The sequence below is a fragment of the Bordetella genomosp. 2 genome (assembly GCF_002261345.1).
GTDB lineage: Bacteria > Pseudomonadota > Gammaproteobacteria > Burkholderiales > Burkholderiaceae_B > Bordetella_A.
On record NZ_NEVT01000004.1, the window covers coordinates 111340 to 165896 of the forward strand.

52 protein-coding genes and 2 pseudogenes (2 of these 54 only partly in view) are annotated in these 54557 nt (G+C 70.5%); 31 read left to right on the top strand and 23 right to left on the bottom strand.

From position 1 onward, the window contains the following. Together CAL24_RS09745 and CAL24_RS09750 are read right to left on the bottom strand one after the other, a co-directional pair. Nucleotides 1-543 carry the 5' portion of a mandelate racemase/muconate lactonizing enzyme family protein gene (locus CAL24_RS09745; protein ID WP_028355365.1) on the bottom strand. 597 nt of this gene lie to the left of the window's left edge, so the window shows 543 of its 1140 coding nt (coding positions 1-543); its start codon is at nt 541-543; its stop codon lies off the left edge, out of view. Nucleotides 544-551: 8 nt separating this feature from the next. Further along, nucleotides 552-1193, bottom strand: coding sequence for a GntR family transcriptional regulator (locus CAL24_RS09750; RefSeq protein WP_249278518.1), 642 nt, complete (start codon nt 1191-1193; stop codon nt 552-554). 1 nt (nt 1194) lies between these two features. On the opposite strand from CAL24_RS09750, the gene CAL24_RS09755 reads away from it, so the two are divergent. The 4 genes from CAL24_RS09755 to CAL24_RS09770 are packed head-to-tail and all read left to right on the top strand — an operon-like array spanning nt 1195 to nt 4909. After that, the gene (locus tag CAL24_RS09755; RefSeq protein ID WP_249278519.1) at nt 1195-1449 is read left to right on the top strand and encodes an ABC transporter permease subunit; all 255 of its coding nucleotides are present in this window, start codon (nt 1195-1197) and stop codon (nt 1447-1449) included. Further along, nucleotides 1446-2264 carry an ABC transporter ATP-binding protein gene (locus CAL24_RS09760; RefSeq protein ID WP_094806581.1) on the top strand — a complete coding sequence of 273 codons (819 nt, stop codon included), beginning with the start codon at nt 1446-1448 and terminating at the stop codon, nt 2262-2264. The genes CAL24_RS09755 and CAL24_RS09760 overlap by 4 nt, the downstream gene beginning before the upstream one ends. Nucleotides 2265-2289: 25 nt before the next feature. Further along, complete coding sequence (locus CAL24_RS09765; protein WP_094806582.1) at nt 2290-3294, top strand: ABC transporter substrate-binding protein; 1005 nt, start codon at nt 2290-2292, stop codon at nt 3292-3294. A gap of 16 nt (nt 3295-3310) precedes the next feature. Beyond that, nucleotides 3311-4909 (top strand): GMC family oxidoreductase, encoded by a 1599-nt coding sequence (locus CAL24_RS09770; protein WP_094806583.1) that lies wholly within the window; start codon nt 3311-3313, stop codon nt 4907-4909. A gap of 23 nt (nt 4910-4932) precedes the next feature. On the opposite strand, the gene CAL24_RS09775 is transcribed toward CAL24_RS09770, so the two are convergent. Further along, the gene (locus tag CAL24_RS09775; protein WP_094806584.1) at nt 4933-5934 is read right to left on the bottom strand and encodes a tripartite tricarboxylate transporter substrate binding protein; all 1002 of its coding nucleotides are present in this window, start codon (nt 5932-5934) and stop codon (nt 4933-4935) included. A gap of 242 nt (nt 5935-6176) precedes the next feature. Between CAL24_RS09775 and CAL24_RS09780 the strand changes: the two genes are divergently transcribed. Further along, the gene (locus CAL24_RS09780) at nt 6177-7928 is read left to right on the top strand and encodes an IlvD/Edd family dehydratase (protein WP_094806618.1); all 1752 of its coding nucleotides are present in this window, start codon (nt 6177-6179) and stop codon (nt 7926-7928) included. A gap of 3 nt (nt 7929-7931) precedes the next feature. Here CAL24_RS09780 and CAL24_RS09785 read toward each other — a convergent pair whose 3' ends face one another. Continuing rightward, nucleotides 7932-8393 carry an SRPBCC family protein gene (locus CAL24_RS09785; protein ID WP_028355357.1) on the bottom strand — a complete coding sequence of 154 codons (462 nt, stop codon included), beginning with the start codon at nt 8391-8393 and terminating at the stop codon, nt 7932-7934. 71 nt (nt 8394-8464) lie between these two features. On the opposite strand from CAL24_RS09785, the gene CAL24_RS09790 reads away from it, so the two are divergent. Then, entirely contained in the window at nt 8465-8794 is a 330-nt protein-coding gene (locus CAL24_RS09790; protein WP_028355356.1) for an ArsR/SmtB family transcription factor, read from the top strand. A gap of 24 nt (nt 8795-8818) precedes the next feature. Here CAL24_RS09790 and CAL24_RS09795 read toward each other — a convergent pair whose 3' ends face one another. Next, the gene (locus CAL24_RS09795; RefSeq protein ID WP_094806585.1) at nt 8819-9724 is read right to left on the bottom strand and encodes a LysR substrate-binding domain-containing protein; all 906 of its coding nucleotides are present in this window, start codon (nt 9722-9724) and stop codon (nt 8819-8821) included. Nucleotides 9725-9830: 106 nt separating this feature from the next. Here CAL24_RS09795 and CAL24_RS09800 point away from each other — a divergent pair, with 106 nt between their 5' ends. Continuing rightward, nucleotides 9831-10796, top strand: a complete 966-nt coding sequence (locus CAL24_RS09800; protein WP_170947059.1) for a 3-hydroxyacyl-CoA dehydrogenase family protein — start codon at nt 9831-9833, stop codon at nt 10794-10796. Between the two features lie 76 nt (nt 10797-10872). On the opposite strand, the gene CAL24_RS09805 is transcribed toward CAL24_RS09800, so the two are convergent. After that, nucleotides 10873-11598 (bottom strand): FadR/GntR family transcriptional regulator, encoded by a 726-nt coding sequence (locus CAL24_RS09805; RefSeq protein WP_028355353.1) that lies wholly within the window; start codon nt 11596-11598, stop codon nt 10873-10875. A 147-nt stretch (nt 11599-11745) separates the two neighbouring features. On the opposite strand from CAL24_RS09805, the gene CAL24_RS09810 reads away from it, so the two are divergent. The 7 genes from CAL24_RS09810 (at nt 11746) to CAL24_RS09840 (ending at nt 18771) form a co-directional block, all read left to right on the top strand. After that, nucleotides 11746-13296, top strand: a complete 1551-nt coding sequence (locus CAL24_RS09810) for an amidase (protein WP_094806586.1) — start codon at nt 11746-11748, stop codon at nt 13294-13296. Between the two features lie 342 nt (nt 13297-13638). Beyond that, nucleotides 13639-14976 carry an ABC transporter substrate-binding protein gene (locus CAL24_RS09815; protein ID WP_249278520.1) on the top strand — a complete coding sequence of 446 codons (1338 nt, stop codon included), beginning with the start codon at nt 13639-13641 and terminating at the stop codon, nt 14974-14976. Next, entirely contained in the window at nt 14943-15833 is an 891-nt protein-coding gene (locus CAL24_RS09820) for a branched-chain amino acid ABC transporter permease (protein ID WP_028355350.1), read from the top strand. The genes CAL24_RS09815 and CAL24_RS09820 overlap by 34 nt, the downstream gene beginning before the upstream one ends. A 2-nt stretch (nt 15834-15835) precedes the next feature. After that, complete coding sequence (locus CAL24_RS09825; protein WP_028355349.1) at nt 15836-16807, top strand: branched-chain amino acid ABC transporter permease; 972 nt, start codon at nt 15836-15838, stop codon at nt 16805-16807. Continuing rightward, entirely contained in the window at nt 16807-17544 is a 738-nt protein-coding gene (locus tag CAL24_RS09830) for an ABC transporter ATP-binding protein (protein ID WP_094806587.1), read from the top strand. Before CAL24_RS09825 ends, CAL24_RS09830 begins: the two co-directional genes overlap by 1 nt. Next, nucleotides 17537-18271, top strand: a complete 735-nt coding sequence (locus CAL24_RS09835) for an ABC transporter ATP-binding protein (protein ID WP_028355347.1) — start codon at nt 17537-17539, stop codon at nt 18269-18271. Before CAL24_RS09830 ends, CAL24_RS09835 begins: the two co-directional genes overlap by 8 nt. After that, a complete protein-coding gene (locus CAL24_RS09840; protein ID WP_231501758.1) occupies nt 18250-18771 on the top strand; it encodes an ureidoglycolate lyase in 522 nt (173 codons plus the stop codon). Before CAL24_RS09835 ends, CAL24_RS09840 begins: the two co-directional genes overlap by 22 nt. Here the strand turns inward: CAL24_RS09840 and CAL24_RS09845 are convergent. The 3 genes from CAL24_RS09845 to CAL24_RS09855 form a co-directional block, all read right to left on the bottom strand. Then, a complete protein-coding gene (locus tag CAL24_RS09845; protein WP_051439521.1) occupies nt 18761-19231 on the bottom strand; it encodes a DNA-deoxyinosine glycosylase in 471 nt (156 codons plus the stop codon). The genes CAL24_RS09840 and CAL24_RS09845 overlap by 11 nt on opposite strands. A gap of 83 nt (nt 19232-19314) precedes the next feature. After that, the gene (locus CAL24_RS09850) at nt 19315-19944 is read right to left on the bottom strand and encodes a class I SAM-dependent DNA methyltransferase (RefSeq protein ID WP_028355344.1); all 630 of its coding nucleotides are present in this window, start codon (nt 19942-19944) and stop codon (nt 19315-19317) included. A gap of 142 nt (nt 19945-20086) precedes the next feature. Next, the gene (locus CAL24_RS09855) at nt 20087-21943 is read right to left on the bottom strand and encodes a phosphoenolpyruvate carboxykinase (GTP) (protein ID WP_028355343.1); all 1857 of its coding nucleotides are present in this window, start codon (nt 21941-21943) and stop codon (nt 20087-20089) included. A 298-nt stretch (nt 21944-22241) separates the two neighbouring features. On the opposite strand from CAL24_RS09855, the gene CAL24_RS09860 reads away from it, so the two are divergent. From CAL24_RS09860 to CAL24_RS09870, 3 genes are all read left to right on the top strand, one after another. Beyond that, nucleotides 22242-23660 carry an MATE family efflux transporter gene (locus tag CAL24_RS09860; protein WP_094806588.1) on the top strand — a complete coding sequence of 473 codons (1419 nt, stop codon included), beginning with the start codon at nt 22242-22244 and terminating at the stop codon, nt 23658-23660. 69 nt (nt 23661-23729) lie between these two features. Further along, nucleotides 23730-24992 carry a Zn-dependent hydrolase gene (locus CAL24_RS09865; RefSeq protein WP_094806589.1) on the top strand — a complete coding sequence of 421 codons (1263 nt, stop codon included), beginning with the start codon at nt 23730-23732 and terminating at the stop codon, nt 24990-24992. 8 nt (nt 24993-25000) lie between these two features. Next, nucleotides 25001-25336, top strand: coding sequence for a thioredoxin family protein (locus CAL24_RS09870; protein ID WP_094806590.1), 336 nt, complete (start codon nt 25001-25003; stop codon nt 25334-25336). Nucleotides 25337-25362: 26 nt separating this feature from the next. On the opposite strand, the gene CAL24_RS09875 is transcribed toward CAL24_RS09870, so the two are convergent. The 3 genes from CAL24_RS09875 to CAL24_RS09885 form a co-directional block, all read right to left on the bottom strand. Next, nucleotides 25363-26661 (bottom strand): sensor histidine kinase, encoded by a 1299-nt coding sequence (locus tag CAL24_RS09875; RefSeq protein ID WP_094806591.1) that lies wholly within the window; start codon nt 26659-26661, stop codon nt 25363-25365. Beyond that, nucleotides 26658-27368 (bottom strand): response regulator transcription factor, encoded by a 711-nt coding sequence (locus tag CAL24_RS09880; protein ID WP_094806592.1) that lies wholly within the window; start codon nt 27366-27368, stop codon nt 26658-26660. Before CAL24_RS09880 ends, CAL24_RS09875 begins: the two co-directional genes overlap by 4 nt. A 99-nt stretch (nt 27369-27467) precedes the next feature. Further along, complete coding sequence (locus tag CAL24_RS09885; protein WP_249278521.1) at nt 27468-28232, bottom strand: ChbG/HpnK family deacetylase; 765 nt, start codon at nt 28230-28232, stop codon at nt 27468-27470. A gap of 87 nt (nt 28233-28319) precedes the next feature. Between CAL24_RS09885 and CAL24_RS09890 the strand changes: the two genes are divergently transcribed. After that, nucleotides 28320-28715, top strand: coding sequence for a GtrA family protein (locus tag CAL24_RS09890; protein WP_094806594.1), 396 nt, complete (start codon nt 28320-28322; stop codon nt 28713-28715). On the opposite strand, the gene CAL24_RS09895 is transcribed toward CAL24_RS09890, so the two are convergent. From CAL24_RS09895 to CAL24_RS09910, 4 genes are all read right to left on the bottom strand, one after another. Next, entirely contained in the window at nt 28663-30246 is a 1584-nt protein-coding gene (locus CAL24_RS09895) for an ArnT family glycosyltransferase (RefSeq protein ID WP_094806595.1), read from the bottom strand. The genes CAL24_RS09890 and CAL24_RS09895 overlap by 53 nt on opposite strands. Then, on the bottom strand, nt 30243-31325 hold the full coding sequence (locus tag CAL24_RS09900) for a glycosyltransferase family 2 protein (protein ID WP_028355334.1): 1083 nt from the start codon (nt 31323-31325) through the stop codon (nt 30243-30245). The genes CAL24_RS09895 and CAL24_RS09900 overlap by 4 nt, the downstream gene beginning before the upstream one ends. An 84-nt stretch (nt 31326-31409) precedes the next feature. Continuing rightward, nucleotides 31410-31955, bottom strand: a complete 546-nt coding sequence (locus CAL24_RS09905) for a phosphatase PAP2 family protein (RefSeq protein ID WP_094806596.1) — start codon at nt 31953-31955, stop codon at nt 31410-31412. Between the two features lie 85 nt (nt 31956-32040). Then, nucleotides 32041-32757 (bottom strand): GNAT family N-acetyltransferase, encoded by a 717-nt coding sequence (locus CAL24_RS09910; protein ID WP_094806597.1) that lies wholly within the window; start codon nt 32755-32757, stop codon nt 32041-32043. Nucleotides 32758-32823: 66 nt separating this feature from the next. Between CAL24_RS09910 and CAL24_RS09915 the strand changes: the two genes are divergently transcribed. Continuing rightward, entirely contained in the window at nt 32824-34317 is a 1494-nt protein-coding gene (locus tag CAL24_RS09915) for a PLP-dependent aminotransferase family protein (protein ID WP_094806598.1), read from the top strand. Between the two features lie 18 nt (nt 34318-34335). On the opposite strand, the gene CAL24_RS09920 is transcribed toward CAL24_RS09915, so the two are convergent. Then, nucleotides 34336-34635: a hypothetical protein gene (locus CAL24_RS09920; RefSeq protein ID WP_028355331.1), complete on the bottom strand. Its 300-nt coding sequence runs from the start codon at nt 34633-34635 to the stop codon at nt 34336-34338. Between the two features lie 184 nt (nt 34636-34819). Between CAL24_RS09920 and gorA the strand changes: the two genes are divergently transcribed. From gorA to CAL24_RS09960, 8 genes and pseudogenes are all read left to right on the top strand, one after another. Further along, nucleotides 34820-36178, top strand: a complete 1359-nt coding sequence (gene gorA / locus CAL24_RS09925; protein WP_094806599.1) for a glutathione-disulfide reductase — start codon at nt 34820-34822, stop codon at nt 36176-36178. Between the two features lie 69 nt (nt 36179-36247). After that, a complete protein-coding gene (locus tag CAL24_RS09930) occupies nt 36248-36880 on the top strand; it encodes a LysE family translocator (protein ID WP_028355329.1) in 633 nt (210 codons plus the stop codon). A gap of 69 nt (nt 36881-36949) precedes the next feature. Then, nucleotides 36950-38076, top strand: a pseudogene (locus tag CAL24_RS09935) (3-deoxy-7-phosphoheptulonate synthase). A 149-nt stretch (nt 38077-38225) separates the two neighbouring features. After that, on the top strand, nt 38226-38684 hold the full coding sequence (locus CAL24_RS09940; protein WP_028355327.1) for a (2Fe-2S)-binding protein: 459 nt from the start codon (nt 38226-38228) through the stop codon (nt 38682-38684). Nucleotides 38685-38697: 13 nt separating this feature from the next. After that, a complete protein-coding gene (locus CAL24_RS09945) occupies nt 38698-40956 on the top strand; it encodes a xanthine dehydrogenase family protein molybdopterin-binding subunit (protein WP_094806600.1) in 2259 nt (752 codons plus the stop codon). 35 nt (nt 40957-40991) lie between these two features. Then, nucleotides 40992-41948, top strand: a complete 957-nt coding sequence (locus CAL24_RS09950; protein WP_094806621.1) for an AraC family transcriptional regulator — start codon at nt 40992-40994, stop codon at nt 41946-41948. A gap of 73 nt (nt 41949-42021) precedes the next feature. After that, nucleotides 42022-42363 carry an I78 family peptidase inhibitor gene (locus tag CAL24_RS09955; protein ID WP_028355324.1) on the top strand — a complete coding sequence of 114 codons (342 nt, stop codon included), beginning with the start codon at nt 42022-42024 and terminating at the stop codon, nt 42361-42363. Between the two features lie 67 nt (nt 42364-42430). Then, on the top strand, nt 42431-43180 hold the full coding sequence (locus tag CAL24_RS09960) for a 2OG-Fe(II) oxygenase (protein ID WP_094806601.1): 750 nt from the start codon (nt 42431-42433) through the stop codon (nt 43178-43180). A gap of 481 nt (nt 43181-43661) precedes the next feature. On the opposite strand, the gene CAL24_RS09965 is transcribed toward CAL24_RS09960, so the two are convergent. Continuing rightward, nucleotides 43662-44492: a hypothetical protein gene (locus CAL24_RS09965; RefSeq protein WP_028353309.1), complete on the bottom strand. Its 831-nt coding sequence runs from the start codon at nt 44490-44492 to the stop codon at nt 43662-43664. Between the two features lie 108 nt (nt 44493-44600). Here CAL24_RS09965 and CAL24_RS09970 point away from each other — a divergent pair, with 108 nt between their 5' ends. The 3 genes and pseudogenes from CAL24_RS09970 to CAL24_RS09980 all read left to right on the top strand — a co-directional run bounded on the left by CAL24_RS09970 (nt 44601) and on the right by CAL24_RS09980 (nt 47150). Further along, nucleotides 44601-45020: a VOC family protein gene (locus CAL24_RS09970; protein WP_028353310.1), complete on the top strand. Its 420-nt coding sequence runs from the start codon at nt 44601-44603 to the stop codon at nt 45018-45020. A gap of 38 nt (nt 45021-45058) precedes the next feature. After that, a complete protein-coding gene (locus tag CAL24_RS09975; protein WP_094806603.1) occupies nt 45059-46534 on the top strand; it encodes a DHA2 family efflux MFS transporter permease subunit in 1476 nt (491 codons plus the stop codon). Then, nucleotides 46531-47150 (top strand): annotated as a pseudogene (locus CAL24_RS09980) (DUF937 domain-containing protein). Before CAL24_RS09975 ends, CAL24_RS09980 begins: the two are co-directional and overlap by 4 nt. A gap of 24 nt (nt 47151-47174) precedes the next feature. Here CAL24_RS09980 and CAL24_RS09985 read toward each other — a convergent pair. Both CAL24_RS09985 and CAL24_RS09990 read right to left on the bottom strand, forming a co-directional pair. Next, a complete protein-coding gene (locus CAL24_RS09985; protein WP_094806604.1) occupies nt 47175-48227 on the bottom strand; it encodes a porin in 1053 nt (350 codons plus the stop codon). A gap of 101 nt (nt 48228-48328) precedes the next feature. Then, the gene (locus CAL24_RS09990) at nt 48329-49237 is read right to left on the bottom strand and encodes a hypothetical protein (protein WP_094806605.1); all 909 of its coding nucleotides are present in this window, start codon (nt 49235-49237) and stop codon (nt 48329-48331) included. A 152-nt stretch (nt 49238-49389) separates the two neighbouring features. Between CAL24_RS09990 and CAL24_RS09995 the strand changes: the two genes are divergently transcribed. Further along, nucleotides 49390-50349, top strand: coding sequence for a LysR family transcriptional regulator (locus tag CAL24_RS09995; RefSeq protein ID WP_094806606.1), 960 nt, complete (start codon nt 49390-49392; stop codon nt 50347-50349). On the opposite strand, the gene CAL24_RS10000 is transcribed toward CAL24_RS09995, so the two are convergent. The 3 genes in view from CAL24_RS10000 to CAL24_RS10010 are tightly spaced (at most 25 nt apart) and all read right to left on the bottom strand, a layout consistent with a single transcriptional unit that may run on beyond the window. Further along, the gene (locus tag CAL24_RS10000) at nt 50328-51698 is read right to left on the bottom strand and encodes a lyase family protein (protein WP_094806607.1); all 1371 of its coding nucleotides are present in this window, start codon (nt 51696-51698) and stop codon (nt 50328-50330) included. The genes CAL24_RS09995 and CAL24_RS10000 overlap by 22 nt on opposite strands. Next, nucleotides 51695-53638 carry an ABC transporter ATP-binding protein gene (locus CAL24_RS10005; protein ID WP_094806608.1) on the bottom strand — a complete coding sequence of 648 codons (1944 nt, stop codon included), beginning with the start codon at nt 53636-53638 and terminating at the stop codon, nt 51695-51697. Before CAL24_RS10005 ends, CAL24_RS10000 begins: the two co-directional genes overlap by 4 nt. 25 nt (nt 53639-53663) lie before the next feature. Then, on the bottom strand, nt 53664-54557 hold the 3' portion of the coding sequence (locus tag CAL24_RS10010; protein ID WP_249278522.1) for an ABC transporter permease. Its footprint extends 36 nt past the window's final position; the window shows 894 of its 930 coding nt (coding positions 37-930); the start codon falls outside the window, past its right edge; it ends in the stop codon at nt 53664-53666.

Consider the following 54557-nt stretch of genomic DNA (forward strand, 5'->3'; position numbering starts at 1 on the left):
GCGCTCCTGGCCGAAACCCAGCTTGAGCTTGAAGGCGCGATAGCCTTCCTGGCGCTTGCGCGACACGACCTGCTCGGGGTCGTCCGGGTTGATACCGCTGGCGTAGACCGCCACCCGGTCGTCCGTCCCGCCCAGGAATGCCCACAACGGCCGGCCGGCGCGGCGCGCGCACAAGTCCCACAGCGCCACGTCCACGCCGGCGATGGCCTGCGCCATGGGGCCGGGCTCGCCCGCCTGGATCGCCAGCACTGCCGTGGCCGCGCTCAGGTGGGCGTAGGCCTCGGCCGGCGCGGCGTAGGCGCGGCCCACCAGCAGGGGCCGCAGCACGGTGTCGACCAGGCGGGAGCGATGCTCGGCGCCGCAGGCCGGGAAATTGCACCAGACCTCGCCCCAGCCATGCGCGCCGTCGCGGTCCTCGACGCGCACGAACACGGCCGGACGGTCGTGCATGACGCCGAACGAAGTGCGCACCGGGTGTTCGACCGGATAGCGCAGCACATGGACCTGCAGGTCGGCGACGTTCAGGCGGTGCGCATCGTCCATGGGGGGCCTCAGGGGATCAGGTTCATTTCGACATGGATGAAGTCGCCGCGATAGGAGACTTCGCTGAGATAGATCACGCACCCCTGGGCGTCGACGAACACGCGGCGCACTTCGGCGATGGGAGTATTCACCGCCACCTGCAGCTGCTGGGCCACTTCGGTGTCGGCCGTGCCGATGGTCAGCGCCTGGCGCGCCTGGGCGATCTGCACCTGCGGCAGGGAAACCAGCAGCGGGATGACGGTCTCGTTGCGGAAACGCGACGGGTCGAGCCGGAAGACATGCTCGGCCAGATAGATGTTGATGACGCAATACGGCTGGCCTTCCCGCTCGTGGATGCGCCGCATGAACACATAGCGGTCGGCGGCGAGGCCGTCCTGCGGCGTGAGCGGCGGGCTGTGGATGGCTTCGTCGATGGTGACGATCTTGGGCTTGGTGTCGCGGTAGACCTTGGCCAGTTCGGCCAGGGTGGTCTGCACGCGCAGCCAGCGGTCGTTGGGCGGCAGGCCGGTGACGAAGGTGCCGCGCCCCTGCTGCGGCGAGACCAGGCCTTCGCGGGTCAGCACGTCCACCGCCTGGCGCACCGTGACGCGCGCCACGCCGAATTCGGCCACCAGCTCTTCCAGTGACGGCGAGATCTTCCGCAAGGTCATCGTGCCGCTGACCATCCCGCACATGCTGACCGCCCTGCGCGTCGCGCTGGGGGTAGCCTGGGCCACGCTGGTGGCCTCGGAACTGATCGCCGCGCAGCAGGGCCTGGGCGCGCTGATCCAGGATGCGTCGTCGTTCTTCCAGCTCGACATCATCTATGTGGGCATCATCTGCATCGGCCTGATCGCCCTGGCGATGGACCTGCTGCTGCGCGCGGCGGCGCGCCGCCTGGTGGCCTGGCAGGAGCGCATCGCATGACGGCGCCGCTTTCCGACGTACGCATCAGCTTCCGCAATGTCGCGGTCGACTATCCGACGGCCGACGGCCCCATGCGGGTGCTCGACGGCATCGACCTGGATATCCGCCAGGGCGAGTTCGTCTCGGTGATCGGCCCGTCGGGCTGCGGCAAGACCACTATGATGAACATCGTGGCCGGCTTCGTGCAGCCCACCGAGGGCGAAGTGCTGCTCGACGGCAAGCCGGTGCGCGGACCGGGTCCGGACCGCGGCGTGATCTTCCAGGAATACGGCGTGTTCCCCTGGCTGACGGTCAAGGAGAACATCGCATTCGGGCTGACGCTGCGCGCCAACCGCGTCGAGCGCGCCGAGCGCGACGAGATCTGCCAGCGCTACATGAGCCTCATGGGGCTGGCCGATTTCGCCAATCACCATCCCAAGCATCTGTCGGGCGGCATGCGCCAGCGGCTGGCGCTGGCGCGCGCCTACGCGGTCAAGCCGCAGTTCCTGCTGATGGACGAGCCGTTCGGCGCGCTGGACGCGCAGACCCGCTCGGCCATGCAGGACTTGCTGCTGCAGGTGCTGCTGGCCGAAGACAAGACCGTGATGCTGATCACCCACTCGGTGGAAGAAGCCATCTACCTGTCGTCGCGGATCGTCGTGGTGACGGCCCGGCCGGCGCGCATCCGCACGGTGATCGACGTGCCGTTCGGCTATCCGCGCGCCGAGAACCTGCATGAAGACCCGCGGTTCGGCGAACTGCGTTCGCAGATCCGCAGCCTGGTGATGGAGGAATACGCCAGGCAAGCCCGCCAGGCCGTGCGCCTGGGCGATTGACCACCGCTAGAGAGGAAAAGCCACCATGAATCCGCAGCGCAGAACGCTATTGAAGACGGGCGCCCTGGCGGCAGCCATGACGGGCATCGGCATGCCCTGGCTGGCGCGCGCCGCCCAGAAGGTCCGCGTGGGCTACCTGCACACGCCCGCGGTGGACGGCCAGATCTGGACCGGCCTGGAAACCGGCGCGTTCGCCACGCAGGGCCTGGACCTGGAGATGATCAAGTTCACCACCGGCCTGGAGCTGTTCCAGGCCATGATCGGCGGCAGCCTGGACATGCTCTCGACTGGCGCCGTGGTGTCGAATTTCCCGGCGCGCGGCCAGGGCAAGGTATTCCTGCTGAACAACGTGGAATACGCCACCGCCCAGCTATGGGTGCGCGGCGACGCGGGGATCCGCGGCGCCGCCGACCTCAAGGGCAAGAAGATCTCGACCACCGCCGGCACCACGGCCCATGTGTTCCTGGACCGCGTGCTCAAGGGCGCCGGCCTGCAGGAAGGCAAGGACGTGCAGATCGTCAACCAGCGCATGACCGAGGCGGTCACTTCCTTCATCTCCGGCGCGGTGCCGGCGGTGGCGCTCTGGGTACCTTTCGACGTGACCATCAAGCAGAAGGTGCCGGACGCGCGCAAGCTGGTGGATGCCTCGGCGTTCTATCCGGAAGCCGCCATTGTCGGCGGCTGGGCCGCGCGCAACGACTACTACGAACAGAACCCGCAAGTGATCCAGGCGCTGATCAAGGGCTGGGTGCAGGCCAATGATCACCTGCTGGCGCACACCGACGAGGCCGTGGCGGTCCTGCAGCAAAAACACTATCCGCAGGTGCCGCTGGCCGACATGAAAGACCAGTTCAAGGCGTCGAAGTATTTCACGTCGGCCGAATGGCGCGCCAAGTATGCCGACGGCACCGTGACCAAGTGGCTGCAGCAGGTGACCGACTTCTTCGTGCAGACCGCCAATATCGCCAACCCGGTGCCGGCCGCCACCTACTTCGATCCCAAGCCCTACCTGGATATCGTCAAGGCCTGATGCGCCCTCGCCCGCCATGAGCCCCGCCTACGACTACATCATCATCGGCGCCGGGTCGGCCGGCTGCGTGCTGGCCAACCGCCTGAGCGCCGACCCGGCCTGCCGGGTGCTGCTGCTGGAAGCGGGCGGCGCGGACCGCAACTTCTGGCTGAAGTTGCCGGTGGGCTATTTCCGGTCGATCTACGACACCCGCTACTCATGGCAGTTCGCCGTCGAGCCGCAGCCGGAAACCGGCAACCGCGCCATCATCTGGCCGCGCGGCCGGGTGCTGGGCGGGTCGAGTTCGATCAACGGGCTGATCTACATCCGCGGCCAGCACGCCGATTTCGACGACTGGGCGCGGCTGGGCGCCACCGGCTGGAGCTATCGCGAGGCGCTGCCGTACTTCAAGAAGTCGGAATGCTATGCGGGCGGCGAGAACGAATACCACGGCGGCAGCGGCGAACTGCACGTCTCGGACCTGCGCAACGACCACGCCTTGTGCGCCACCTGGCTGGAGGCCGGCGCGCAGGCCGGGCTGCCGGCCAGCCCGGACTTCAACGGCGCGGTCGACAGCGGCCTGGGCTGCTACCAGCTGACCCTGCGCGGCCGCTGGCGCGACAGCGCCGCGACCGCCTTCCTGCACCCGGTGCGCGCGCGGCCGAACCTGACCGTGCTGACCGGCGCCCACGTGACGCGCCTGCTGATCGAGCGCGGCGTCTGCCATGGCGTGGCCTGGCTGCGCGACGGCCAGCAGATGCGCGCGCAGGCGGCCGGCGAAGTGATCCTGGCGGCCGGCGCGCTGCAATCGCCGCAATTGCTGCAGTTATCCGGCATCGGGCCGGCGGCCCTGCTGCACAAGCACCGCATCGCGGTGCACGTGGATGCGCCGGAGGTCGGGCGCAATCTGCAAGACCATTACCAGGCACGCGTCATCGTCAGGGTCAAGGACCGACTCTCGCTGAATGACGACGTGCGCAACCCCTTCAAGCTGGCCCGCATGGGCGCGCGCTGGCTGTTCGGGCAGGATGGCCCGCTGACCGTGGGCGCCGGCCAGGTGGGCGGCATGGTCTGCACCGAGCACGCGCGCGGCGGCCGCGCCGATGTGCTGTTCAATGTCATGCCGCTGTCGGTCGACAAGCCCGGCGACCCGCTGCATGCGTTCTCCGGGTTCTCGGCTTCCGCGACCCAGTGCCGCCCGGATTCGCGCGGCACGGTGGAGATCCGCTCGGCCGACCCGCTGGCGCCGCCCCACATCGTGTCCAACTACCTGACCGAGCCGCACGACATCAAGGTGCTGGTGGCCGGCCTGCGCATGCTGCGCGAGATCTACCAGCAACCCGCCTTCCGCCCCTATCTGGCGGGCGAAGAATACATGCCCGGCGCCGCCTTGCGCAGCGACGCCGAGCTCGAGCATTTCGCGCGCACGCGCGGCGGCACGGTATTCCATGTGTCGGGCACCTGCCGCATGGGCAGCGACGCCGGCGCCGTGGTGGACCCGGCCTTGCGCGTGCGGGGCGTCGAGCGCCTGCGCGTGATCGACGCCTCGGTCATGCCGGCCATGGTGTCGGCCAATACCAACGCCGCCACCCTCCTGATCGCTGAAAAAGGCGCCGAGCTGGTGGCGCGCGGCTGACGGCGGGCGGGCGGCGGCGCGCCCTATTCGGCCTTGACGCCCGCGTCGGCGATCACCTTGGCCCACTTGGCGCGCTCGGCCGCGATGCGGGCCGCGGCATCGGCCGGCGTGGTCCAGGTCGCCACCGCGCCCTGGTTCAGCAGGGCCGCCTTGACCGCCGGCTTGGCGGCGATCTGCTTGAGGGCGCCATTGAGTTTCTCCACCACCGGCGCGGGCGTGCCGGCCGGCGCCACGATGCCGAACATCGAGCTGACCTGGAAGTTGGGCAGGCCGGCCTCGGCAGTGGTGGGCACGTCCGGCAGCGCCTCGGCGCGCGCGTCGGCGGCCACCGCCAGCGCGCGCAGCTTGCCCGCCTTCACGTGGCCCTGCGCGGCCGGCACGGTCTCGATCATGCTGAGCACCTGTCCGCCCATCAGGTCGGTCATGGCCGGTCCGCTGCCCTTGTACGGCACGTGCAGCACCTGCACGCCGGCCGTGGTCTTGAACATTTCAGCGGCCAGGTGCTGCGGCGAGCCATTGCCCGCCGAAGCCATGGTCAGGTAGCCCGGCTTGGCGCGGGCCAGGGCGATGAACTCCTGCAGCGACTGCGCCTGCACCGACGGGTGCACCACGAACACCAGCGGCACCGTGCCGACAATGGACACCGGCGCGAAACTCTTCTCGATGTCGTACGGCACCTTGCCCTTGTAGAGTTCGGCATTGATGGAATGGCTGGTCAAGGCCCCCATCAGCAGCGTATAACCATCCGGGTCGGCCTTGGCGACCTGGTCGGCGCCGATATTGCCAGCGGCCCCGGCGCGATTCTCCACCACGAACTGCTGGCCCAGCGTGGTGGACAATTCCTGGGCCAGCACGCGGCCGATCACGTCGGTGGCGCCGCCGGGCGGATACGGCACCACCAGGCGCACCGGCCGCTCTGGATAGGCCGCCGCCACCGACGCCGCCGGCAACGCCAGGCCGGCGCACAGCGCCAGCGCGGACCACAGCACGGCGCGGCGCGCCGGAATGGGTTCGGACGAAAACATGCAGGTCTCCTTGCCGGGATGGTTATCGGATCAGTGCGGCGCCCGGCTCGCCTGCCGCACAAAGTGTAGGAGGCGCGCCCTGATAGAAGAATCAGAACTTTTCTATAGACCGATCTTGTTTTTCGATCAACGCCGACGCTAGCCGCCGGCGCGCCCGACCGCCGGCCCGCCTTGCTTGCGCCGGCGCAGCTGCTCCAGATATGATGCGGCTGGAAATTATCAATAATATTATCGAGATTACCGTGCCTGCCAAAAAGCCCGACAACACCTCTCCCAGCGGCCTGCGCAAAGGCCTCACCAACTACGGCGACACCGGTTTCTCGCTGTTCCTGCGCAAGGCCTTCATCAAGGGCGCGGGCTACACCGACGACGCCCTGTCGCGGCCGGTGATCGGCATCGTCAATACCGGCAGCAGCTACAACCCCTGCCACGGCAATGCCCCGCAGCTCATCGAGGCGGTGCGGCGCGGCGTCATGCTGGCCGGCGGCCTGCCGGTGGACTTCCCCACCATATCGGTGCACGAGAGTTTCTCGCAGCCCACCAGCATGTACCTGCGCAACCTGATGTCCATGGACACGGAGGAAATGATCCGCGCCCAGCCCATGGACGCGGTGGTGCTGATCGGCGGCTGCGACAAGACCGTGCCGGCCCAGCTGATGGGCGCGGCGTCGGCCGGCGTACCGGCCATCCAGCTGGTGACCGGCGCCATGCTGACCGGCTCGCATCGCGGCGAACGGGTCGGCGCCTGCACCGACTGCCGGCGCTACTGGGGCCGCTACCGGGCCGAGGAAATCGACGCCGCCGAGATCGCCGACGTCAATAATCAACTGGTGGCCAGCGTCGGCACCTGCTCGGTCATGGGCACCGCCAGCACCATGGCCTGCCTGGCCGAGGCGATGGGCATCATGCTGCCGGGCGGCGCGTCGGCGCCGGCCGTGACCGCCGACCGGGTCCGGGTGGCCGAACGCACCGGCGCCGCCGCGGTCGCGCTGGCGCACAGCCGGCTGACCCCCGACCGCATCCTGACCGGCAAGGCGTTCGAGAACGCGCTGCGGGTACTGCTGGCCATCGGCGGATCCACCAACGGCATCGTGCACCTGACCGCCATCGCCGGGCGGCTGGGCATCGACATCGACCTGGCGGGCCTGGACCGCATGAGCCGCGAAACGCCGGTGCTGGTCGACCTGAAGCCATCGGGCCAGCACTACATGGAAGACTTCCACAAGGCCGGCGGCATGCCGGCCCTGTTGCGCGAACTGCGCCCGCTGCTGCACCTGGACACGCTGACGGTGTCGGGCCGCACCCTGGGCGAGGAACTGGACGCGGCGCCGCCGCCGTTCGCCCAGGAGGTCATCCGGCCGTTCGATTCGCCCATCTACCCGGTGGGCGGCCTGGCGGTGCTGCGCGGCAACCTGGCGCCCGGCGGCGCCATCATCAAGCAGTCGGCCGCCGATCCGGGCCTGATGGAACACGAGGGCCGCGCGGTGGTGTTCGAGGACGCCGAGGACATGGCGCGCCGCGTCGACGATGAAGCGCTGGACGTGCGCGCCGACGACGTGCTGGTGCTCAAGCGCATCGGCCCGACCGGCGGGCCGGGCATGCCGGAGGCCGGCTACATGCCGATCCCGCGCAAGCTGGCGCGGGCCGGCGTGAAGGACATGGTGCGCATTTCCGACGGCCGCATGAGCGGCACGGCGGCCGGCACCATCGTGCTGCACGTCACGCCCGAGGCCGCCGTGGGCGGCCCGCTGGCCTACGTGCGCAACGGCGACCGCATCCGCCTGTCGGTGCAGCGGCGCGAGATCGCGCTGCTGGTCGACGATGCGGAACTGGCGCGCCGCGCCGCCGCGCAACCGGCCGAGCGGCCCGCCGCCGAGCGCGGCTACCGCAAGCTGTACCTGCAAAGCGTGACCCAGGCCGACCAGGGCGCCGACTTCGACTTCCTGCGCGCGCCGCAGCGGCGCGAGACGGTGCCGGGCAAGGGCCCGCGTTGACGCCTATTTGTAGAAGCCCGCGCGCAGGTTGATGCCGTGCTCCACGTAGGCTTTCATGGCGCATAGCATGCCGGTCCAGCCTTCGCAGTTGCCGTAGGAGCCTTTCAGCCCCGCTTCGTTCTGGCGGAAGCCCGCCTCGGTGATGGTCACCAGCGTGCGGGTATCGCCATCCAGCGGCTCGAAGCGCAGCGTGACGGTGGTGTCGTAGGCGCCGGCCGGGTCCGTGTCGGCCACGGCCTGCCATTGCAGGACGATTTCCCTGTCCTGCTCCACCTTGACCACCTTGACCGGGAACGCGCCGGGGAAATCGGCGAAATCCCAGGTGACCGTGGCGCCGGCCTGCAGGCGCCCCTGCGCGCCGCCGGTGGTGAAGTAGCCGGACAATTTGCGCGGGTCGGCCACCGCTTCGAAGACCTCGTGCACCGGCTTGGCGATGCGTCCGGACACCGTGAATTTGAATTCCATGCTTGGCTCCTTGCTCTCTGCCATTCAGGCGGCTGCTTGCCATCCAGGCCGTTATGTTATAAAAATATAACATGTTCAGGGACGATGTGGATATTTCCGATGCGGTGTTCAAGGCGCTGGCCGACAAGCGCCGCCGCGCCATTCTCGACGCCCTGCGGGACGACCCCAAGACCACCGGCCAGCTGGTCGCGCTGTTCCCGGATATCGACCGCTGCACGGTGATGCAGCACATGCGCGTGCTGGAGCGCGCCGGGCTCATCGTCGCCCGCCGCGAAGGGCGCGAGCGCTGGAACCACCTCAACGCCCTGCCCATCAAGCACATCCACGACCGCTGGATCGGCGATTACGCCCGCAATGCGGCCGGCCTGATGGCGCGCCTGGAAAAAACGCTGCAGTCGTGAAGCCGCCCGGCCGCGGCCGGCGTCCTACGGCGCCGCCGGCAGGTGCGCGTGCAGCACCTCGAGCAGCGCCATCGCGGCGGGCGACAGGCTGCGGTGGCGCGCGGTCACCAGCCCGATGGAACGCTCGGCCACCGGCCCCACCAGGGGCCGCTCGACCACCCCGCTGTGCGCCACCGCGCCGGCCGCGATGGCCGGCAGGGCCGCCACCCCGAAGCCGCACTCGACCATGGCGACGATGGTGGTCAGGTGCTCGGCCTCGAAGGCCGGCTGGAAACGGATGCGGTTCTGCAGGAAGGCCCATTCGGCGTACTGGCGCACGCTGCTGGGCTGGACCATCGAGACATGGGCCGCCGCCACGGTGTCGGCCCAGCGCAGCGGCCCCTTGCGGCGCGCCAGCGGATGGCCCTGGGGAATCAGCAACAGGAAACTGTCCGACAGCATCGGCACGTAATGCAGGTCGGCCTGCTGGGGGTCCGCCGCGGTGATGGCGAAGTCCACCGCGCCGGCGCGCACCAGGTCGAAGGCCGGGCCGGACAGGGTGTCGTGCACCTTCAGCGCCACGTGCGGATGCGCCTGCCGGTAGGCCATCAACACGCGCGGCAGCAAGCGCGCGGCCACCGAGGGCAGCGCCGCCACCGCGACCGCGCCGCGCTCGGCGCTGGCGATGCCGCCGACCGCGTCGATGGCCTCGCGAAAGACCGCCTGCAGGTTGGCGGCCTGCTGCAGGAATACCTCGCCCGCCGCGGTGAGGCGCACGGTGCGCGTGGTGCGGTCGAACAGGCGCACGCCCAGCGCCTCTTCGATGCGCAGCACCTGCGTCGACAACGCCGACTGCGACAGATGCAGTTGCGCGGCGGCCTGCCGGAAATTGAGGGTGCGCCCCAATACCAGCACGGTTTCGACGTCGCGCATGGACAGGTTGATCTTCATGGTATTGATCTTGTTTGTTGATCATTCTATCCAAAAAATCTACTTCATCAATCAAAGCGGCTTCTCTACACTGGCGCCGGTACCCCGATTCGACCAAGGAGCAACGATGAGCGCCATGCAGCCCCCCTGCCTTGCCAACCCGGCCGCGAGCCATGCGGTGATCGTCGGCGGCGGGACCATGGGCGCGGACGTCGCCGTGGTGCTGGCGCGGGCGCGCTGCCGGACCACCGTGGTGGAACCCGATGCCGACCGCGCCGCCGCCCTGCCGGCGCGCATCGCCGCCAACCTGCGGGCGGCCGGCCATCCCGAGGGCTCGGGCGGCGTGGGCGTCGCGGCCGGCCTGGACGCGGTGGACTGGACGCAGGTCGGCCTGGTGATCGAATGCATTCCCGAACGCCTGGACCTGAAGCAGGCGCTGTTCGCCGACCTGGAGCGGCGCGCCCCGGCCCAGGCCATCCTGGCCAGCAACAGCTCCAGCTTCCCGATCGGCGATATCGGCGCGGGGCTGGCCAGCCGCGCGCGCATGCTGGGCCTGCACTTCTTCATGCCGGCCCACCTGGTGCCGCTGGTGGAAGTCGTGCTGTGCGAGGCCAGCGACATGGCCTGCGCCGATGCCCTGATCGCCTTCATGCGCCGCTGCGGCATGGTGCCCGTGAAAGTGCGCAAGGACCTGCCCGGCTTCCTGGCCAACCGCCTGCAGCACGCGCTGTCGCGCGAAGCCTTCGACCTGATCGACCGCGGCATCGCCTCGCCCGAGGACGTCGACGCCGCGGTGCGCTTCGGCTTCGGCTTCCGCTTCCTGGCGGCCGGGCCGGTGATGCAGCGCGACCACGCCGGCATCGACGTGCACGCCGCCGCGGCCGCCACCATGTACCCGTCGTTCTGCAACAGCGACCAGCCGGCCCGCTGCCTGGCCGAGCGCGCCGCGGACGGCCGGCACGGCATGAAGGCCGGCGCCGGCTTCTACCAATGGACGGCCGAATCGGCCGCGGCCGAGCGCGCCCGCTACGACCGCCTGCTGCGCGCCGGGCTGGCGCTGATCCAGGACGAATTGCCGCCGATCGAACCATGAACGGGCGCCCGGACCGGCCGGCGAATATCCGCGGCGGGCGGGGCGCGCCCTGGGCAGCGGCCGCCGCGCGAGCGCCTCAGCTACGTTTCGGGGCGTCCTTGCGCGCGCCCGGCTTGAGTCCGGGAATCGCCAGCGCCAGGCCGGCGCGGTCCGCCACGTTGTGGATATGCGCGCGCATGGCGCGGCGCGCCTGTTCGGGCACGCCGGTGGCCAGGGCGTCGATGATGGCCAGGTGCTCGCGGATCGGCTCGCGCACCCGCGCAGGGTCGGCGAAGGCGACCTGGCGGCTGCCTTCGACCACGTCGCCGATGCTGTCGGCGATGTCCTGCAGCAACGGGCTGCCGGCGATTTCGTACAGGCCGGCATGGAAGGCATGGTCGCCCTCGGCCATGACGACCAGGTCGCCCTCGGCCGCGGCAGCCTCCATCTGTTCCACGGTGGCGCGCAGCCGCGCCAGCCCATGGCGGGTCACCACGCCCGCCGCCAGCGCGGCCGCCAGCTCTTCGAGCTCGCAGCGGACCAGGTAAACATCGCGCAGCGCGTAGCGCCCCTGGAAGCGCCAGCGGCCATAGGCGCTGCCCAGCCCGCTTTCGCCGGGACGGACGATGAAGACGCCGCGCCCGGCTTCGCTGCGCAGCAGGCCCAGCCCTTCCAGCATGGTGATCGCCTCGCGCAGCGAGGCGCGGCTGACGCCCAGGGACTCGGCCAGCTGGCGCTGGCCGGGCAGGCGCCGCGCGTCGGCCCATTCGCCGCGCCGGATGCGCATCTGCAACTGCTGGGCGATGTGTTCGACTGTATTCATCATGCTTCCTTGCGGCAGCCATCCGCGCAGCGGCGTTGACAGTGATTTCTCCGGTGGGCATTATGGCACCAACTGGTCAGACCGGTTGCGACACCCGGCCGGCCTTCTCCCCGCCCGTGCCGCCCGGCACCCCTGCCTCCGCCCGCCATGAAAGCGCTACTCGACCGCTTCGCCGCCGCCATCGATGACATGGCCGGATTGACCGACTACCCCTACCGCGACCGCCAGCAGGCGTGGCTGGAACGCCTGCAGCTCAACCTGCCCGAGTTGCAGGCGGTGGAGACCCTGGCGCCCGGGCCCGAGCTGGGGTACCTGGAACCGCCCGCCGCACCGGTGGCGGGCCCAGCCCTCGGCTCGGACCATGCGGCGGCGCCGGCCGCCGCCCCGCGCGGCGACAATGGCCCGGACGCGGCGCTGGACGCGCTCGAGCGGGCCGGCCGGCAAGCCGGCCTGAACGCTTTCATCTCCCTGGCCGATGAAGCCGCGCTGCGGCGCCAGGCCGGCCAGGCGGCGCGCGACGCGGCGGCGCGGCCGCTGCTGGGCGTCCCCGTCGCCGTCAAGGACCTGATGGCGGTGGCCGGCTTCGCGCAGACCAACGGCAGCGGCGGCCCGGCGCGGCCCGCCGCCGCGCGCGACGCGCTGGCGGTGGCGCGCCTGCGGCAAGCCGGCGCGCTGGTCATCGGCACCACCAACCTGCACGAATTGGCGTATGGCATCACCAGCGCCAATCCACACTTCGGCGCGGTCGCCAACCCGCGCCATCCGGGCCATACGCCGGGCGGCTCCAGCGGCGGCTCGGCGGCCGCCGTGGCGGCCGGCATCGTGCCCATCGCCGTCGGCACCGATACCGCGGGCTCGATCCGCTATCCCGCCGCGTGCTGCGGCGTGGTGGGCTTCAAGCCCAGCTTCGACGCCATCGCGCGCGACGGCGCGCAGACGCTGGGCGCCAGCCTGGACCACCTGGGCCCCATCGCCGCCAGCGTCGCCGACGCCGCGCTGGCCTATGCCGTCATGGCCGGCCAGCCGGCCCGCGCGCTGCGCGGCGCGCCGCTGGCGGGCCGGCGCGTCGGCGTGCCGCGCCGCTACTTCTACGAACCGCTGGCCGCCGATGTGGCGCAGGCGCTCGAAGCCGCGCTCGAGTCGCTGCGCCGCGACGGCGCCGAACTGGTGCCGGTCGACATCGCCGGCATCGAGACCAGCGCGGGCCTGCAGTTCGTCACCTTGTGCAGCGAAGCCACCGAGCTGCACTGGGACCGCCTGACGCGCCATCCCGAAACCCTGGGCGCGGACGTGCGCGTGCGCCTGGAAGTCGGGCAATTCCTGCCGGCCATCTGGTACACCCGGGCCCAGCGCGGGCGCGCCGCGCTGGCTCGGGCCATGGACGCGGCGCTGGCGCAGGTCGACGTGCTGGTCACGCCCACGACCCGCACCACCCCGGCGCCGCGCGCGGCGACCAGCGTCGCCATCGGCGCGCGCGACTACCCGCTGCACACGGCGGCCACCGCGCTGACCATGCCTTTCAACCTGACCGGCCTGCCGGCCCTGACACTGCCCTGCGGCGCCGACCCGGCCGGCCTGCCCATCAGCATGCAAATCGTCGGCGCGCGCGGCGCCGACTGGCACGTGCTGGACGTGGCCGCGCGCATCGAGACACTGGTAGCCGGCCGCTATCCGGCAGGCGGAATGCCAGGTGTCTGACACCGCTACGAGATCGGTACGAGCCCGAATCGCTGCGAGCCCGTGCGTGGCGGTGAGGCCCGGGCGGCCAGTTGGAGGGAGGGCAGCCCCCGCAGGGGGCCGAGGGCGCCTGGTGGCGCGCCCGAGCCGAGCGACGTGGCCGCCCGGGCCTCACCGCCACGCGCGGGCGCCCCAAGAACCCACCCCACCGAACCGCCAGCCCCCCCGTAGGCGTTTCCCCTAACTGGTCAGACCGGTCGTAACAGCACTACAACTGCGGCTGGAGTACTTGCATCCCTCAGTTCGTTCAGCCATGACTGCCGGCGTAGCCGCCGCATGCCGTTCTTGAAGGAGAAGTCCACCATGAAGCTGCCCCGCCTCATTGCCGCCTCCTGCGCCGCCATGCTGGCGCTGGGGACCGCCGCCAGCATGGCGGCCGACCCCATCGTGATCGGCGTCAGCATTGCCCAGTCGCCGCCCGGGTCGGTCGTGCAGGGCACCCAGGTCAAGGACGGTGTCGAGATCGTCACCAAGATCATCAACGACAAGGGCGGCGTGCTGGGCCGGCCGCTTGAGATCGTCTACGAAGACAACCAGGGCATCCCGGAAAAAGGCCGCGCCGCCGCCGAGAAACTGATCGCCCGCGACAAGGTCGTGGCGATCACCGGCGGTCACCAGAGCTCGGTGTGCCTGGCGGAAATCGAAGTGGCGCATCGCTACAAGATGCCCTACGTCAACACCAATTGCTGGTCGGACGACGTGCGCGCCAAGGGCTATCCGGAAGTCTTCAACCCGGGCAACTACAACACCCGCGTGTCGTCCGCCATGGCCGACACGATCGCCGCCTTGAAGGTCAAGCGGGTGGTGGCCTTCGCCGAGAACACCGACTATGGCATCGGCCAGGCCAAGCTGCTGGGCGATTTCCTGAAGAAGGCCGCGCCCGACACCGAGTACAAGTACGTGGCGCTGGACCGCGCCGGCAAGGATTTCACCCCGGCGGTGCTGCCCCTGCGCGCCAACCCGCCCGACGTGGTGGTGAACATCATGCTGCCGCCGGCCGCCTATATCCTGATGAACCAGTTGTACGAGCAGGGCGTGGCCCCCAGCGCCCAGACCTGGCTGTACGACGGCGCGGGCATCGCCGACTACCCCGACTTCTGGCAGAACGTGAAGAAGGCGGGCAAGTACATGCTGGCCTTCGGCCTGTACCACCCCCCTGATGCCGATGCCCGAGCTGGGCAAGCAAGTCGGGCAGATCTACCAGCAGCAGAGCAAGTCCGAGCCCAATCGCCTGATCTTCCAGGCCGCCGATTCGGTGCTGCTGATCGCCCGCGCCATCGAGCAGGCCAAGTCGACCGACAGCGCGGCGATCATCAAGGCCCTGCAGGACATGGAATTCGAAGGCACGCGCGGCAAGTTCCGCTTCTCGCAGGATGCCGGCTACAAATACCAGCAGTGGGTCGACATCCCCTACGTCACGTACCAGCTGACCGAGATCGACCAGCCGCTGAGCAAGACCACGCTGATCCAGGCATCGGGCCAGCCGCTGGACATCGCCAAGGCCGTCAAGCCGGCCCGGTAACCGCAGGCCGCGCCCGGCCGTCGCGCCGGGCGCCTTTCCAAGCGCCGGCCGGCCCACGCCGCCGGCAATCGACGGGAGCCCTCCTGTGCTCGCAGTGGACTTGTTCGTCAACGGCCTGATCATCGGCCTGTTCTATGCGTTGATGGCGGTCGGCCTGACGATGATCTTCGGCATCCTGAAGGTGGTCAATTTCGCGCATGGCGAGTTCTACATGATCGGCGCCTACGCGTACACGCTGGTCTCGCTGGGGCTGGGCGTCCCGCCCTGGCTGGCCCTGCCGGTGGCGGCCGCGGCCGGCGCGGCGCTGGGCTGGGCCACCGAGCGCTGGTTGATGCGGCCGCTCTATGCCGGCTACGGTTCGTGGGGCCTGATGAAAGACGAGTATGCGGTAGTGGTCACCTTCGGCCTGTCGCTGCTGCTGATCAACCTGGTCGACAAGGTGGTCGGCCCGTATCCGGTGCGCGGGCCGTCGCTGTCGGACATCACCCGCATGGCCATCGGTCCTTTCATGATCAGCGGCCAGAAACTGATCACCGCCGGGCTGGCCATCGTGCTGCTGGCCGGCCTGGCGGTGTTCATCAAGTATTCGCTGTGGGGCCGCCAGGTACAGGCGGTCGCCCAGAACCGCCTGGGCGCCTCGATCGCCGGCATCGACACCGCGCGCGCCAGCAGCATCATCTTCATGGCCTCGGGCGTACTGGCCGCGCTGGCGGGCGCCCTGCTGGCTCCTGTCATCAACCCGGCGCCCGACGTCGGCCTGTTCCCCGCCGTCAAATCGTACGTGATCGTGGTGATCGGCGGCATGGGCTCCATACCCGGCAGCATCGTGGCGGCGCTGGCGCTGGGCGTGCTGGAAAGCTTCGGCGCGGTCTACCTGTCGTACGACTACCGCGACACGTTCGGGCTGGCGATTTTGATCCTGGTGTTGTTGCTGCGGCCGCGCGGGCTGTTCGGCGAACGCGCGCGCGAGGTCTGAAAATGGCATATCCGCGACATCCGAATTTTCTGCGCGACAAGCTGGGCGAGGAAATGCGCCTGTCGGTCGCCGGGCTGGCGGTGCTGGCCGCGTTGCCGCTGGCGATCGCCTCGCCGTATTGGCTGGGGGTGCTGATCGTCAGCATGTACTTCGCCATGCTGGCGTGCGGCTGGAACCTGCTGGCCGGCTACACGGGGCAGTTCTCGCTGGCGCCCGCCGCCTTCGCCATGCTGGGCGGCTACACCACCGGCCTGCTGGCCCACCACCTGGACACGCCGCTGTGGATCGGCCTGCCCCTGGCCGCCATCATCCCGGGCCTCATCGGCCTGGCGCTGGGCCGCATCGTGCTGCGGCTGTCGGGCCCGTACCTGGCGCTGACCACCCTGTCGTTCGCCGAGATCGCCCGCCTGGTCATCTACAACTCGATCGACTTCACGCGCGGCGACCAGGGGCTCAACGTGCCGGGCCTGGTCGAGAGCCGCACCGCGTACTACTACCTGTTCCTGGCGGCGCTGTGCGCCACCATGCTGGTCGTCTATGCGCTGCTGCGCTCGCCCACCGGCCGCTTCCTGCAGGCGATCCGCGACGACGAGATCGGCGCGGCCAGCCGCGGCATCGACGTGGTGCGCTGCAAGACCATCGCCTTCCTGGTCAGTTGCGCCATCTGCGGCTTCGCCGGCGGCCTGTACGGCACCTTCGCGCGCCTGGTCAGCCCGGAACTGGGCATCATCGCGCAGACCGGGCTGGTCATCGCCATGGTGGTCATCGGCGGCATGGGCACCCTGGTCGGGCCGCTGATCGGCGCGGTGCTAGTCTATGTGGCCTCCGAACTGCTGCGCGACGCCGGCAATATCCAGATGATCGTGTTCGCCCTGGTGGTGATCGTGTTCGCCCGCTTCTTCCGCGCCGGGTTGTGGGGGCTGGCGCGCGGGCTGGTCGCCCGGCGGCGCGCCGCCGCCTCGGGAGACGCCTGATGCCCCTGCTGCAGATCACCGCGATCGAAAAACGCTTCGGCGGCTTGCGCGCCGTCGACGGCGCCGGCATGGACGTGCAGGAAGGCGAACTGCTGGGCCTGATCGGCCCCAACGGCTCCGGCAAGACCACCCTGCTCAATGTGCTGTCCGGCCACTTGCGGGCCGATGCCGGCCAGGTGCTGCTGGACGGGCGCCCGGTGGCCGGCCTGGGCCCTACCCGGCTCGCGCGCCTGGGCATACAGCGCATGTTCCAGATGACGCGGGTCTTCAACCGGGTCAGCGCCCTCGACAACCTGCTGGTGTGCGGCCTGGCCATGGGGCTCGACGAAAGCCGCGCGGTCGCCCGCGCCGGGCAGCTGCTGGACGAATTGCGGCTGGCGCCGTCGGCGCACCTGGACGCCGGGCAATTGTCGGGCGGGCAGCGCAAGCTGCTGGAGTTCGGCGCCTGCTTCATGGTGCCGCCGCGCATCGCCCTGCTGGACGAACCCTTCGCGGCGGTGCATCCGGTCATGAAGGAAATCATGTCGGCCTTCATCCAGCGCCGCAACGCGGAAGGCCAGACCTTCATCCTGGTCAGCCACGACATGCCGGTGGTGGTCGACCTGTGCCCCCGCGCGGTGTGCATGAACGCCGGCAAGGTGCTGGCCGACGGCCCGACCCAGGACGTGCTGCGCGCGCCGGCGGTGATCGAGGCCTACCTGGGCGAGGACGCAACGGCGGAGGCCGGCCATGACTGAACCGCTGCTCGCCATGGAAGATGTCACCGCCGGCTATCTGGGCGACATCGATGTGCTGCGCAATGTCTCGCTGGCGGTGCAGGCGGGCCGCATCAGCGGCCTGATCGGCCTGAACGGCGCCGGCAAATCGACGCTCATGAAGACCCTGTGCGGCTTCCTGCAACCGAAGTCCGGCCGCGTCGTGCTTGCCGGCCAGGACATCTCGGGCCAGGCGCCGCACACCATGATCGATGCCGGGCTTTGGTATATCCCGCAAGAATCCAGCCTGTTCCCCTACCTGAGCGTGGCGGACAATCTGCGCCTGCCCCTGGAAGGCCGCCGGCGCCAGTTCGGCGCGGAACTGGAGCGGCGCTACGCCGATACGCTGGAACGGTTCCCCGTGCTGAAGGAAAAGCTGCGCGAGCAGGCGGGCAACCTGTCGGGCGGCCAGCAGAAATCGCTGGAATTCGCCAAGGCCTATATGGTCCGGCCGCGCGTCTGCCTGATCGACGAGCCCAGCATCGGCCTGGCGCCGCGGGTGGCGGCCGACATCTTCAAATGGATCCACGCCTTCGCGCAGTCCGGCATGGGCATCCTGCTGGTGGACCACAACGTGCGGCGCGTGGTGCAGATGTCGCACCATGTCTATGTGCTGAGCCTGGGCGAGATCACCGCGTCGGGCTCGCCGGAGGCCTTCGCGGGCGACCTGCATGCCCAGGTGCGGGAATGGCTGGGAATCAATTTCTGATGGCCGGGCGCGAGCTGGTCCTGCGCCCCCTGGCCGCCGACGCGTTCCAACCCTATGGCGACGTGATCGGCAGCGCCGGGCGCGACGGCCGCGCCATCAACGCCGGCACCTCGCTGCGCGTCGAGATGCCCGACCCGGACATCCTGGCGCAGGCCGGCCGCCCTTCCCTCAGCGTGTTCCGCGCGCGCGCCGGCGCCGTGCCGTTCGTGGCGCACATGCTGGAACGCCACTGCCTGGGCAGCCAGACGTTCCTGCCGCTGCACGGCACGCCCTATGTGGTGCTGGTGGCGCTGGGCGCACAGGCGCCGGATCCGGACACGGCGCAGGCGTTCCTGGCCGACGGCCGCTGCGGCGTCACCTTGCGGCGCGGCGTCTGGCACCATCCGCTGTGGGCGCTGGCGGCTGGCGACTTCGCCGTGCTCGAACGCCGCGGCGCGAGCGTCGACTGCGATATCGCCACGCTGTCCGACGGCCCCTGGCGGATATTGCCTAGCGCCTGACAGCCGTGCCGCCTTCCGCCAGGCCCACCGCCAGCCCGGCCCGCCAGGCCGCCAGCTTGCCGGCGCGGTCCAGCGCCGCGTGGGCCGGGCTGGTGGACGGCAGGTCGACGTAGGCCGGCCGCGCCTGGGCGGCCAGGCCCGGCAGCACATGGCGTCGGTACAGCGCGGCGGCCTTGGCGCCGTTGAAGCACACCCGCAGGATGCCCGGATGGGCGCGGAAGAAGGCGGCGAAGTCGTTCGGCACCACCGTGGCCGGGTCGATGTCGGCGTCCAGGCTGCCGGCGCGCTCGCAGGCCTGCAGCACGTCCCAAAGCGCCACGCCGGCCGCCGTCAGGGCGGCCACGCGTTCGGCGTAGCCAGCCGCGGCATCGAACCCGTACAGGTCCGCGGCGATCGGCCAGAATGCGTTGCGCGGATGCGCGTAGTACTGCCGCAGCCGCAGCGAAGCGATCCCCGGCATGGAGCCCAGCACCAGCACGCGCGCGTCCGGCCGCGCCACCGGCGGGAAGCCGTGGACGCGCGGCGCGCTGCCGGCCGTCCGCGTCAGGATGCCGGACGCCATACGCTGGCCAGCCAGGGCTGTTGCTCGCGCGGCAGCCCGGCGGGCCGGTAATAGTGCTCCAGCTCGCGGAAGCCGGCGGCGGTCAGCAGCGCGCGCCACGCGGCCAGGTCGTGGTAGGCGCCGTAGCGGCCGCGGTTCCAGCCTTCCTGGTTGTCGCCGCGCGGATTGGAGCAGAACAGCGCGCCGCCCGGCCGCAATGCGGCGCGCAGTTGGCCAAGCACGCGCGGCAGTTCCTGGAGCGGAACGTGGAACAGCACGGCATTGGCGTAGATGCCGTCGAAACGCCCGGCGGGCAGGTCCAGCGCCAGCAGGTCCTGCTGCCAGACTTCGCAGCCGGACGCCTGGCGCGCCATGGCGACGAACCGTTCGGCGCCGTCCAGCCCGACGGCGCGATGCCCCAGGGCGGTGAACGTCCGCAGGTCGCGGCCGGGCCCGCAGCCGAGGTCGAGGATGTCGTACGGCGGCGCGCCCTGCAGGTGGCGCAGCAGCGCGGCGATGTTCTGGCTCACGTCGTGGTCGCGCGTGCCGGCCTCGAAGCTGGCGGCGTTGTCGTTGTAGTGCGCCAGGTTGCGGGCGGCGATTTCGCGCAGTTCATCGGGGGAAAGCGGCATGGCGGCGAGCTCGACGGTTCCAATGGCAAATGCCAGGCACCCGGGGGGGTGCCTGGCATCATGGTACTCGTAGAAGGTGTCTTGCGAGCACGGTGCCTGACACCCTGCGGGAGTCTGGCACCTGTGCCCGTGCCCTGTCCGCTCAGGCGGCCAGGCGGTTCTGGATCGACGACTTGACGTTCGGCAGCTCGCCCGGCAGACGCTCGGCCAGTTGCTCGAACAGCGTATCGTGCAGCGCCAGTTCGTCGCGCCACGAGGCGACGTCGACCGAAATCACCTGCTGGAACTGGTCGGGGCTGAATTCCAGGCCGGTCCAGTCGATGTCCTGGTAGGTGGGCGACACGCCGAACACCTGCTCCACGCCGCCGGCCGTGCCGTCGATGCGGCCCAGCATCCACTTCAGGACGCGCATGTTGTCGCCGAAGCCGGGCCAGACGAACTTGCCGTCGGGGCCCTTGCGGAACCAGTTGACGCAGTAGATGCGCGGCAGCACCGCGCCGGCGTCCTGCAGGCGCTTGCCCAGCTTGAGCCAGTGGCCGAAGTAGTCGCTCATGTTGTAGCCGCAGAACGGCAGCATGGCGAACGGGTCGCGGCGCACCACGCCCTGCTGGCCGGCGGCCGCGGCGGTAGTTTCCGAGCCCATCGTGGCGGCCATGTAGACGCCTTCCACCCAGTTGCGCGCCTCGGTGACCAGCGGCACGGTGGTCGAGCGGCGGCCGCCGAAGATGAACGCGTCGATGACCACGCCCGCCGGGTTCTCCCATTCGGGATCGATGGACGGGCACTGGGCCGCCGGCGCGGTGAAGCGGGCGTTGGGGTGCGCGGCCTTGCGGCCGGTTTCCTTGGCGATCTCCGGCGTCCAGTCCTGGCCCTGCCAGTCGGTCAGGTGGGCCGGCGGGGTGTCGGTCATGCCCTCCCACCACACGTCGCCGTCATCGGTCAGCGCGACGTTGGTGAAAATGACATTGGCCTTGAGGGTGGCCATGGCATTGAAGTTGGTCTTCTCGCTGGTGCCCGGCGCCACGCCGAAATAGCCGGCCTCCGGGTTGATGGCACGCAGGCGGCCGTCGGCGCCGGGCTTGATCCAGGCGATGTCGTCGCCGATGGTGGAGACTTTCCAGCCGTCCATCCCTTGCGGCGGGATCAGCATGGCGAAGTTGGTCTTGCCGCAGGCCGACGGGAAGGCGGCCGCCACATGGTACTTGCGCCCCTTGGGCGAGGTCACGCCGAGGATCAGCATGTGCTCGGCCAGCCAGCCCTGGTCGCGCCCCATGGTCGAGGCGATGCGCAGCGCGAAGCACTTCTTGCCCAGCAGCGCGTTGCCGCCGTAGCCCGAACCGTAGCTCCAGATTTCCCGGGTCTCGGGATAGTGCACGATGTACTTGGTGGGGTTGCACGGCCACACGACGTCGGCCTCGCCCGCCGCCAGCGGCTTGCCGACGCTGTGCACGCACGGCACGAATTCGCCGTCGCTGCCCAGCACGTCGAACACGGCGCGGCCCATGCGGGTCATGATGCGCATGTTCACCACCACGTAGGGGCTGTCCGACAGTTCGACGCCGATATGGGCGATGTCCGAGCCCAGCGGCCCCATCGAGAACGGCACCACGTACATGGTGCGGCCGCGCATCGCGCCGTCGAACAGGCCGTCCAGGGTGCTGCGCATTTCGGCCGGGTCGGCCCAGTTGTTGGTGGGGCCGGCGTCTTCGGCGCGTTCGGAACAGATGAAAGTGCGGTCTTCGACGCGGGCCACGTCGGAGGGATCGGACCACGCCAGGTACGAATTGGGCCGCTTGGCCGGGTTCAGCCGGCGCAGCATGCCCGACTGGACCATCTGCTCGCACAGGCGGTCGTATTCTTCCTGAGAGCCGTCGCACCAGACGACGCGATCGGGCTTGGTCAGCGCGGCGACGCGCGCCACCCAATCGATCAGCCCCTGGTGCTTGACGTATGCGGGAACATTGAGCGAGGCGATCCCGCCGTCGAACGGTTTATTCATCGGGCCCTTCTCCTAGAGGTAAAAGACCATGCGGGCCCGCAAGGGACCCGCATTGTTATGTTAATCAGTGGCGTCATATTACTTGCATGGGCGCCCCCCTTGCCAATCCAGGCCGGCAACGAATGAAACATCCTATGTCTGTTGCGTCCCTATAAAACTGGCGGCAGGCGCCGCAGGGACGGAGGCCGCGCGGCGCGCGCGCGGTCGCGACACGCGGCTATCCCCCGGGCGCCCGAGAGGTAATTCAGGGTAAACCCCGAGCCAGGCGTATCATGCCGCCTTGACGCAGAGAAATCCTATGTCGCACATTGCCGCCCGCGCCGCCTGGACGCGGGAAATCCGCGCCACCCTGGCGCTCAGCCTGCCCCTCGTCCTCACCAGCCTGGCCCAGATCGCCATGACCGCCACCGATGTGATCTTCATCGGGCGGCTGGGCTCGCAGGCGCTGGCCGCCAGCGCGCTGGGCGCCAACCTCTACGCCGCCATCGCCTTCTTCGCGCTGGGGCTGGTCACCGCCACCGCCCCCATGGTGGCGCGCGAACTGGGCGCGCGGCGCCACTCGGTGCGCGACGTGCGCCGCACCGTCGCCCAAGGGCTGTGGACCGCCGTCATCATCTCGGTGCCGGGCTGCCTGGCGCTGTGGTACGGCGAGGCCATCCTGCTGGCCATCCGCCAACCGCCCGAGCTGGCCGCGCAGGCCGGCGTATACCTGCGCGCGCTGTTGTGGGCGCTGCCGCCCTTCCTGGGCTTCCTGGTGCTGCGCTCGTTCACCGCCGCCCTGCAGCGGCCGCGCGCCGCGCTGTGGGTGGCGCTGGCCGGCATCGTATTCAACGCGCTGGCCGACTGGGCGCTGGTGTTCGGCCATCTCGGCCTGCCGGCCATGGGCCTGGTGGGCGCCGGCATCGCCAGCGCCTCGGCCAGCCTGTTCCTGTTCATCGGCATGATCGTGGTGGTCTACTGGGACCGCCAGTTCCGCCGCTACCAGCTGTTCGGCCGCCTCTGGCAGCCCGACTGGCAGCGGCTGCGGGCCTTCTGGAAGCTGGGCCTGCCCATCGCGGCCGCCACCGCCTTCGAAGTCACCATCTTCAATGCGGCGGCATTCCTGATGGGTTGGCTGGGCGAGGCGGAGCTGGCGGCCCACGCGGTGGCGATCCAGATCGCCAGCATCAGCTTCATGGTGCCCTATGGCATCGCGCAGGCCGCCACCGTGCGCGTGGGCCATGCGTTCGGCGCCGGCGACGCCCTGGCCGTGCAGCGCGCCGGCTGGACGGCATACGGGCTGGGCGTGGGCTCGATGGTGATCGCCGCCCTGCTGATGATCACCGTGCCGCACTGGCTGCTGGCCGCCTTCTTCGACGTGCGCGCCGCCGAGAACGCGCAGGTACTGGCGCTGGCCACGTCCTACCTGGCGGTGGCGGCGGTGTTCCAGATCGTCGACGGCGCGCAGGTGATGGGCGCCGGCATGCTGCGCGGCCTGCACGATACCCGCATTCCCATGGTCTATGCGGCAATCGGCTATTGGGGCCTGGGGCTGCCCGCCGGCGCGGCGCTGGCCTTCTGGGCCGGCTGGCGCGGGGTCGGCATCTGGAGCGGCCTGGCGGTCGGCCTGGGGGTGGTGGCGGTGCTGATGACGCGCCGCTGGCTGCGGCGCGAGCGCGCCGGCCTGGGGCCGATGCCGGCGCGCGGCGCCGGGAGCCCGCGCGCGGCCATGCCATAATCGGGGCGGGCGTTGCGTGCCGGGCCTCCGGCACCGCGGTGCGCGCCCCGCATGTTTTCCAGGATGTCTATGCCCCCTGCTTTCCCCCCCTTGAATGCCGAGCGCCTCTGGTCGCGTGTCGAGACGCTGGCCCGCCATACCCTGCCCGAGGCGCCGTGGACGCGCCGCGCCTTCTCTCCCCTGTTCAGCCAGGCGCGCGACTGGCTGGCCGACGAATTCGCCGCGGCCGGCCTGGAGGTGCGCCTGGACGCGGGCGGCAACCTGGTGGGCCGGCGCGCCGGCCGCGACGCGGCGCGCAAGCCGATCGTCACCGGCTCGCATTGCGACACCGTCATGAGCGGCGGCCGCTTCGACGGCATCATCGGCGTGCTCGCCGGCATCGAAGTGGCGCGCACGCTGCACGAGCACAACATCGAACTGGCGCATCCGTTCGAGGTCATCGACTTCCTGTCCGAAGAGCCGAGCGACTACGGCATTTCCTGTGTCGGCAGCCGCGCCCTGTGCGGCCAGCTCGACGCCGCCATGCTGGCCGCCCGCAACCCGCAGGGCGAGACGCTGGCCGAGGGCCTGCGGCGCATCGGCGGCGATCCGGCCGCGCTGGCGGCGCCGCTGCGCAATGCCGGCGACACCACCGCCTTCGTCGAACTGCACATCGAACAGGGTCCGGTACTGGAAAGCCGCCAGCTGCCCATCGGCGTGGTCACCCACATCGTGGGCATCCGGCGCGTGCTGATCACCGTGGAAGGCCAGCCCGACCACGCCGGCACCACGCCGATGGATATCCGCCGCGACGCGCTGGTGGGCGCCGCCCGCCTCATCGACGGCGCCTATCGCCAGGCCAGCCGGCTGAGCGGCAAGCCGCATTACGTCGTGGCCACGGTCGGCCGCATCGAGGTCACGCCCAATGCCGCCAATGCGGTGCCCGGCCGGGTGGAGCTGATGCTGGAAGTGCGCAGCGACAGCGACGCGGTGCTGGACGACTTCCCCGAGACCCTGCTGGCCGACGCCGCCGGCGAACTGGCGGCGCTGCGGGTGGGCGCATCCCAGGCGCCGGTCAGCCGCGCCCGTCCCACCGCCTGCTCGCCGCTGGTGATGCAGGCCATCGAGGCCGCCGCCGGCCGGCTCGACTACGCGTCGATGCGCCTGCCCAGCGGCGCGGGCCACGATGCGGTCTACATGGCGCCCACCGGCCCGATCGGCATGATCTTCATCCCCTGCCTGGGCGGCCGCAGTCATTGCCCGGAAGAATGGATCGAGCCGGCACAATTGCTGGACGGCACCCGCGTCCTGTACGAAACCGTGCTGGAGCTCGACCGCGCGCTGTCGCGCTGACCTGCCACATGTCATACATCGAACTCACCGACGGCACCGCCGACCGCTACCTGCTCGACGCGCCCGGGCTGTCGCTGCTGGTGTTCTACAGCCGCACCTGCGCCACCTGCCGGGTGGCGCGCGAGCAACTGCCGGCCCTCGACCTGCCGGTGGACCGTCTGTGCTGGGTCGACGCCGGCGCGAACGGCGGGCTGGTGGCGCGCTATGAAGTGTTCCACCTGCCCTCGCTGTTCCTGGTGCGCGACGGCGCCTATTACGGGCCGGTCAGCGCGTCGCTGGCAGAATGGGACCTGCGCCAGCAGATCGGCCTGGCGCTCGACAGCCACCCCGCCGAACTGCCCTGACAGCCCCCCGCGCCGAGCCGCGCCGCTCAGGCAAAGCTCAGCAGGAAGCGCGTGCCGCGCCGCGGGCCGGCGCGCTCCGACTCGACCTGCAGGCGCCAGCCCTGCATGTCGCACACCCGCTTGGCGATCGCCAGCCCGAGGCCGCGCGGCAAGCCGCCGCCGGCCGGGGCGCCGGGCGTGTCGCCGAGCCGGCCGCTGTAATAGCGCTGGAACACGAAAGGCAGCTCTTCGGCGGCAATGCCCTTGCCGGTGTCGCGCAGCTCCAGCGCGCCGTCGGCCGTCAGCGCCGCGGTCAGGCTGGCCGGCGCGGCGTGCTCGATGGCGTTGCGCACCAGGTTGCGCAGCACCGTCAGCAGCGCGTAGCGGTCCAGCATGTGCGCGACGCCGGCGGGAATGCGGTTGTGGAACGACAGCCCGGCGGCTTCGGCCTCGACCTCCAGGCCGCGCCAGGCATCGTCCATGCAGGCCGCCAGGTCGACGCGCTCGGCCGGCCGGGGCTGGTCGCGCGCCATGGCGCGCGCGCTCTCGAGCGAGGCAGCAATGTGGTCCACGTTGGCCACGATGCGCGTCAGGCGCTGGCTCGAATCGGCCGGCAGCGCCGCGTCCAGCAACATGATCTCGCTGTCGGAGCGGATCGCCGCCAGCGGCGTGCGCACCTCGTGGCTGAGGTTGGCGGCGAACTCGCGCTCGCGCGCGATCGAATGGTCCACCTGGTTCTGCACCCTATTGAAGGCCTCGATCAGGCGGCCGGCCTCGTCGTCGCGCGTGACTGCCATGTCGGGCGAGCCGGGCGCCCAGTTCGACAGGCGGCCGGTCAGGTCCAGCAGCGGCCCGACCGCCACGCCGGCCACGCGGCGCGACACCGCGTAGGCGGCGATCACGCACAGCACGCCCATGCCCAGCACCAGCAGCCCGAACTCGCGCCCGCGCTCTTCGTGTTCGGAGGCGTCGTACAGCACGTACAGCCGACCGCGCGGCGTATCGCTCACCCGGATGTGCCAGGTTTCGGCGCCCGGCTCCAGCCGGTGCAGGCCCGGCGGCAGCGCCTCCAGCTGGGCCGGCATGTCGTCGCGCACCGGGCCGTGGTGCAGCCAGGCTCGCATGGACCCTCCCAGCTCGCGCGCGCCGTGCGGCGGCAGAAACTGCGGATCGGTCGCCACATGCTGGGCGACCCGGTCGGCCTCGGTGGTCAGGATCTGCTCGACCAGGCCGTCTTCCATTTGGTCGAACGCCAGGTAGGCCAGCAGCGCCAGCGCGGCCACGAAAACCGCCACCGCGCCGGTCAGCGCCCAGACGACGCGCTGGGTCAGGGTGCCGCCCTTCATGCGCCGGCCCCGGGCGCCACCAGCCGCCAGCCCACCCCATGGACGGTCTCGATACCGTCGAAACCGGCCTCGGCCAGGGCGCGCCGCAGCAGGTGCATCTGGCTGCGCAAGGCATCGACCGAGGGCGGCTCGTCGCCCCACAGCACCGCCTCGAGCTCCTCGCGCGGCACCACCCGGCCCGGGTCGCGCAGCAGCGCCTCGACCAGCAGGCCGGACTTGCGCGTCAGCCGCACCGGCTGGCCCGCCACCGACACGGCGCGGGTGCGGCCGTCGAACTGCAGCGGGCCGAATTCGCGCACGGCGTCGACCACGGCGCCGCGGGCGCGGTGGATCAGCGCCAGCAGGCGCGCCCGCACCTCGGCCAGCGCGAAGGGCTTGGTGAGATAGTCGTCGGCGCCGTGGGCAAAGCCGGCCAGCTTGTCGTCGAGCGCGTCGCGCGCGGTCAGGATCAGCACCGGCACGGCCTGGCGCCGCTCGGCGCGCAGCGCGTGCAGCAGCTGGTAGCCGTCCATGCCGGGCAGCCCCACGTCCAGCACCACGGCGTCAAAGCGCTGGCTTTCGAGCATGCGCAGCGCGGTGCGGCCCTCGTAGGCCGCGTCCGTGACGAAGCCGCTCACTTCCAGGAACTGGTACAAGTTGCCCGCGATGGTCAGGTCGTCCTCGACGATCAAGACCCGGTAGTGCGCATCGGCGGAAACGGTAGTCATGGGCGGCGCGTCGGTCTGGCGAGCCAGGAATGGCCGCTGCCATAGTACGAAATCGGCGCGATTCCTGCTTGGCTGTTGATGGCGGGCATCTGGCGGCCCCTACGACGGCCGCGCCACGCGCACGCCGTTCAGCCGCAGCCAGTCGCCCAGTTCCGGGCGCGCCCATACTTCGAACTCGGCCGCCCGCTGCGCCGCCAGGGCGTCGCCCGCGCCCGGCAGGGCCGGATGGCAGACCAGCAGGTCGCCATCGCGCGCATTGGTCAGCCAGCGCTGCAGCAAGCCAGCGTAGCGGCGCGCGCCGCCCTGCAGGCCGTAGACCCCGAGCAGGCGGCGATTGGTGCGCAAGCCGGCGCGCCGCGCCGCGCGCGCCACGGCGCGCGACCCCAGCGCGCCGATCAGGGCGGCCTTGGCCGACTCGCGCAGCGGGATGCCTTCCTGCATGCCGGGCGCCGTGTACCGCAGCCACGGCGCGTCCCGGCCGTAGCGCCGCTGTATCAGGCGCAGCAGGCGCGGCAGCACGCCCGGCAATTGGTGCACGTGCTGGTGGCCGTCGACATAGTCCGGCGCGCGGCCCAGCACCGCTTCGAAGGCGTCGAACTGGCGCGCCAGTTGCTCGTCGAGCCAGGCGCCATCGAGCCGGTTGGCGTAGGCCCGCGAAATCAGCGCGGGCAGCGGCAGCACGCGGGCGGGCGCGGCGTCGCCCAGGTCTTCGGTCAGGTTCAGGTGCACGCCCAGGTCCAGGTCCAGGCCGCGCAGCGCGGACCCGCGCGCGGCGAACGTGGCGCCCTGCGTCAGGACGCTGACGGCGCTCAGCCGCCCCAACCGCGCCAGATGCAGCATGGCGGCATCGATGCCCGCATTCATGCCAAAATCATCGCCACACACGACAATGCGCTTCCACCATTTCCCTTCCCCGCCCCGCGCCTGGCCGCGGTGCATGTCCGATTCTCGATGCGCGCCCTGATCAAACAAATTGGCTGGTTCCTCTGCGTGGGCTGCGCCGCCGCGGCGACCCACTGGGCCGTCGCCGTCGGCTGCGTGGAACAGCTGGGCCTGCCGCCGCTGGCCGCCAATGCCATAGGCTGGCTGGTGGCATTCGTCGTATCGTTCACGGGTCATTATCGACTCACTTTTCGTCATCTGGCGTCGCACTGGACGGTGGCCGCGCGCCGCTTCTTCCTGATCTCGGCGTGCGGGTTCCTGCTCAACGAAGCCGCCTACGCCTGGCTGCTGCACATCACGCGCGTGCGCTATGACGCGCTGCTGGCGCTCATCCTGCTGGGGCTGGCGGCGCTCACTTTCCTGGCCAGCCGGCTGTGGGCGTTCCGCCGCAGACCCGGCGCGTGAACGCCGCGTCGATGTCGATACGCCAGACGCTGTAGTGGGAATCGGCATAACGGGCGGGCACGCCCCGCAGCACCGCAAAGCGCGCGCCATCGTCGACGCCGCCCCAGATCCAGAACCGGCTGCCGGGCGCGGCGGCGCACATGCGCGCCGGCAGCGCATCGCGCGGCACCAGCACGCGCCGGGCGACCTGCGGATCGAACTGGCCGGCGTCGTATAGCTCCTTGCGCCAGTTGTCGCGCAGCGCGATCTCCGGGTCGCTCCAGTCGTCGACTACCCAGCCGGGCTGGCGCGCGCCCGTATAGAAACCCAGGTCGAACGGATACGAGTGCAGTGTCACCAGGACGTCGGCGGGCCGCATCTCGGCGGCGATGCGCCGGCCCAGCGGCTCGGCGCTGCGCCGCGGGTTGGCCGCGAACACGGCCACCAGGACCACGCACAGCGCGGCCGACGCGGCGGCGCAGCCCCAGGCCAGGCGCCGCAGGCGCCGGGCCCCGCCGCGCTGCACGGCGCCCTGCACCACCTCGGCCAGCAGCACGGCCAGGGGCGGCAGCGCCGGCAGCACATAGCCGATCAGCTTGGAGCTCGGAATGGAGAAAAAGCCCAGCACGACAGCGCACCATACTGCCATCAGGCTGCGCACCCCGGACGCATCGGCGGCGGCCCAGAACGCCTTGCGCAGCGCCCCGCCGCCCCATAGCGACCAGGGCACCGCCAGGCCGATGATGACAGGCAGGTAAAACCAGAACGGCTGCACATTGTTGAAGCCGGAGCGCGCGAACCGCTCGAAATGCTGGTAGACGAAGAAATAATGGAAAAAACCGGGAAAGCGCTGCTGCATGAGCCAGAACCACGGCACAGCGACCAGCGCGAACACGGCCAGCGCGGGCGGCCACAGCAGCACGGCGTAACCGCGCCAGCGGCGCGTCAGCAACAGCCACAGGCACAAGATGGCGCCCGGCAGCACCAGCCCGATCAGGCCCTTGGCCAGCACCGCCAGGGCGGCCAGCGCCGCCGCCGCCAGCGACATGGCGCGGTGCGGCCGGCCGGCCTGCGCGCGCAGCACCGCGTCGGCGCCGGCCAGCACGCACAGGCTCACCAGCCCGGCCACCAGCATGTCGGTGTTGGCGAACTGCGCCCCGCCGTAATAGAACGGCATGGTGGCGAGCACCACGGCCGCCATGGTCGCGGCGGCGGCATCGCGGTAGCGCCGCACGAAGCCGTACACGCCGGCCAGCGCGCCCCAGGCGGCCAGCCACGACGGCAGGCGGGCCGCCCACTCGTTCAGGCCGAACCACCGGAAACTCCATTCGGCCATCCAGTAATACAGCGGCGGCTTGTGGAAGTAAGGCATGCCGTCCAGCAGCGGCACGGCATGCGAGCCGCTGCGCAGCATTTCCCAGGCCACGCCGGCATAGCGCCCCTCGTCCGGCAGCGTCAGCGGGCGTGCCCACGCCAGCCAGCCGAGCCAGACGGCGCCGGCCAGCAGCACCAGCCACCCGCGCGGCGGCCACGCTGCGCGCAGGCGGCTCATGGCCGCGCCCGCCGCACGCTGGCGCGCCGGGCGAGGCCGCGCCGCTGGCGCGCCACGAACAGCGGCCGTCCCTTGACCTCGTCGAAGATGCGGGCCACATACTCGCCCACCACGCCGAGCGAAACGAGGTTGACGCCGGCAAAGAACAGCAGCGCCGTGACGATGGTGGTCCAGCCCGAGACCCGGTTGCCGTTGACCAGGTAGGCCAGCACCAGGTAGGCGCCATAGGCGAACGACGCCAGCGAGAATGCGCAGCCGAGCAGGCTCACCATGCGCAGCGGCCAGGTGGTGAAAGCGGTCAGGCCGTCCAGCGCCAGGCGCAGCAGCCGCCAGGCGCCATAGCGGCTGGCGCCGGCGGCGCGGGCATCCGGCGTGTACGGCAGCGGCTCGGCGCGGAAACCCACCCAGGCATAGAGCCCTTTCATGAAGCGGGTGCGTTCCGGCAGGGCGACCAGGGCATCTACCACGCGCCGGTCCATCAGCCGGAAGTCGCCCGCGTCGGGCGGTATCCGGACCCCGCGCGCGCCGCCGAGCAGGCGGTAGAACGCGCGGGCGCCGGCCCGCTTGAACCAGGATTCGTCGTCGCGATGCGCGCGCACGGCGTAGACCATCTCGGCGCCCGCCAGCCAGCGTTCGAGCATGGCGGCGATCAGCGCCGGCGGATGCTGCAGGTCGGCATCCAGGCAGATCACCACGTCGCCATCGGCGGCTTCGAAGCCGGCCGACAGCGCCGCTTCCTTGCCGAAATTGCGCGACAGCTGCACGTAGCGGACGCCGTCCAGCGCCAGCCACTCGGCCATCAGCGCGGGCGTGGCGTCGGTGCTGCCGTCATCGACGACGATGATTTCCCATTGCGGGCACAGCGGCTCCAATTGAGCCCGCAATGCGGGCAGCAACAGCCGCAGGTTGTCGCATTCATTCAGGCACGGAATGACGCAGCTGACCAGTATGTCGCCCAGCATGCCGGCGTCGGACGGCGGCGCGTGCGAAGGCGCGGCCGGCAGCGCGAAGGGCGGCGCATCGGGACGGAGGAAAGGGACGACGGAGGCCGTCGCTTCGGAGCGGAACTCGACAGGCATGGCAGGTGCTTGCAGTACAAGAGCGCCCAGTATGCGAGGCCGCGCGTCGAATTTTCGTTGAGCCGCCGTGGCCGGCGCGCCGTTTCAGGTGCGTGGCGCCAGCGCGGCCCAGGCCCGCAGCGCCAGGCAGCCGCAGAATGCGCCCAGCATGGCGGCCAATGCCGCGCCCACCATGTCCAGGGGCCAGTGGATGCCGACGAAGACGCGCGCCCACGCCACCAGCAGGCCCAGGACGCCCAGCGCTGCCGCCAGCGGCCATTGGCGGCGGGCGGCCAGCGCCGCGGCCAGCGTCCAGACGAAGGTCGCGTGGCTGCTCGGCATGGAATTATTGGCGGCGTGGGCCACCATGGCGGGCCCGAAGCCCGCGGCGAACGGCCGCGCATGATAGGCCAGCAGGCTCATGGCCAGTTCGGCCAGGCGCGCGCTGGCGCAGGCGCACGCGACCAGGCAGGCGGCGGCCGCGTCGCGCCGGCAGACCAGCCATCCCAGCACCAGGACGGCCGCCAGATAGACCGGCAATTCGGCCAGCCAGGCGGCGGCCTGCACCCAGATGGGGCCGGCCGCCAGGCTGCCGTGGAAGAACCGGAACGCGGCGATGTTCCACGCCTCCAGGAATTCGATGTCGTACACGAGCGGGCTCGACGGGCGTCAGGGGGATCGGTGGCGCCAGTGTGCAAGGCTCCGCGTCGAATTTCCGTTGAAGCGGCGCCCCGCGCTAGGGCCGCGCCGCGGCGATCAGGTCGCCCAGCCGCCGCCGCTGCCGCCCCTGGGCATCGAAGTTATCGGGCGCCAGCCATTGCTCCATGCCGCTGCGCACGGCCGGCCATTCGCCGTCGATGATCGAGAACCAGGCGGTGTCGCGGTTGCGGCCCTTGTAGACGATGGCCTGGCGGAAAATGCCTTCGAACTGGAAGCCGAGCCGCGCCGCGGCCGCGCGCGACGGCGCATTGAGGCTGTCGCACTTCCATTCGTAGCGCCGGTAGCCCAGCTGGTCGAAGGCGCGCCGCATCAGCAGGTACTGCGCCTCGGTGGCCGCCGGGGTGCGCTTGAGCTGTTCCGAATAGACCACATGGCCGACTTCGATCACGCCGTTGGCGGGGTCGATGCGCATGGCCGCCAGCGTGCCGACCGCGCGGCCGCTGCCCGCCTCGACGATGGCGTAGTGCTGCGGATCCTCGGAGGCCTCCATCTTGCGCGCGTAGGCCTGGAAACTGTCCCGGTCGGCAAACGGGCCGGCGTAGGTGTAGGTCCAGTCGCTGTCGTCGGGCGTCTGGCTGAATGCCGCGTGCAGGTCGTCGCCGTGGCGCGCCGCGTCCATCGGCTCCAGCCGGCAGTAGTGCCCGGCCAGGGGCTCGCGCGGCGGGCGGGGACGGGCGGTCCAGTTGGGTACGGGCTGGCCTACGGGTTGTTGCGACACGGTGACGGTGGACATGCGGACGATCCTCTCTTCACGGATGGCTGGGAAACGACATACTCCCTAAGGTAGCCGAACCGTGGCATGCTAAAAAGCACCAAAATTCAATTATTTTTTGGAGCCATGAACGACGGCGCCGCCCTCCTCGACAGCCCGCTCGCCACCCCGCGGGGCCGCCAGACCCTGCAGCGCCAGTTGCTGCAGCGCCTGAAGCAGTCCATCCTGGACGGCCGCCTGCCGCCCGGCAGCCGGCTGCCCGCCTCGCGCGCGCTGGCGGACCAACTGGGCGTTTCGCGCAATACCGTGCTGCTGGCCTATGGCCAGTTGACGGCCGAGGGCTATGTGCTGGCCGACCGCCAGGGCACGCGGGTGGCGCCGCTGCCGTCCGCGCCGCGGGCCCGCCCGCCGCAGGGTGCGCCCAGCGCCCCGACGGCGCGGCGCATCGCGCGCATCCCCGCGTCCGCACCGCCCGCCGAGCCGGGGGTGGCGCTGCGGCCCGGCACGCCGGCGCTCAGTCATTTCCCGCTGGGCGCGTGGCGTCGGGCGGTCGACCGCGCCCTGCGCAACATGCCGCTGGCCACGCTGGGATACGGCGACCCGGCCGGCGAGCCGGCGCTGCGCCAGGCCATCGCCCGGCACCTGGGCATATCGCGCGGCGTGCGCTGCGCGGCCGACCAGATCGTCATCACCGAAGGCGCGCAGGAAGCCTTGTCGCTGTGCGCGCGGCTGGTCGGCAACCCGGGCGACACCGCCTGGGTGGAAGACCCGGGCTACCGCGGCGCCAAGACGGCCCTGCAGGCCAGCGACCTGCGCATCGTGCCCGTGCCGGTCGACGAGCAAGGCATCGCGCCGGCCGACTCCCTGTGGCGCCGCCGGCCGCCGCGGCTGATCTATGCCACCCCGTCGCACCAGTATCCCACCGGCGCGGTGCTGGCCGCGGCGCGCCGCCTGGCGCTGCTGGAGCGGGCCCGCCAGGCCGGCGCCTGGATCATCGAGGACGACTACGACAGCGAATTCCGCCACCATGGCGAGCCGATCCCGGCCATGCAAGGGCTGGCCGAGGATACGCCGGTGCTGTATGCGGGCACCTTCAGCAAGACCATGTTCCCGGCCCTGCGGATCGGTTTCCTGGTGGTGCCGCCGGCGCTCGACGGGCCGTCCCGCATCGCCGTGCAGGAGCTGTTGCGCGGCGGCCATCGCCACGAACAACTGGCGCTGGCCGAATTCATCGACAGCGGCCAGTTCGCCCGCCACCTGGGACGCATGCGCCGCCTGTACCGCGACCGGCAGCAGGCCCTGCGGGCGGCGCTGGCCCGCTACCTGGCGCTGCCGCATCAATTGGTGGGCGGCCAGGGCGGGCTGCACCTGACCTTGCGCCTGCCGGCCCGCTATCCGGACCAGGCCATCGCCGCCGAGGCGCGGCGCGCCGGCATGGCGCCGGCCGCGCTGTCCGGTTTCGCGCTGCGGCCGGCCGGGCACAACGGCCTGGTGCTCGGCTACGGCAACACGCCCGCCGAGCTGTTCGAGCCGCTGATCAAGCGGCTGGCGGCCATCATCGAGGCGTGCGCCGGGCGTTGAGGCGACCCGGCCGCCGCCCTACCCGCCGATCAGCCCGCCCAGCAGCAGCATCGCCAGCACCAGCCAGAAGATGCCGGCCACGATGGCGCGCCGCAGGAAGGCCTTGACGGCGGCCCACAGCAGCACCAGGCCCAGCACCAGCAGGGCGAAATTGAAGATCGACGGGCTCATGCCCAGGGCGCCGGCCAGGCCGGAGAAAAAATCGCCCAGGGCGCTGCCCAGGCCGCCGAAAACATAGCGCAGGCCCGCCACGATGGCGCGGATGACCTCGCCGAGCATGGCGCCCACCGAGCCGAAAAAACTGTCTTCAGTCTGCATGAGATCCCATAGCGGGGATGCCCCCCGGAAGGCGGCCGCCGCGCGGGCGCCGCCACTGCTGGAATGTATCCGATCCGCGCCCGGCCTGCGCGGGCTCCTGCGGACCGGCGTCGATTAGAGGTTTAATACAGCCTCTTCTGGTGTATTTGCGCGCGGCCGCCGGATGGCCGCGGAAAGGACGAAGATGGCTTTCGATTTTGACCTGTTCGTAATTGGCGCGGGCTCGGGCGGCGTGCGCGCCGCGCGTTTCGCCGCCGGCTTCGGCGCCCGCGTGGCGGTGGCGGAAAGCCGCTACCTGGGCGGCACCTGCGTGAACGTGGGCTGCGTTCCCAAGAAGCTGCTGGTGTATGGCGCGCACTACCGCGAAGATTTCGAGCACGCCGCCGGCTACGGCTGGACGGTCGGCCGCCCCGGCTTCGACTGGCCCACCCTGATCGCCAACAAGAACCGCGAAATCGAACGCCTGAACGGCATCTACCGCAACCTGCTGGTGGGCAGCGGCGTGACGCTGTACGAAGGCCACGCCCGCCTGCTCGATCCGCACACGGTCGAGGTCAACGGCCAGCGCTGCACGGCCCGGCACATCCTGGTGGCCACCGGCGGCTGGCCGCAGGTGCCGGACATCCCCGGCAAGGAGCACGCCATCACCTCGAACGAGGCGTTCTTCCTGCAGACCCTGCCGCGCCGCGTGCTGGTGGTGGGCGGCGGCTACATCGCGGTGGAATTCGCCTCCATTTTCAACGGCCTGGGCGCGCAGACGGTGCAGGTCTACCGGCGCGAGCTGTTCCTGCGCGGCTTCGACGGCGGCGTGCGCGAGCACCTGCGCGACGAGCTCATCAAGAAAGGCCTGGACTTGCGCTTCAACGCCGACGTGGCGCGCATCGACAAGCGGCCCGACGGCAGCCTGGCGGCCACGCTGCAAAGCGGCGAAGTCATCGAGACCGACTGCGTGTTCTATGCCACCGGCCGGCGCCCCATGCTGGACAACCTCGGGCTCGAGAACACCGGCGTGAAGCTCAACGAAGACGGTTTCATTGCGGTCGACGACGAATACCGCAGCAGCGAGCCGTCGATCCTGGCGGTGGGCGATGTCATCGGCCGCATGCCGCTGACCCCGGTGGCGCTGGCCGAAGGCATGGCGGTGGCGCGCCGCCTGTTCCGTCCCGAGGAATACCGCAAGGTCGACTACAACCTGATTCCCACCGCCGTGTTCAGCCTGCCGAACATCGGCACGGTGGGCCTGACCACCGAGGACGCGGTGGCGGCCGGCCACCGCGTCAAGCGCTTCGAGAGCCGCTTCCGCCCCATGAAGCTGACGCTGACCGGCGACCAGGAAAAGACCCTCATGAAGCTGGTGGTGGACGCCGACACCGATCGGGTGCTGGGCTGCCACATGGTCGGCCCGGACGCCGGCGAGATCGTGCAGGGACTGGCGGTGGCGCTCAAGGCCGGCGCCACCAAGCAGGTATTCGACGAAACGATCGGCATCCACCCCACCGCCGCCGAGGAGTTCGTCACGCTGCGCACCCCGGTGCAAGAATAGGCCTGTTCCGATACAGATCTGCGGTACGCTTCCGGACGGATCCCCTTTCTTTTCCGCCCGGAGCCCCGCATGCCCGAACTGTCCAACCTGGTCGCCTTCGCCCTGCTGTCGCTGGGCATGGTGCTGACCCCCGGCCCCAACATGATCTACCTGATCTCGCGCTCGATCTCGCAGGGGCCGCGGGCCGGCCTGATCTCCCTGGGCGGCGTGGCCGTGGGTTTCGTGTTCTACGTGCTGTGCGCCGCGCTGGGCATCACCGCATTGCTGCTGTCGGTGCCCTATGCCTACGATGCGCTGCGGCTGGGCGGCGCGCTGTACCTGGGCTACCTGGCCTGGCAGGCGTTGCGGCCGGGCGGCCGCTCGCCGTTCCAGGTGCGCGAGCTGCCGCGCAGCAGCCCGCGCCAGCTGTTCACCATGGGGCTGGTCACCAACCTGCTCAATCCCAAGATCGCCATCCTGTACCTGTCGCTGCTGCCGCAATTCATCTCGCCGGACCAGGGCAGCGTGCTGCTGCAGTCGCTCACGCTGGGCTTCATGCAGATCCTCATCAGCCTCAGCATCAATGCGCTGATCGCCCTGGCGGCGGGCTCGATCGCCGGCTTCCTGGGCACCCGGCCGCTCTGGCTGGTGGCGCAGCGCTGGCTGATGGGCACCGTGCTGGCCGGCCTGGCGGTGCGCATGGCGCTCGACTCGCGGCGTTGACGCGGCGCGGCGGCGCGGGCGCGGCGGGGTGCGATAATCCCGTCCGCAGCCCGCATTTCCGAGACCGCCATGAACCGTATCGACGACCCCCCCTGCACGACCGCGAAGCCGGCCAGGCCGATTCCACGCAAGACACCACCCGCATCGACGATGTCCGCATCGGCGCGGTGCGTCCGCTGATTTCCCCTGCCCTGCTGCAGGACGAACTGCCCGTGCCGGCCGCCACGCAGACCCTGGTGGAAGACGCCCGCGCCCGCATCGCCGACATACTCCATGGGCGCGACGACCGGCTGGTGGTGGTGGGCCCCTGCTCCATCCACGACCACGACCAGGCGCTGGAATATGCCGCGCGCCTGAAAGACGCCGCCCAGGCGCTGCGCGACGACCTGCTCGTCGTCATGCGGGTGTACTTCGAGAAGCCCCGCACCACGGTGGGCTGGAAGGGCTACATCAACGACCCGCGCCTGGACGGCAGCTTCCGCATCAACGAAGGCCTGCGGCGCGCCCGCGAGCTGCTGCTGGAAATCAGCGCGCTGGGGCTGCCCATCGCCACTGAATTCCTCGACCTGCTCAGCCCGCAGTACATCGCCGACCTGATCGCCTGGGGCGCCATCGGCGCGCGCACCACGGAAAGCCCCAGCCACCGCCAGCTGGCCTCGGGCCTGAGCTGCCCGCTGGGCTTCAAGAACGGCACCGACGGCGGCGTGCAGGTGGCGGCCGACGCCATCGTGGCGGCGCGCGCCAGGCACGCGTTCATGGGCATGACCAAAATGGGCATGGCCGCCATCTTCGAGACCCGCGGCAACGACGACACCCATGTGATCCTGCGCGGCGGCAAGCAAGGCCCCAACTACGACGCCGCCAGCGTGGCGGCGTGCTGCGCGGCGCTGGCCGCCGCCGGCCAGCGCGAGCAGGTCATGATCGACTGTTCGCACGCCAACTCGAACAAGTCGCACCAGCGCCAGGTCGAGGTGGCGTACGACGTGGCCGCGCAACTGGCCGCCGGCGAGCGCCGCATCATCGGCGTCATGATCGAAAGCCACCTGGAAGAAGGCCGGCAGGACCTCAAGCCCGGCGTGCCGCTGCGCCATGGCGTGTCCATCACCGATGCCTGCCTGGGGTGGGCCCAGACCGAACCGGTGCTGGCCGACCTGGCCCAGGCGGTGCGCCAGCGGCGCACGCACGCCGCGGCCTAGCAGCATCGCGCGGCGGCCACGGGCTGCCGCGCACTCTCAGAGGATCAGGCAAGAATAGCGGAGTAATCGGCATTGCTGGCGCGCATGCGGATTTTTTATCCTGATGGCCTTCGGGGCGCCGCCCCCGCGACTCAGGAAGGAAATCCCCCATGCCCAACTTGAACATCAATGGCCAGGATACCGCCGTCGATGCGCCCGCCGAAATGCCGCTGCTGTGGGCGCTGCGCGATGTCGTCGACCTCACCGGCACCAAGTACGGATGCGGCATGGCCCTGTGCGGCGCCTGTACGGTGCATGCCGACGGGGCGGCGATCCGCTCGTGCGTGACGCCGCTGGCGGCCGTGGCCGGCAAGAAGATCACCACCATCGAGGGCGTGGGCGCCGACAGCGTCGGGCAAGCCGTGCAGGCCGCCTGGCGCAAGCTCGACGTGGCCCAGTGCGGCTACTGCCAGTCGGGCCAGATCATGTCGGCCACCGCCCTGCTGGCCCAGAACAAGCAGCCCAGCGATGCCGACATCGATGCCGCCATGAGCGGCAACGTGTGCCGGTGCGCCACCTATGTGCGCATCCGCGCCGCCATCCACGAAGCCGCCCGCGCGCTGGCCTGAACAGGAGTCCGTCATGCATCCCCTCGTGCGTTCCCATGCCGGCGCGATCGCGCCGGTGCGCAATCTGAGCCGCCGCCGCTTCATGCAAGGCGCCGGCGGGCTGGTGCTCGGCATCGCGCTCGGTCCGGCCGTGGCGCGCGCCGCCGGCGGCGCGGCCCCGGCCGCCAGCGGCGCCGCCTTCGCGCCCAACGCCTTCGTGCGCATCGGCACCGACGGCACCGTCACCGTGCTGTCCAAGCACCTGGAAATGGGCCAGGGCGCCTACACCGGCCTGGCCACCCTGCTGGCCGAGGAGCTGGACGCCGACTGGGCCAGCATTCGCGTCGAAGGCGCCCCGGCCGACACCGACCTGTACAAGAACCTGGCCCTGGGCGTGCAGGGCACCGGCGGCAGCACCGCCATCGCCAATTCGTACGAACAGATGCGCCGCGCCGGCGCCACCGCGCGCGCCATGCTGGTGGCGGCGGCGGCCGAGCAGTGGCAAGTGGACCCGCAAGGCATTACCGTATCCGCCGGCGTGGTGCGCCACGCGGCCTCGCAACGCCAGGCCGGCTTCGGCGAACTGGCCGAACGGGCGGCCCGGCAGCCGGTGCCCGATTCGGTGCCGCTCAAGGCGCCCGCCGATTTCAAGCTGATCGGCCAGGAAGCGCCGCGCCGCGTCGACGGCGCGGCCAAGACCGACGGCACGGCCCGCTTCACCCAGGACATGAAGCTGCCGGGCATGCTGGTGGCCGTGGCCGCCCATCCGCCGCGCTTCGGCGCCACGGTGGCGGGCTTCGACGCGAGCAAGGCCAAGGCGGTGCCGGGGGTGCGCCACGTGGTGCAGTTTCCCGGCACCCCGCACAGTTTCGGCGGCGTGGCGGTGCTGGCCGACAATACCTGGGCCGCGCGCGCCGGCCGCGATGCGCTGCAAGTGCAGTGGGACGACAGCAAGGCCTATCGCAAGGGCACTGAAGAGATCCGCGCCCAATTCCGCCAGGCGCTGGACCAGCCCGGCAAGGTGGCGGGCAGCAAGGGGGATGTCGATGCGGCGCTGGCGCAGGCCGCGCAGGTCATCGAGGCGGAATACGAGGTGCCCTACCTGGCCCATGCCGCGATGGAGCCGATGAACTGCCTGGTGCAACTGGGCGACGGGCGCTGCGATATCTGGAACGGCGAGCAGTTCCAGACCGTCGACCAGGCCGCGGTGGCGCGCCTGCTGGGCATCGCGCCGGAACGGGTGAGCATCACCCAGCTGTACGCCGGCGGCAGTTTCGGACGGCGCGCCAACGCCCACGCCGATTATGTGGTCGAGGCGGTGTCGATCGCCAAGGCCGCGCGCGACCAGGGCGTGCGCGTCCCGGTCAAGCTCGTGTGGACGCGCGAGGATGACATGCGCGGGGGCTATTACCGGCCGCTCAACGTGCACCGCGCCCGCATCGGCCTGGATGCGCAGGGCAAGCCGCTGGCGTGGCACGTGCGCCTGGCCGGGCAATCGATTTTCCTGGGAGGCCCATTCGAGGCCGCCATGCAGGACGGCATCGACCCCACCTCGGTCGAGGGCCAGGCGGACCTGCGCTATGCCGTGCCCAACCTGCGGGTCGAGTCCTATACGCCCGAAGATGTCGCCGTGCCGGTGCTCTGGTACCGCTCGGTAGGCCACACGCATACGGCCTTCTCGGCCGAGGGGCTGATGGACGAGGCGGCCGCCGCGGCGCGGCAGGATCCGGTCGCCTACCGGCTGGCCCTGCTGCAGGACCACCCGCGCCACCGCAAAGTGCTGGAGCTGGCCGCCGAGCGCGCCGGCTGGAGCCAGCCGCTGGCCGCGCCCGCGCAGGGCGAGCGGCGCGGGCGCGGCGTGGCGCTGCACGAGTCGTTCAACACCATCGTGGCGCAGGTGGCCGAGGTTACCGTGAAGGCCGACGGCAGCTTCAAGGTCGACCGCATCGTCTGCGCGCTGGACTGCGGCGTGGTGGTCAACCCCGACGTGGTGCGCGCCCAGATGGAGGGCGGCATCGGCTTCGGTCTGTCGACCGCGCTGCACGGCGCGCTCACCCTGAAGGACGGCCAGGTCGAGCAGAGCAACTTCCACGACTATCCGATCCTGCGCATCAACGAGATGCCGGCCGTCGAGGTGCACACCGTGGCATCCACCGAAAAGCCCACCGGCGTGGGCGAACCCGGCGTGCCGCCAGTGGCCCCGGCGGTGGCGAACGCGCTGTTCAACGCCACCGGCCAGCGTATCCGCAGGCTGCCGTTCGCCGGCCAGCTCAAGCCGGCGGGCCAGGCGTAATAATATATGTCGCTCCGCTTGCCTTGCCGCTGACCATGGCGCCTACCTCGACCACTGCCCCGGCCCGCGCGGCCGCCTCGGCCGCCGACCTGGACGACCTGGCGGCGCTGGTGGCCCGCCACGCCCGCGAGGACGGGCTGTTCCAGACCGCCATCGACGGGCTGCAGTTCTTTCGTTCTTCGCAGCCCAGCGAGCTGTGCTTCGCGGTATACCGGCCGTCGCTGGCGCTGCTGGTGCAGGGCGCCAAGCGCGTCGAGGTGGGCGAGGACGTCTACGAATACAACGCCTCGCACTACCTGCTGACCTCGATCGACCTGCCGGTGGCGTCGCGCATCACCCTGGCGAGCCCGGGCACGCCCTACCTGTGCTTCCTGCTGGACCTGGATCCGCGCGGCGTGGCCGACCTGCTGCTCGAGACCCGCCTGCCGCCCCCGGTCGACGCCGCCCCGGGCCGCGCCCTGTCGGTCGCCCGGCTCGATGCGCCGCTGCTCGATGCCGCCCTGCGGCTGGCCCGGCTGCTGGACATGCCCGATGACATCCCGGTGCTGGCGCCGCTGGTGCGCCGCGAAATCGTCTACCGCCTGCTCACCGGCGAGCTGGGCGGGCGGCTGCGGCACATCGCGCGCGACGAAGGCCCCGCCCACCAGGTGCGGCAGGCCATCGAATGGCTGAAGGCCCACTTCGACCGTCCGCTGCGCATCGAACAGCTGGCGCAGTCGGTGAACATGAGCACGTCGTCCCTGCACCACCACTTCAAGGCGGTCACCGCGATGAGCCCGCTGCAGTACCAGAAACAACTGCGCCTGCAGGAGGCCCGCCGCTTGCTGCTGGCGGGCCTGGCCGACGCCGGCACGGCGGCGCGCCAGGTCGGCTACGAAAGCGCCTCGCAGTTCAGCCGCGAGTACAGCCGGCAGTACGGCGCGCCGCCGCTGCGCGACGTGGCCCGCCTGCGGGGCGGCGCGGCGCCGCTGGCGCTGGCCGGCGGCGCCTGAGCCCGCCGCCGGTGAACGAATCGGCGGGCGGGCTGGTCTATCATGGATATCTCACCCGCATCAAGGAGTCTCCATGATCCGCAAGCTGATTCCCCTCCTCCTCGTCGCCGGCCTGACCGCCTGCGCCACGTCCGGAACCCAGCGCGCCGCGTCCTCCGATGCCCCGGCGGCCGGCGGCGCCGCCGCGCCCTCCGGCGGCAGCGCGGCGGGCCCCGGCTGCGACGCCCAGCCCGTGCAGGACCTGGTCGGCACCAAGTACAGCGAGTCGGTCGCCGACGACGCCCGCAAGCGCTCGCACTCCGGCCAGCTGCGGGTCATGCGGCCCGGCCAGGTCATGACCATGGAATACAACCCCGACCGCCTCAACCTCATCCTGGACGGCGGCGAAGCCATCACCGCGCTGCGCTGCGGCTGACGCGCGGCGGCGAATTCGGGCGCAAGCACCGGAGTGCGCCCGGCGGCACGCGGCTTACACTGGCTGCATGCCTGACGCCCGCCCCCGCACCAGCCCCGCCGCGCGCCCCGTCCCGCCAGCCGCGCGGGTCGACCGGCTCGACTGGCCGTTGCTCGAAAACGCCCTCGACCAGGACGGCCATGCCGTCATCCCGGGGCTACTGCGGGCCGACGAGTGCGCGGCCCTGGCCGCCGGCTACGGCGACACGGCCCGCTACCGCAGCCGCATCGTCATGAGCCGGCACGGCTTCGGCCGCGGCGAATACCAGTACTACGCCTATCCCTTGCCCGCCCTCCTGGCGCAACTGCGCACGGCGCTTTATCCGCGCCTGGCGCCGCTGGCCAACCGCTGGAACGAAGCCATGGGCATCGACACGCGCTATCCCGCGGACCACGCGGCGTTCCTGGCACGCTGCCACGCCGCCGGCCAGCGGCGCCCCACTCCGCTGATCCTGGCCTACGGGCCGGGCGACTACAACTGCCTGCACCAGGACCTGTACGGCGAACACGTGTTCCCGCTGCAGGTCGCCATCCTGCTGTCCGAGCCGCAGCGCGATTTCACCGGCGGCGAATTCGTGCTGACCACGCAGCGCCCGCGCATGCAATCCAGCGTGGAGGTCGTGCCCCTGCGCCAGGGCGACGCCGTGGTCTTCGCCGTGCACCACCGCCCGGTACAAGGCACGCGCGGCTACTACCGGGTCAATCAGCGGCACGGCGTCAGCCGCGTGCGCACCGGGCGGCGCTACACCGTGGGCATCATCTTCCACGATGCGCAATAGCGGCCGGCGGCCGCGCATGAGTCTCGGACTGGTCGCGTGGCCGGGCAACGCCCCGGCATCAGGCGGCGCGGCATGTCCGGCGTTTTGGCGCATGACCGGGCAGTGGGGCGTCCTGGACGGGGCTGGCAGTGCGGGCCGGCCACGTCGCTCGGCTCGGGCGCGCCACCAGGCGCCCTCGGCCCCCCCTGCGGGGGCTACCCTCCCTCCAACTGGCCGTCCCGCACTGCCAGCCCCGTCCAGGACTCACAGCGGCGGCATGCGACGGTCCGCTGAGCCATTGGGGAACGGCGTATGTAGGTGTCAGACACCCCTTGCGGCAGTCCCGCCTACCCGCGCCATCCCGGCAGGGGTGTCTGACACCTGTTAGATCAGCACAAAAGTATCCAACGCCGACATACCCGAGATCCTGCGAGCCCGGGCGTCTCAAGAACTCAATGATCGCCGCACCATACGGGAAAACACCGTACGGCCAAACCTACCCTCAAGCCCCGTTGCGCGCCTCGGCCAGCGCCACCGTCAGGTGCATCACCTTCTTCTTCAGCGCATCGCGTTCTTCCGTCAGCGCCGCCACCAGCCGGCGCAAGCGCGCCACCTCGGCGGGATAATCGGCCACCGGCTCGGCGCCGGCCGCGTCTTCCGCGGGCGGCGCGTCGGCGTCCGGCGCGCGCGCCGCCGCTTTCGCCTCGCGCGCCTGCCGCGCCAGTTCACGCAAGGCCTTGCGGCCTTCCGCGGCGGCCGCCACCTGCCGCTCGGCCGGCAGCGCGGCCACGGCCGCCGCGGCGTTGATGGAGATCTCGCCCGCCTTCACCGCGCGCACCAATTCCGGCGCCGCCGCCTTGTGGATTTTCTCGATCTGCCCCAGCGTATTGCTGCTGACACGCGCCGCCCGCGCCAGGGCCTGGCGGCTCAGTGCGGCCGGCGGCGGGGCCTCGGCCGGCGCGGCTGCCGTCTCGCCCTGCCCCGCCGCCGGCGCCTGCGCCTGCGCTTGGCGCGCCTGCAGGATCTCTTTCTTGCGCAACGCCAGCACGCCGCGCTGGAAGTCCGATACACTGCGCCGGCCCAGGTGGTTTTCGATCATCCAGAGCCGGACGTCATCCAGTGAAGTAAACCGGGTATTCTGGACAGTCTTGAATTCGATGCCATGCTTGCGGCACAGTTCGTAACGATTGTGCCCGTCGACCAGCACATCGCCCCACAGCACCAGCGCGTCGCGGCAGCCCTCGGCCAGCAGGCTGCGCTCCAGCGCGGCGTATTCGTCGGGGGTCAGCGGGTCTATATAAGTTCGCAGTTCTTCATTAATCTGGATGGTCATCGTGACGGCTCGTTCGTGATTCAGCGGCGCGCGCCCGCCATTACACCACCGGCCCGCCGCCATTGGCCACCCATGCCGCACGGCGCCGACTACGCAGGAGAATCCACCATGCCCCAACTGTGCCCCTACCTGAGTTTCGACGGCCAGTGCGCCGAGGCCATGCGCTTCTACGAACGCACCCTGGGCGGGCGCGTCGAGGCCATGGTGCCCTACAGCCAGGCGCCGGCGGGCACCGAAGTGCCCGCCGGCATGGCCGAGCGCATCATGCACGCGCGACTCAGCCTGGACGGCCAGACCCTCATGGCCTCCGACATCGCCGGCGAACAGCCCTACCAGGGCCAGCAGGGCGTGTCGCTGGCCCTGGTCTTTCCCACCGTGTCGGACGCGACGCGCGTATTCAACAGCCTGGCCGAAGGCGGCACGATCACCATGCCGCTGCAGAAAACCTTCTGGGCCGAGGCCTTCGGCGCCTTGACCGACCGCTACGGCACCTCGTGGCTGATCAACGGCGGCCAGATAGCCGGCTGAACCGGCCGGCCCGCCGCAACCCCAACGGAGCATCCCGCATGCAGCATAATCTCCAAGACAGGCAACGCTGGCTGGCGCTGATGGTACTGTGCCTCGGCGTGCTGATGATCGTCCTGGACACCACCATCGTCAACGTGGCGCTGCCGTCCATCCGCGCCGACCTGCAATTTTCCGAGACCGCGCTGGTATGGGTAGTCAACGCCTACATGCTGACCTTCGGCGGCTTCCTGCTGCTGGGCGGGCGCCTGGGCGACCTGTACGGCCACCGCCGCATGTTCCTGGCCGGCATCAGCCTGTTCACGGTGGCCTCGCTGGCCTGCGGCGTGGCGGGCAGCCAGGCCACGCTGGTGGCCGCGCGGGCGGTGCAGGGGCTGGGCGGCGCGGTGGTGTCGGCGGTCTCGCTGTCGCTCATCATGAACCTGTTCTCCGAACCGGCCGAGCGCGCCAAGGCCATGGGGGTATACGGCTTCGTCTGCGCCGGCGGCGGCAGCGTCGGCGTGCTGCTGGGCGGGCTCCTGACCAGCGTGCTGAGCTGGCACTGGATCTTCCTGGTGAACCTGCCGATCGGCGCGGCCGTGTTCGGCCTGTGCCTGGTCCTGCTGCCCGGCGGCCGGCCGCCGGCCTCGGGCACCCGGCTCGACGTGGCCGGCGCCTGTACCGTGACGCTGTCGCTGATGCTGGCCGTCTACGCGGTGGTCAACGGCAACGAGGCGGGCTGGGCCTCGACCCAGTCGCTCGGGCTGCTGATCGTGGCGGCCATCCTGCTGGCGGCGTTCCTGGCCATCGAGTCGCGCGCCGAGTCGCCGCTCATGCCGCTCGGGCTGTTCCGCCTGCGCAACCTGGCCACCGCCAACGTGGTGGGCGTGCTGTGGGCCGGCGCCATGTTCGCCTGGTTCTTCATCTCGGCCCTGTACATGCAGCTGGTGCTGGGCTACAGCGCCATGCAGGTCGGGCTGGCCTTCCTGCCCGGCAACCTGGTCATGGCCGTATGCTCGCTGGGCGTGTCGGCGCGGCTGGTCATGCGCTTCGGCATCCGCGCGCCGCTGGCCGCGGGCCTGGCCGTCGCGGCGCTCGGGCTGTTCCTGTTCTCGCAGGCCCCCATCGACGGCCGCTTCGCCCTGCACATCCTGCCCGGCATGCTGCTGCTGGGGCTGGGCGCCGGCATCGCCTTCAACCCGCTGTTGCTGGCTGCCATGAACGACGTGCCGCCGCACGAATCGGGCCTGGCCTCCGGCGTGGTCAACACCGCCTTCATGATGGGCGGCGCGCTGGGGCTGGCGATACTGGCCAGCCTGGCGGCCGCGCGCACCGGCAGCCTGGCCGCGGCCGGCACCATCTTGCCCGAGGCGCTCAACGGCGGCTATCGCCTGGCCTTCCTGCTGGGCGCGCTCTGCGCGGCGGCGGCGGCCCTGCTGGGCGGGCTGCTGCTGCGCAATGCCGCGCCGGCGCCGCGCCACGCGCAACCGTCCGGTGGTACGCTTGCCAGACCCGTTCATCAGGAAGACTCGCCATGAACTCTCCCGCCACGCTCTCCGACGAGCTGTTCGCCCAACTGCAGGGCGCCCCCATTCAACAGATTTCCCAGCAACTCGGCACCGATGCCGCCCAGACCCGCGAGGCGGTCGGCGCGGCGCTGCCCATGCTGCTGGGCTCGCTGGGGCAGAATGCCTCCCAGCCGCAGGGCGCCGAAGCGCTGTTCGGCGCCCTGCAGCGCGACCACGCCGGCGGCGGCGCCGACCTGGGCGGCCTGCTCGGCTCGCTGCTGGGCGGCGGCGCCAGCGCCGGCCAAGCTGATGGCGCCGGCATCCTGGGCCACATCTTCGGCGGCAACCAGCAGCGCGCCGAAGACACCCTGGGCCAGGCCACCGGGCTGGGCGGCAACAATGCCGCCAACCTGCTGAAGATGCTGGCCCCATCGTCATGGCCTTCCTGGCGCAGCGCATGCAGGGCGGCGGCATGGACGCCGGCGGGCTCGGCGCCGCCCTGGGCCAGGAACGCGACGCCGCGCGCCAGCAAGGCGGCCTGGGCGGCGGCCTGCTGGGCTCGCTGCTCGACCAGGACGGCGACGGCCAGGTCGGCCTGAACGACCTGTTCAAGATGGGCAGCGGCCTGCTCAACGGCCGCCGCTGAACCTCGCCCGGATCCGGCAATCCGCTAGAAGCGATGCCGGATCCCCACGCTGATCTGGCGCCGGCCGTTATCTTCATCGGTGTCCAGGTCGCGCGTCTCGCTGTGGTTGTAGAAGGCATACAGATCGGTGCGTTTCGACAAGTCGTACTGGTAGCCGACCGCATACGCCTTGATCTTCGAATCGGTGGTCTGCTGCCATGACGCCAGCAGCGCGCCCGGCCCGACCGGCACGCGCACGCCCGCGGTCCAGGCGTAATCCTTGTCCAGGTCCTTGGCCGGGCCTTTGTTGGCGTCGCTGATGCGCCCTGCCCCGGCGTACACGCGCACCACCTCGAAATCATACGAACCGCCCAATTGCCAGTTGCTGGCGTCGCCGGCCGGATTGGCGCGGCCGCTGACCCGCCGCTGGTCGGCATACAAGTGCTCGTAGGTCAACGCCAGGCGCAGCGGTCCTTTGCCGTAGCGCACCCCCGCGGTCAGCATGCGGTCGTTGTTGCCGGTGCCGAACTCCTGGTCGCCATCCACTGCGAAACTGTAGCCCAGCGCGGCCTCGAAGCCGTGCACCTTGGGCGAACGCCACATCACCATGTTGTCGGCGATGCCGCTGGCGCCGAAATCACCGTCGTTGTAGCCGAAGGTAGTGCCCAGACCCGAGCGCGACCAGGCGATCGAGAACGGGGTGGCCACGCCGCCCCATTCGCGGCCCAGCACCCACTGGCGGCCCAGCCGCAGCTCGCCCAGCGTGGCGCTCTGCAGGCCCACGTAGGCCCAGCGGCCGAACAACCGGCCCGATTGGGCGTACGTGCCGTTATCGGCGTTGAAGCCCCCTTCGAGCTGGAAAACGGCCTTCAGGCCGTTGCCCAGGTCTTCCTCGCCCTTGATGCCCCAGCGCGACCCGGACTCGTTGCCGCTGTCGATGCCCTGCGACGTGCCCTTGGCATCGTCATGGTCGTTCATGTAGCCGAGGTCGACCAGTCCGTACAGCGTAATGCTGCTTTCGGCCTGTGCCGCGCCAGCCAGTCCGGCGGTGGCAAGCGCCAGCGCCAGGATGATGTTGATGTTCGCGGTTCTTCTCATGATTTGCTCCTCCGTTAAAAAAGCGGGTCGTGGCCGCGCGAGCGCAGCCTGGCGGCGACCCCGGCGGGGCCGCGTCGGCAATGAAAAATCAGGAACCGGGGCTAGCGCGCGGGGCAGCCCGTGACGCGGGCGGCCGCCGCAGCGGCCATCTGGTCGTTGCTGTGGCCGGCATCGGGCACATGCTGCAACTGCCAGGCGAATGGCGCGCCGCGCTGCTGCGCGAGCTGCCGCGCCTGCGCATAGAAGCGCTCGCCGCGCGTCCGGCGGTCGGGCCCTTGCGCCTGCGCGCCGGCGGTGTCACGCATCACGCCACCATGGCGGCGTATATCGTCCTCGCCCAGCATCAGCAGCAGCGGCGCGCCGAGAAAGGCACTGACCTGCGCATCGGTCACGCCCGGCACATCGCGTATGCCGTAGGGCCATTCGACCTCGCGATCCGGATAGGTGTACCAGCCCGAGTTGGCGGCGATGATGCGGCAAGCCTTGCTGTGCGGGCGGAACAGCGCATAGCGATGGGAGAACTGCGCGCCGGCGCCGTGACCGTACAGGGTATAGCCGGCCTGCCCGCTGCCTTCGCGCCGGACGAAATCGGCGAACACCGCATCGGGCACCGCAAAGCTCCACTGCCGCGGCGGGTTGAGTCCGGCGGGCCTGGCCTTGCCGGTGGCCTCGGCATGCGACACCGCATGGAAGACATTGCCCAGGTTGTAGCCGTTGGCGCCACGGTAGGCCTCGCGGGTGAACAACGGCGCCAGCACCATCAGCTTGCGCTGGCGCGCGATATCGACCCAGCCGTCGCGGTACTCCCGGGCGTTGCGCTTGATGCCGTGCAACAACACCACCACCGGTGTGTCGGCGTTGTAGCCGTCGGGCTTGAAGTAGTACACCTGCACGGGCAGGCCCGTGTCGGCATTGCGGAATTCATAGTCGCCCGCGCCCGCGGCCAGCTCGGCGCGCGCGGAACCGGCGGCGGCCAGCGCGGCCACGGCCGTGATGAACAATCGCTTCAAGTCTGTCTCCTGTGCGGAACGTGCCGCTGTTCTTTTGATGGAACCATCGTTCGTCTTCTGGCATCCTATCGCCGTTGACCGGACCGATTATTCGAATTAAGCAATCACATCTTCGAAATAATGCAATCGTTGCCCGCTGGCGGGCTCACATCATGAACCTGAAATCCCTGCGCCTGTTCCGCCTGATCGTGCTGCACGGTTCGCTGGCCTCGGCCGCCGAACGCCTGCATCTCAGCCAGTCGGCGGCCAGCCGCCTGATCGCCCTGCTGGAAGACGAGATCCGCCTGAAACTTTTCACGCGCGCGCGCCGGCGCCTGCTGCTGACGCCCGAAGGCGAGCTGTTCTTCCAGGAAGCCGAACAGATCCTGATGGGCGTGGACGAGATCCCGCGCATCGCCGAGGACATCCGCGGCAAGAACCGCGAGAAGTTCACCCTGGTCACCTCGGTGCCGCTGGGCACCTGCCTGGTGTCGCCCACCATCAGCGACATGCGGCGCCAGGAACCCGATTTCGACTGCCGCATCCACATCGAAGGCCGCTTCGAAATCGAGAACAAGGTGGCGCGGCGCCGCTACAACCTGGGGCTGATCTCCCTGCCCATCACCAACGCCATCGTCGAACTACAGGTCGAGCCCGTGCTGCAGGTGCGCATCGAAGCCCTGCTGCCACGCCATCATCCGCTGGCGGCGCGCGACGCCATCCGCGCCGAAGACCTGCTCGACCAGCCGATCGTGTCGCTGCAGCCCCACCAGCTGTGGCGTCGCCGCCTGGACGAAATCTACGCCACCGCGGGCGCCAAGCCGCGCATGGCGATCGAAACCACCTCCACGCTGATGGTGCAGCAACTGGTCCGCGACGGCAACGGCGTATCGATCATGGATCGTACCTGCGCCCGCTTGCTGCCCGGCGACAGCGTCGTGTTCCGCCCCATAGAGCCCGAGCGCTGGGTGACGTATGCGTGCATTTTCCCGACCTCCGGCCGGCCGCCCCTGGCCGACCTGTTCGTCGACTGCCTGCGCGGCTATGTGCGCCGCCTGTGCCGCGAAGACGCCGAGGCAGCGCCCAGCTTCCGCCTGCTCAAGCCCGGCGATCAGGCCAGCGGCGCCGCCTGAGCCGCGGCCGGCGCCAACCCGGCCGCCAGGCTGCGCGCCAGCGCCGCCGCGCGCAAGGCGATGTCCCGGCTATTGCCGGTGTATCGGGCCGGCTCCAGCGCATCCACGATCTGCTCGCGCGTATGGTGCGCGGCGATGTCAGGCTGGCCCGCCAGCACATCGGCCAACGCGCAGCCGCGCCGGCGCGCTTCGCGAATGGCCGCGTGCACGCGATCATGCGCATGCTGGCGACCCAGCGTGGCCGCCAAGACCATCATCAGGCGTTCGGACGCAATCACATCGGCCGAGCGCGCCAGGTTCTCGCGCATGCGCGCCGCGTCGAAGCGCACCAGCGGCAGCAGCTCATCCAGACGCACGGCCAGGTCGTAGGCCAGTGGGCAGGCTTCGTCGATGAGGCCGTATACCTGCTGGTTGGTGGCCGAATCGCCCTCATGGCTGGGCTGGCCGGCCTCCAGCGCCGGCGCCGCCAGCGCCCGCAGCTTCGCCGCCCGCGCGATCAGGCCGACCACGTGCTTGGGGTTATCTTTATGCGGCATGGTGCTGCTGCCCACCACGCCCTCGGGCAGCACCTCGGCAACCTCGCCGATTTCGTCGGCCATCAGCGTGTAGAGCTCATTGCCGATGCGCGAGCAGGCCATGGCGAACAAGGCCAGCACCAGCACATATTCGCAGAACGGGTCCAGCATGGCCCGCGAATGCACCAGCGGGCTGGCCAGGCCCAGGCGGCCGGCGATCGCGCCGGCCAGCCTCATGCCGTCCGGCCCGAAGGTGTGCATCGCGCCAATGGCCCCGCCGAACACCAGAGAGAAGGCGCGCGGCTCGACTTGGCGCAACCGCTCGACGCAGCGCGCCAGCTCTTCGATCCAACTGGCCACCTTGAAGCCGAAGGTGATGGGCAGCGCATGCTTGCGGTTGGTGCGGCCGGCCATTACGGCGTCGGCGCCATCCTCGGCCAGCGTGGCCAGCGTGGCCAGCGCGTTGCCGATGCGCGTTAGCAACAGCGCATGCACCCGCCGCATCTGCAGCACTCGCCCGCCCAGAATGATGTTCTGCGTGGTGCCGCCCCAGTGCACATAGCCGCCGGCCTCGTCGCCGCAGGCGTGCGCCAGCGCGTGCACCACCGACAGGACGGGAGCCATGGTGCGCTGGATGTCGGCGCGCAGCGCCGGCAGGTCCAGGTGCTGCAGCGAGGCATGCGCGGCGATGCGCTGCGCGTGCTGTGCCGGGATCAGGCCCAGGCTGGCCTGCGACAGCGCCAGCGCGGCTTCGATATCCAGCCAGGTCTGCCAGGTCTGTTCGGTGGAAAACAAGTCCGCCACGGAAGCGGGCAGTACTGCGGCGCGGCTCATGCTGCGGCCTCCGCGAATGCGCGTTGCAGCGAAGGCACCGAAGCCAGCAGCAGGGCCGTGTACTCGTGCGAGGGCCGCTCCAGCACCGTCGCCGCGGGCCCCGCCTCGACAATGCGGCCGCCGCGCATGACGACGACCCGGTCGGCGATCTGGCGCACGACCCCGATGTCGTGGGTAATAAACAACATGGACAATCCGAACTCCTCTTGCAGGTCCTGCAGTAGATTGAGTATTTGCGCCTGCACCGACACATCGAGGGCCGAGGTCGGTTCGTCGCACAGCAGCAATTGCGGCCGCAAGATCAGCGCGCGGGCGATCGCCACGCGCTGGCGCTGGCCGCCAGACAGTTGCCCGGGAAAACTGTTGATCACGCGCTGCGGCAGGCCGACCCGATCCAGCATGCGTGCGACCTGCGCGCGCCGCTCTGCCGCCGGCACCGCGCCGTGCAGCGCCAGCGGCCGGGCCACGATGTCGCCCACCGGGCGCCGGGGATTCAGCGAGGAATACGGATCCTGAAATACCGGCTGCACCAGCCGCGCGCGCGCCAGCGGCGCCAGCGCGCCCACGGCCTTGCCGCCCAGGGTGATGCGGCCCTGGTCCGGCTCGTCCAGGCCCAGCAGGATGCGGGCCAGGGTGCTCTTGCCGGAGCCGGACTCCCCCACCACAGCCAGCGTCTCGCCGCACCGCACTGTCAGCGAGGCATCATCGACCGCGCGCACGGTATACGGCTTGGCGAACAGACCCTTGCGCAAGGTGAAGGTGCGCACGATGTTGCGGGCCACCAGCACGCATTCGGAGCCAAGATCTTCGGCGGAGACTTCGGCATCGGAAAGCGGCGCCGGACATCTGGTGGTTTCTGCCGCCGGTGTCAGACACCCCGCGGGTGTCTGACACCCAACGGACGCCGCCGTATAAATTCCAGGTGTCTGATCCCCGAAGGGTGTCTGACGCCGCCCCTCCTCCGCCTCTTGCCCCTGCGGATGCAGGCAGCGGAACCAGCCATCCGCGGCGCGCGGCGTCGCCGCGATATCGGCGGCCCGGCATGCCGCGGTGGCGCTGGCGCAGCGTGGCGCGAACACGCAACCGGCCTGCGGCCCGATCAGCGACGGCACGATGCCCGGAATGGCGCTCAGGCGCGCGCCGCGCGGGCCGGTGCCCGGCGCGCAGCCCAGCAAGCCGTGCGTGTACGGGTGGCGAGGCGCGCTCAGCACGGTACGGGTCGCGCCCAGTTCCAGCGGCTGGCCGCCGTACATCACCATCACGCGGTCCACCGCGTTCGCCACCACGGCCAAGTCATGGGTGATCAGGATCATGGCCATGCCGAATTCCTGCCGCAGCTCGGCCAGCAGGTCGAGTATCTGCGCCTGCACGGTCACGTCCAGGGCGGTGGTAGGCTCGTCGGCGATCAGCAGCTCCGGCCCGGTCATCAGGGCCATGGCGATCATCACGCGCTGGCGCTGGCCGCCCGACAACTGGTGCGGATAGCTGCGCAGGCGCTGCGCCGGGTCGGGCACCTTGACGCGGTCCAGCAGGTATAGCGCGCGCTCGCGCGCCTGGGCCGCGCTGGCCCCGTCGCGGATCATCAGCTCAGTCATCTGCCGCCCGATCGTATAAACCGGGTTCAGCGAGGTCATCGGCTCCTGGAAAATCATTGCGATCCGGCGCCCCGCCACGCTGGCGGCGAATTGCGCGTCGGGCAGCGCGGCCAGGTCTTCGCCCTGGTAGCGCATGGCGCGGGCGCGCAGCCGGGCGCCGGGCGGCAGCAAGCGCATCAATGCCAGCGCGGTCATCGATTTACCCGAGCCCGATTCGCCGACGATGCCCAGGGCCTCGCCGCGCGCCAGCGTCAGGCTCATGCCGCGTACCGCGTGCAGGGGGCCGCCCGGCGTGGGCAGGGTGACGTCCAGACCGTCGATCTGCAATAACGAATTGGTAGACATGCTTTTTCCTGTGTATGGCAGCCGGCTAATTGCGCTTGTCCGGCGACGTGACGTCGCGCAGGCCGTCGCCCAGCAGGTTGGCGCCGATCACCAGCAGAAACAGCGCGATGCCCGGCAGCACCACCAGCCACGGCCGATGGAAGATGGCCATCTTGCCTTCGGCGATCATCAGTCCCCACGATGGCGTGGGCGGCTGGATGCCAACCCCCAGGAACGACAGCGCCGCCTCGGCCAGCACCGCGATGCCCACCTCGAAGGTAAACACCACGATGATCTGGTTGAGCAGGTTGGGCAGGATTTCATGGAACAGGATCTGGCGGCGGTCGCTGCCCACGGCCTTGGCCGCCGCCACGAAATCGAGCTGCCGCAGGCGCATCGTGCTGGTGCGCGTGACCACCAGGTAGTATGTCCAGTGCAGGCCGCCGATGATGCCTATCACCACCCACAGCGAGGGGCCGATGATGAACACCAGCGCCATGGCCAGCAGCAGCCCGGGCAATGCCAGCTGGCAGGTCAGCAGGAAGCTCACCAGCGAATCGGTGCGTCCGCCGAAATAGCCGGCGCAGATGCCCAGCGTCACGCCGATCAGACACCCCACGCAGGCCGCGCCGAAGCCCACGATCAGCGAAATGCGCGCGCCATAGATCAGCCGGCTGAGATAGTCGCGGCCGACCTGGTCGGTGCCGAACACGTAATCCCATGAACCGCCCGGCGCCCATACCGGCGGCACCAGCCGATGCGCCAGCGACTGCGCATACGGGTCATGCGGCGCCAGCCAGGGCGCGAACACGGCGATCGCCAGCAGCGCCAGCACAATCAGCGCGCCCGCCTGCAAGCCGCGGTGTGCGCGCACGCGTCGCCAGAACGCCTGCCGGCGCTGCGCGTCCAGGTCTGGCTCCGCATCGTGCGGCGCCGTCGG

What these genes read in the sequence shown, in the direction of transcription:
- CAL24_RS09750 (WP_249278518.1), bottom strand. Translation starts at nt 1,193, where the DNA reads ATGACCTTGCGGAAGATCTCGCCGTCACTGGAAGAGCTGGTGGCCGAA.
- CAL24_RS09760 (WP_094806581.1), top strand. Translation starts at nt 1,446, where the DNA reads ATGACGGCGCCGCTTTCCGACGTACGCATCAGCTTCCGCAATGTCGCG.
- CAL24_RS09765 (WP_094806582.1), top strand. Translation starts at nt 2,290, where the DNA reads ATGAATCCGCAGCGCAGAACGCTATTGAAGACGGGCGCCCTGGCGGCA.
- CAL24_RS09770 (WP_094806583.1), top strand. Translation starts at nt 3,311, where the DNA reads ATGAGCCCCGCCTACGACTACATCATCATCGGCGCCGGGTCGGCCGGC.
- CAL24_RS09775 (WP_094806584.1), bottom strand. Translation starts at nt 5,934, where the DNA reads ATGTTTTCGTCCGAACCCATTCCGGCGCGCCGCGCCGTGCTGTGGTCC.
- CAL24_RS09785 (WP_028355357.1), bottom strand. Translation starts at nt 8,393, where the DNA reads ATGGAATTCAAATTCACGGTGTCCGGACGCATCGCCAAGCCGGTGCAC.
- CAL24_RS09790 (WP_028355356.1), top strand. Translation starts at nt 8,465, where the DNA reads ATGTTCAGGGACGATGTGGATATTTCCGATGCGGTGTTCAAGGCGCTG.
- CAL24_RS09795 (WP_094806585.1), bottom strand. Translation starts at nt 9,724, where the DNA reads ATGAAGATCAACCTGTCCATGCGCGACGTCGAAACCGTGCTGGTATTG.
- CAL24_RS09800 (WP_170947059.1), top strand. Translation starts at nt 9,831, where the DNA reads ATGAGCGCCATGCAGCCCCCCTGCCTTGCCAACCCGGCCGCGAGCCAT.
- CAL24_RS09805 (WP_028355353.1), bottom strand. Translation starts at nt 11,598, where the DNA reads ATGAATACAGTCGAACACATCGCCCAGCAGTTGCAGATGCGCATCCGG.
- CAL24_RS09810 (WP_094806586.1), top strand. Translation starts at nt 11,746, where the DNA reads ATGAAAGCGCTACTCGACCGCTTCGCCGCCGCCATCGATGACATGGCC.
- CAL24_RS09815 (WP_249278520.1), top strand. Translation starts at nt 13,639, where the DNA reads ATGAAGCTGCCCCGCCTCATTGCCGCCTCCTGCGCCGCCATGCTGGCG.
- CAL24_RS09825 (WP_028355349.1), top strand. Translation starts at nt 15,836, where the DNA reads ATGGCATATCCGCGACATCCGAATTTTCTGCGCGACAAGCTGGGCGAG.
- CAL24_RS09830 (WP_094806587.1), top strand. Translation starts at nt 16,807, where the DNA reads ATGCCCCTGCTGCAGATCACCGCGATCGAAAAACGCTTCGGCGGCTTG.
- CAL24_RS09835 (WP_028355347.1), top strand. Translation starts at nt 17,537, where the DNA reads ATGACTGAACCGCTGCTCGCCATGGAAGATGTCACCGCCGGCTATCTG.
- CAL24_RS09840 (WP_231501758.1), top strand. Translation starts at nt 18,250, where the DNA reads ATGGCTGGGAATCAATTTCTGATGGCCGGGCGCGAGCTGGTCCTGCGC.
- CAL24_RS09845 (WP_051439521.1), bottom strand. Translation starts at nt 19,231, where the DNA reads ATGCCGGGGATCGCTTCGCTGCGGCTGCGGCAGTACTACGCGCATCCG.
- CAL24_RS09850 (WP_028355344.1), bottom strand. Translation starts at nt 19,944, where the DNA reads ATGCCGCTTTCCCCCGATGAACTGCGCGAAATCGCCGCCCGCAACCTG.
- CAL24_RS09855 (WP_028355343.1), bottom strand. Translation starts at nt 21,943, where the DNA reads ATGAATAAACCGTTCGACGGCGGGATCGCCTCGCTCAATGTTCCCGCA.
- CAL24_RS09860 (WP_094806588.1), top strand. Translation starts at nt 22,242, where the DNA reads ATGTCGCACATTGCCGCCCGCGCCGCCTGGACGCGGGAAATCCGCGCC.
- CAL24_RS09865 (WP_094806589.1), top strand. Translation starts at nt 23,730, where the DNA reads ATGCCCCCTGCTTTCCCCCCCTTGAATGCCGAGCGCCTCTGGTCGCGT.
- CAL24_RS09870 (WP_094806590.1), top strand. Translation starts at nt 25,001, where the DNA reads ATGTCATACATCGAACTCACCGACGGCACCGCCGACCGCTACCTGCTC.
- CAL24_RS09875 (WP_094806591.1), bottom strand. Translation starts at nt 26,661, where the DNA reads ATGAAGGGCGGCACCCTGACCCAGCGCGTCGTCTGGGCGCTGACCGGC.
- CAL24_RS09880 (WP_094806592.1), bottom strand. Translation starts at nt 27,368, where the DNA reads ATGACTACCGTTTCCGCCGATGCGCACTACCGGGTCTTGATCGTCGAG.
- CAL24_RS09885 (WP_249278521.1), bottom strand. Translation starts at nt 28,232, where the DNA reads ATGAATGCGGGCATCGATGCCGCCATGCTGCATCTGGCGCGGTTGGGG.
- CAL24_RS09890 (WP_094806594.1), top strand. Translation starts at nt 28,320, where the DNA reads ATGCGCGCCCTGATCAAACAAATTGGCTGGTTCCTCTGCGTGGGCTGC.
- CAL24_RS09895 (WP_094806595.1), bottom strand. Translation starts at nt 30,246, where the DNA reads ATGAGCCGCCTGCGCGCAGCGTGGCCGCCGCGCGGGTGGCTGGTGCTG.
- CAL24_RS09900 (WP_028355334.1), bottom strand. Translation starts at nt 31,325, where the DNA reads ATGCCTGTCGAGTTCCGCTCCGAAGCGACGGCCTCCGTCGTCCCTTTC.
- CAL24_RS09910 (WP_094806597.1), bottom strand. Translation starts at nt 32,757, where the DNA reads ATGTCCACCGTCACCGTGTCGCAACAACCCGTAGGCCAGCCCGTACCC.
- CAL24_RS09915 (WP_094806598.1), top strand. Translation starts at nt 32,824, where the DNA reads ATGCTAAAAAGCACCAAAATTCAATTATTTTTTGGAGCCATGAACGAC.
- CAL24_RS09920 (WP_028355331.1), bottom strand. Translation starts at nt 34,635, where the DNA reads ATGCAGACTGAAGACAGTTTTTTCGGCTCGGTGGGCGCCATGCTCGGC.
- gorA (WP_094806599.1), top strand. Translation starts at nt 34,820, where the DNA reads ATGGCTTTCGATTTTGACCTGTTCGTAATTGGCGCGGGCTCGGGCGGC.
- CAL24_RS09930 (WP_028355329.1), top strand. Translation starts at nt 36,248, where the DNA reads ATGCCCGAACTGTCCAACCTGGTCGCCTTCGCCCTGCTGTCGCTGGGC.
- CAL24_RS09940 (WP_028355327.1), top strand. Translation starts at nt 38,226, where the DNA reads ATGCCCAACTTGAACATCAATGGCCAGGATACCGCCGTCGATGCGCCC.
- CAL24_RS09945 (WP_094806600.1), top strand. Translation starts at nt 38,698, where the DNA reads ATGCATCCCCTCGTGCGTTCCCATGCCGGCGCGATCGCGCCGGTGCGC.
- CAL24_RS09950 (WP_094806621.1), top strand. Translation starts at nt 40,992, where the DNA reads ATGGCGCCTACCTCGACCACTGCCCCGGCCCGCGCGGCCGCCTCGGCC.
- CAL24_RS09955 (WP_028355324.1), top strand. Translation starts at nt 42,022, where the DNA reads ATGATCCGCAAGCTGATTCCCCTCCTCCTCGTCGCCGGCCTGACCGCC.
- CAL24_RS09960 (WP_094806601.1), top strand. Translation starts at nt 42,431, where the DNA reads ATGCCTGACGCCCGCCCCCGCACCAGCCCCGCCGCGCGCCCCGTCCCG.
- CAL24_RS09965 (WP_028353309.1), bottom strand. Translation starts at nt 44,492, where the DNA reads ATGACCATCCAGATTAATGAAGAACTGCGAACTTATATAGACCCGCTG.
- CAL24_RS09970 (WP_028353310.1), top strand. Translation starts at nt 44,601, where the DNA reads ATGCCCCAACTGTGCCCCTACCTGAGTTTCGACGGCCAGTGCGCCGAG.
- CAL24_RS09975 (WP_094806603.1), top strand. Translation starts at nt 45,059, where the DNA reads ATGCAGCATAATCTCCAAGACAGGCAACGCTGGCTGGCGCTGATGGTA.
- CAL24_RS09985 (WP_094806604.1), bottom strand. Translation starts at nt 48,227, where the DNA reads ATGAGAAGAACCGCGAACATCAACATCATCCTGGCGCTGGCGCTTGCC.
- CAL24_RS09995 (WP_094806606.1), top strand. Translation starts at nt 49,390, where the DNA reads ATGAACCTGAAATCCCTGCGCCTGTTCCGCCTGATCGTGCTGCACGGT.
- CAL24_RS10000 (WP_094806607.1), bottom strand. Translation starts at nt 51,698, where the DNA reads ATGAGCCGCGCCGCAGTACTGCCCGCTTCCGTGGCGGACTTGTTTTCC.
- CAL24_RS10005 (WP_094806608.1), bottom strand. Translation starts at nt 53,638, where the DNA reads ATGTCTACCAATTCGTTATTGCAGATCGACGGTCTGGACGTCACCCTG.